The organism is Tessaracoccus yangjingae (assembly GCF_055326235.1).
In genome coordinates this window covers 1-52,228 of record NZ_JBUZNN010000016.1, presented here as the reverse complement: position 1 = coordinate 52,228, position 52,228 = coordinate 1, and the positions used below count along the sequence as shown (strand labels likewise).

Here is a 52,228-nt window from a genome sequence, read left to right as displayed (position 1 = left end):
GCCTCGAAGCTGTGAGTCTGGTGTCACCACCTCATTGGTGGTGTTGTTGGGATCGACGGTCGCGTCGTGACTCTCCTCGAAGCTGGCCCTCCGGGTGCCTTGGTCAGGACATGTCCGGCGTGAGCGTCGACCCCGACCCGAGCAGAAACCAGTGGCCTGATTCAGGAGCTTGACCAACCAGCGTCAGCAGCGCCGGTTGTGTCCCATCACAGTTGTGCCTAGTCCCTGCCCGGATCGGAACCCGATGGTTGACGTCCATGGAAGGGGACGCATGTCCAGTGTGAAGAATCTCCGCGAGCTTGTCGACCTCGTGATCGGGGTCGACACCCACGAGCAGTTCCACGTCGCCGCGGCCGTTGACGCGGTCACCGGCGGGGTGCTCGACACGATCAAGACCCCGGCCGACCCGGCCGGCTATCAGCAGCTCATCGACTGGGCCCACACCCGTCCCGGCCGGCGCGGGTGGGCCATCGAGGGCACCAACAGCCACGGCATCGGCCTGACCCGCGCCCTGGCCGGCGAACTGGTGGTCGAGGTCGACCGACCAGAGCGGATCAAGCGCCGCAACGGCGCAAAGTCCGACTCCATCGACGCGGTCCGGGCAGCCCGGGACGCGTTGGGCCGGGACTCCCTGTCCACCCCGCGGGCGGTCACCGGTGACCGTGCCGCGCTCCAGGTCCTTGTCACCAGCAGACACCTGACGATCACGCAGGCCACCGACACCGAACGCCAACTCCGCTCGATGGTGCTCACCGCCCCCGACGAGCTCCGGTCACGGTTCACCGGCCGCAAGACCGCCCCGATGGTCACCCAGGCCCTGAAACTACGACCCCACACCAATGACGACCCCCTGACCGGGATCCTGATGCCGGTACTGAAGGAACTCGCACAGCGGGCCCGGTCGCTGCGGCTCTACGCCAAGGCCCTGCAACGGCAGATCCTCGACATCGTCAGGAAGTGGCGCCCTGACCTGCTCGACCTCAACGGCGTCGGACCGATCGTCGCGGCGAGCCTGCTGCTGGTGTGGTCCCATCCCGGACGCGTCCACTCCGAGGCCGCATTCGCGATGCTCTCCGGAACCGCCCCCATCCCGGCCACCAGCGGCACACAACAGACCAGACACCGCCTTAACCGCTCCGGCGACCGCCACCTCAACCAGGCCATCCACACCATCATCCTCTGCAGACAACGCAACGACCCAGCCACCAAGGCCTACATCGAACGCCGCACCGCTGAAGGCCGAACCAAGCGAGAGATCCGCCGCTGCCTCAAACGATACGTCGCCCGCCAGACCTTCAGAATCCTCGAAAAAGGGGTTGACAAAACATAGGAGCGTCCTGGGAAACGTGAGCTGGCAAGGTCGCCTTCCTTAGCTTCGAGGCCGCTGCGCGGCACCTCAGCCAGCGGGAAGGGCCTCTGCGCGGCACCTCAGCCAGCGGGGAGGGCCGCTGCGCGGCACCTCAGCCAGGCGTAAGAGGGCGCGTCAGGCGGGGGAACTCGGGAGGGTCAGCGTGAACGTCGCGCCTCGGCCGAGGCCGGGCGAGGCCGCGACCAGGTCGCCCCCGTGCGCCCTGGCGATCTGCCTCGCGATGGTCAGCCCGATGCCCGAACCTCCTCCGCGCTGGTCGCCGATCGTCCGGTCCACCCTGTAGAAGCGCTCGAACACGCGCTCCAGGTCCTCCGCGGCCAGCCCGACGCCGTCGTCGGTGACCGTGATCCGCACCACGTCCCCCTCCGCCCGGCACCTCACCGCGACACCACCGCCCCGCGTCACCGCACGCAACGCGTTGCCCACCAGGTTGGTCACAACCTGGCCGATCCGCTGAGCGTCGGCCATGGCCCAGGCACTCTCGCACTCGACCGTCAGGGAGACGCCGGCGTCCACCGCCTGAGGGCGGAGCCGCTCGGCCGCCTCCCCGGCGACACCCGCGACGTCGATGCTCTCCAGCCGAAGCTCGGTTCCCCCCTCCTGGGAGCGCGAGAGGGCCCCCAGATCGTCGGCGAGTCGGCTCATCCGCTCCACCTCGCGCCCGATGAGGCCGAGGTGCTCAGGGTCCGGCGGAACCACGCCGTCGGTCATGGCCTCGACGTATCCGCCGACGACCGTCAGCGGCGTGCGCAGTTCGTGCGCGACGTCGCCGAGCAGCCGGACACGCCTGGCCTCTGTGCTGGCCAGCGACTCGCCGAGCGTGCGGAGGTCGGCGCCGAGGTTGTTGAGCTCGAGTTCGGGGGCCTCCGGCACCTCGACGTCGTAGCGCCCGGCCGCCATCTGCCGCGCCGCCTCCTGCAGCTGCCGGATGGGACGCATGAATCTGCGAGCGACCAGCAGCCCGAGTGTCGCGGCGACGAGCACGCCCGCCACCGCCCCGATGAGGAGCGCCAGGTCCATGGAGTCGACGATCTGCTGCCGGAATCCCTGGCCCTGGCCGGGCCGCGGGCCGCGCTGCTGCATGCGGTCGTAGAGGGCCGGCGCGAGCGCCCGCGAGAGCAGGAAGGTGACAAGGGCGCCGATGGCGACCACAGCCACGTGGCTGAGCGCCAGCCGGACGGCGAGGCTCCTCATGCGGCACCCGCCGGGGTGCCGAGGAACCGGTAGCCCACCCCGCGGACGGTGCCGATCACGCCGGCGCCGTCGTCGCCCAGGGCGGCCCGGATGGTGCGGATATGGACGTCGACGACGCGCTCGTCGCCGTAGAAGGAGTAGCCCCAGACCTGCTCGAGGAGCTGCGCCCGGGAGAACACCCGCCCGGGCTTCCGGGCGAGTGCCAGCAGCAGGTCGAAGTCGAGCGCGCTGAGGGTGACCGGCCGGCCGTCCACCGTCACCTCGCGCCCGGCCGGGTCGATGGTGATCCCCGGGAACCGCAGGCTCTCGTCACCGGGGGCGTCGTCCCCGCGCGGCCGGCGCAGGACGGCGTGCACGCGCGCCACCACCTCGCGCGGGCTGAACGGCTTGACGATGTAGTCGTCCGCGCCGAGGCTCAGGCTCACCAGCTTGTCCACCTCCTCGGCGCGTGCGGTGATCACGATGACGTAGACCGACGACGACGCGCGGATCCGCCCCAGGACGTCGAGGCCGGAGAGATCGGGGAGTCCGAGGTCGAGCAGGACCACGTCGGGGTTCTCCTCCGCGGCCAGGCGCACCGCGTCGCCCCCTGTGGCCGCCAGGTGGACGGTCATCCCCTCGGCCTCGAGGTAGGTCCGAAGGAGCGTGCGGATCTCGGCTGCGTCGTCGACGACGAGAACGGTGGGTGCCACGGTGCCTCCTGCGCTCAGGATACGGCGAGGCGGGCCAGGCGCTTGATCAGACCTCGGGGAGCGGGGTGTGGGGCTTGGGATAGGAGGACTGCGCGCCCAGGAACTGGGCCGTGTAGGCGGCGAATCGAGCCGCGTACCCGGCCGCATCCACGAGCGGCGCGCCCCCGGCTAGCCGCGCAGCGAGGGCTCCGACGAACGCATCGCCCGCGCCGACGGTGTCGACGGCGCTGACCCGGGGGCTCGCGATGTGCTGCACACCGTCCGCATCGGCGACGAGGGCGCCCTCGGCTCCGAGTGTCAACACCACCGAGGCCAGTCCGGCGTCGCGGAGGGCGAGGACCAGCTCATCCGGGCCGCCCGAGTAGGAGCCGCCCAGCTGCGCGAGCACCGCTTCGGCCTCGTGCTCGTTGACCACGAGCGGGTCGGCCCGCCGGATCACATCGGGATCCAGCTCGATGACGGGAGCGAGGTTCAGCACCCACCGCCCCCAGACAAGCTCGGAGACGGCCGCCAGGGACTCGGCCGAGATCTCGCCCTGGGACACCACGATGCCCGCCTCAGCGATGATCGGCGCCCACTCTGCGACCCGGGAGGGGCTGACCTCCGCGTTGGCGCCGGGCACCACGACGACGGTGTTCTCCCCGTCGGCCGACACGGAGACAACTGCGAGGCCGGTGGGGCCCTCGACCTCCGCGACGTGGCTGAGGTCGACGCCCGCCTCCCGCAGGAGCGTCAGGGCAGTGTGTCGGGAATCGTCGGAGCCGACGGCGCCCAGCATCGTCGTGGGTGCTCCGGCCAGCGCCGCGGCGCAGGCCTGGTTGGCTCCCTTGCCGCCGGGGGAGAGCCCGCCGCCGGAAGCGAGCAGCGTCTCACCCGGGAGTGGATGGCGCGCCAGCAACAGGTGCAGGTCGACGTTGAGCGAGCCGACCACGACAACTGTCGTCACAACAGAACCCCAACTCTCGTCCGTGAGCGTGCGGCGTCGCCGGGAGGGGCGAGCCGCTCCATCACGAGAGCCTAGTGGGCATCACCGTCCGCTCGTCGGCCGCTGTCGCGCATCACCGTTCGCGCCCGTCGACTCCCTGACCACCAGCGACGGCCGGATGACCCGACGGGGCACCCGCTCGCCCGTCGCGATGCGCTCGATGATCATCTCGAAGCCCGCCCGGCCCAGTGCCTGGAAGTCCATGAAGACCGAGGTGAGGGGAGGGCTGAAGTGCCGGGCGTCGGGCATGTCGTCGACGCCGACGATGGCGAAGTCCTCCGGCGCGACCCGGCCGTGGCGCCGCATCGCGTTCAGGAACCCCAGCGCCATCTGGTCGTTGCCCGAGAACACCGCCGTGAAGGAGTCCGGGTCCACCTCCTGCCCGCGCGCCTCCCCGGAGTCCGCGGACCAGTCGCCGCGGACGACGGGCAACGGCTCGACGCCCGCCCTCGAGAGCGCGTCGCGGTAGCCGCGCTCCCGCTCGAGGCCCTCGACCCGGTTCTCCGGCCCGGCCAGGTGGAGGATCCGCGTGTGGCCCAGGCCGAGGAGGTGCTCGGTGGCCAGCGTGCCCGCCTCGAACGAGTCGACGGTCGCGGAATCGGCGTTCGGCCAGGAGCTCCCCGACAGCATGACCACTGGCACCTTCTCCCACACCTTCTCCAGCTGGTCCTCCACGCCGAGGTAGGGGGACGAGACGACGATGCCGTCGACCCGGCTGGAGAGCAGCCGCTCCACTGCCTGATGGATGGCGCGAGGGGTGAGGGGATCGTCGGAATCGAGTTCCACCTGGCTGGTGACCAGCCCGTACTCCGCGGCGTGGGCGGCCTTGTTGAGCCCGGACATGACGGACCATGCGCCGTAGAGGGAGGGGCCGCTCAGCAGGATGCCGATCGAGCGGGTGGAGTTGGCCCGGAGGTTCCTCGCGGACTGGTTGAGCGTGTAGCCGAGTTCCTCGATCGCGGCCTCGATGCGGGCTCGCGTCTCGGCGCCCACGTAGCCCGAGCCGGTGAAGTAGCGCGACACCGTCTGCGCCGACACCCCGGCCAGCCGGCCCACGTCGGCCATCTTCGGGGCCCGCCCGCCCGCAGCAGTCTTCGTCATCGCGTCCTCCCGCGCTCTGGGACTATACCGTCACCACACTGCATAAAAATGCGTGATCAATTCGTTATGCAAAATCGCTTGCATCCAGTGTAGGTTATCGATAACTTAGTAGCAGTCGGGCGCGTCAACAGTCGATGCGCCGGAGCTGGACCAGAGCACAGACGCCCACGATGACCGTGCGGCATCGCTATCGGAGGACCTGATGACGAGAATCCCTCAACCGGGCACGGACTACGCCGTGCCTGCCGCCAAGCGCTGGCGCCTCGGCGAGACGCCGTGGCGCGGCGACGCCGGCTTCGTGGCGCCGAGCGCCCGCCTGATCATCGACAACGACTTCTCGGGTGACCCCGACGACCTGTACCAGATCGTCCACCACCTCCTCTCGCCGAGCGTGGAGATCCGGGCCATCGTCGCCTCGCACCTGCGCCCGGGCGACGGCATGGACCCGTCGGACCACACCGCGACCAACGCCGAGCTGGTGGCCCGCGACGTGTTCGCCCGCATGGGCCTCGACAGCACCGAGGTGATCCACCGAGGCTCGGAGGTGGCGCTGGAGGACGTCCACACACCGCACGACACCCCGGCCGCCCGGGCGATCATCGCCGAGGCCATGCGCGACGACACCGACCTTCCCCTCTTCGTGGCCGCCGGCGGGGGACTGACCGACATCGCGTCGGCCTACCTCCTCGAGCCCGAGATCGCCAAGCGGATGACGTTGATCTGGATCGGCGGCTCCGAGCACGACGGCCTGGCCGTCCCGCCGCACAACGCCATGCCGATCGAGTACAACCTGCTCATCGACGTCAAGGCCGGCCAGGTGCTGTTCGGCGCCCAGGACCTCGAGATCTGGCAGATCCCGCGCGACATCTACCGCCAGTGCCTGGTCTCGGAGACCGAGCTGCGGCTCCGCGTCGCCAAGCAGGGCCCGCTCGGCCAGTACCTCTACGACGAGGTCCGCGCGATCGTGGACGTCGTCAGCGAGCACGGCATGCCCGCCTTCGAGACCTACGCGCTGGGCGACTCGCCGCTGGTGCTGCTCACCGCGCTCCGATCCGTTTTCGAGCCGGACTCCACCTCCAGCTTCCACGTCGAGAAGGCCACCCCCGAGATCACCGACGAGGGCGCCTACCGGCCCATGCGCGGCACCCGCCCCATGCGCGTCTACACCCAGGTCGACGTCCGGCTCATGTTCGAGGACTTCTACCTCAAGCTCCAGGAATTCGAAGGCTGGCGCGCCAGCTGACCCCACGGGCGCCGCGCCCGCGGCGCTCCCCACACCCTCACCCCACCCCCGCCCGCACACCCAATGGAGGACCCGTGCTCACCAAGAAGACCCTGTCCATCGTCGCTTCCCTCTCCGCCGTCGCCCTGGCCCTCACCGCCTGCGGTGGCTCGTCGGAGGGCGGCTCCTCGGCCGACGCGCCGCAGGAGGTCACGATCTGGACGCTGACCCAGCAGGACTCCCAGAAGGAGGCGTGGACCAACCTGGTCGCCGCCTTCAACGAGGAGTACCCGGACATCACCATCAACACCGAGGAGCGCGCCGTCGACGCGCACAAGGACGCGCTGCGCCAGGCCGCGGGCACCGATTCCGGCCCCGACGTCTACCGCTACTGGGGAGGCTCGGGCCTCGGCGGCGAGCTGGTCCGCGTCGGCATGAGCGAGGACATCACGAACTACTACGAGGAGTACGGCTGGGCCGACGTCCTCACCCCGTCGGCGCTGTCCTATGCCACCCAGTACGAGGGCCACCACGGCGTGCCGATGATCCAGGCCACCGAGGCCGTGTTCTACAACAAGCGGCTCTTCGCCGAGGCCGGCATCACCGAGGTCCCGCAGACCTACGACGAGCTGGTGGCCGCGGCCGGCACCCTCAAGGACGCCGGCGTCATCCCGATGGCCTTCGGCGGCACCGTCAACTGGCACGTCATGCGCCTGCTCGACTCGCTCATCGAGACGAAGTGCGGCGCCGAGAAGGCCGACGAGCTGACGCAGGGCGACGGCAACTGGGGTGAGGAGGCCTGCGTCACCGACGCGTTCACCGAGCTCAAGATGTGGGGCGAGAACTACCTCAACGAGGGCTTCATGGCCATCAGCAACGACGACTCCTCGCAGCTCATCTACAGCGGCCAGGCCGCGATGAGCATCGAGGGCGACTGGTTCGGCCCCATGGCCATCGACGGCGGCCTCCCCGTCGAGGACATCGGCATCTTCCCGTTCCCCACCGGCACGGGACGCACGTACGGCTTCGGCGAGCTGCTCTACCTCACGCCCAACGCCAAGAACCCCGACGCGGCCGCGAAGTTCCTCGACTTCATGGTCTCCGAGGAGGGCCAGGCCGAGCTGGGCAACGCCTTCTCCAGCCTGTCGGTCAACGCCAACGTGCAGCCCGCCGAGGGCACCCCGCTGGCGGCCGAGTGGATGGAGCTGATCGCGGCCTCCACGGGCTCGTTCATCAACAACGACCAGAACTTCGGCACGGCTGAGACCGGCGAGTTCTGGCGGGTGCAGAACTCCGTGCTGACCGGCGAGATCGATCCGGCCGACGCGGGCGCCGAGTTCCAGACCTGGCGCGACGCCAACAAGTGATCCAGGCGACGGGGCGGGCGAGAGCCCGCCCCCTCCTCCCCAAGGAGCAGAACTCATGACGCAGCTGACCAGCGCGGCCCCGGTGGCCGCCAAGGCCCCACTCGGGGCCTCCAAGGGGAACCCCTCACGCAAGCGGCCGTTCCTCACCGCCCTGCCGTACCTCCTCCCGGCCCTGGCCCTGTACGGCTACTTCATCGTCTACCCGATGCTCGACTCGGTGCGCCTGTCGTTCTACCGGTGGACCGGATTCCGCACCGACGAGCAGGTCTTCGTAGGCCTCGACAACTACGTGCGCATGTTCACCGCCGACCCGGTGTTCTGGCGGGCGCTGTCCAACTCCATCATCTGGGTGGTCCTGTCCCTCCTGCTGCCCATGGTGCTCGGCCTCCTGCTGGCGCTGGCGCTCAACCGCAAGATGGCCGGCCGCAACCTCATGCGCTCGGTGTTCTACATCCCCTCGGTGTTCGCCTCGATCACCGTGGCCGCCATGTGGCGCTGGATCTACAACCCCACCCTGGGCCTGGTCAACCAGACGCTGCGCCAGCTCGGCCTCGACGACTGGGCCCTGACCTGGCTCGGCGACCCCAAGATCGCCCTGTACTCCGTCTTCGTAGCCTCCATCTGGCAGGCCGTCGGCTTCCCGATGGTGCTCTTCCTCGCCGGCCTGCAGACCGTGCCGCCGGAGCTCGTCGAGGCCGCCAAGCTCGACGGCGCCAGCGCGTGGGGCGTGTTCGTGCACGTCACTCTGCCGGCTCTGAAGCCCACCACCGTGGTCGTGGTGATCCTCACCATCATCAACTCGCTGAAGGTCTTCGACCTGATCGTCGGCATGACCGGCGGCGGGCCCGCCCAGTCCACTCAGGTGCTGGCGCTGTGGTCCTACACCCAGTCCTTCTCCAACAACCAGTTCGGCGCAGGCGCCGCGGTGGCCACCGTGCTGCTCCTCGTGTCGCTGTGCCTCGTGGTTCCGTACATGGCCTGGTCCATGAAGGGAGACAAGTGATGTCCACCGCAACCGCGACGGCCACCGTCGAGGCGAGGCGCAGGCCCGTCGACTACGTGGGGATCGGGCTGTGGGTCGCGCTGCTCGTGACCTCGCTGCTCTGGGCCCTGCCCTTCGTCGTGATGCTCCTGACCTCGTTCAAGACCAACGCCGACATCAGCACCACGCCCGCGTGGGCCCTGCCGACGCAGTGGGCCTTCTCCAACTACGCGGACGCCTTCGACACCGGCAACCTCGGCGTCACCGCCCTCAACAGCCTGTTCATCGCGGCGATCAAGGTGCCGCTCGGCCTGTTCCTGGCCGCCGCCGCCTCGTTCGCCATCGCACGGCTCCGGTTCCGCAGCCACCGGCTGCTGCTCGGCCTCATCGCCGTCGGCTCCATGGTCCCCATCCAGGTGGGCCTCGGCCCGCTGTTCTCGACCATGCTCAACCTCGGCCTGCTGGACTCCCGCGCCGGTCTGATCCTGCCCTACCTGGCCTTCGGCATCCCGTACCAGGTGTTCGTCCTCTACGGCTTCTTCCGCCAGATCCCCGACGAGCTCGAGGAGTCGGCCCGCATCGACGGCGCCTCCACCTTCCGGATCTTCTGGCAGGTGATGCTCCCGCTGGCCAAGCCGGCCCTGGCGGCGCTGTTCATCCTCGACTTCGTGGCCACCTGGAACGAGTACGCGATGGCCACCACGCTGCTGCGCTCCCAGGGGAACTGGACCGTTCCGCTCGCGGTGCAGAGCTTCTCCACGCAGTTCGGCACCGATTACGGGCCGCTCAACGCGTTCATCATCATGTCCGCCATCCCCGTCCTCATCGTCTACCTGATGTTCCAGCGCTACTTCGTCCAGGGCGCCCTGGCGGGCGCGGTCAAGGGCTGATCCACCGCATTGACCTGAGCCCCGACTCGGCGTAGTATGAATGTAAAGCCACACGTGAATAAATATGATTCCTCGGACGGGCCGGCCAGAAGGACCTGGATCGCCGCCCCACCTCACACAAAGGAGACGCAACCATGACCGCACCCGAGTTCGGAGCTGGGCTCTGGAACTTCGCCACCTACCTCGACCGCTACGCCACCGACGGCTACGGCGAGCCGCGCGGCACCCTGGAGCAGATCGACCTCGCAGCCCAGGTGGGCGACATCACCTGGGTGGACCTGAACTTCCCCTTCAGCCCCGGGGTGTCCATCGACGACGTGAAGGCCAAGCTGGCCGAACACGGCATCAAGGCCATCGGCCTCACCCCCGACATCTACCTGCGTGAGCACTGCAAGGGCGCGTTCACCAACCCCGACCCCGCGAAGCGCGCCTCCGCCATGGCGATCATGAACGACGCGGCCAACGCGGTGCGCGAGCTCGGCGCCAAGTACGTCAAGATCTGGCCGGGCCAGGACGGCTTCGACTACCCCTTCCAGGTGGACTACCGCGAGCTCAACCGCCTCGCCGTCGAGGGCATGCGCGAGCTGGCCTCCGGGCACCCGGACCTCAAGTTCGTCATCGAGTACAAGCCCCGCGAGCCCAGGACCCACATGTTCTGGAGCTCGGCGCCGAAGACCATCCTCGGCATCCAGCAGATGGGCGTGGACAACGTCGGCGTCCTCCTGGACTTCGGCCACGCCATGTTCGGCGGCGAGCCGCCGGCCGAGGCCGCCCAGATGCTCATCGACCACGGCCTGCTGTGGGGCATGGACGTCAACGACAACTACCGCGGCTGGGACGACGACATGATGGTCGGCTCCATCCATATGGTGGAGATCTTCGAGTTCTTCCACGTCCTCAAGGTCAACAACTGGGAGGGCGTGTGGAACCTGGACCAGTTCCCGTTCCGTGAGGACGCCGTCGAGAACGCCCAGCTGTCCATCCGGTTCCTCAAGGCCATCCACCGCGCCCTCGAGACGCTCGACGAGGAGGGCCTCGCCGCCGCTCAGGCCAAGCAGGACGCCCTCGGCGCCCAGCGCATCATCCAGAACGCGCTGCTCAAGTCGATGGCGGCAGATCTGTGAGCGACACGAGCAAGTGGGACTTCACCACGCCTGTGCTGGGACGGATCGGGAAGGACGCCTCCCGTGAGGACGTCGTCGCCCACCTGAAGTCCGCCGCCTACGAGCTGCGGCGCCGGGACCCGATCATGATCGCCCACTCGGGCAACGGGCACATCGGCGGCGACTACTCGATCGCCGACGTGCTGGTCACCCTGATGCTGCACGAGCTCAACCTCGACCCGGCCGAGCCGCTCGCGCCGGAGCGGGACCGCCTCGTGCTGTCCAAGGGGCACACCGCCGGCGCGCTCTACATCGCCATGGCGCTGGCCGGCTACTTCCCCGTCGACGAGCTGATGACGTTCATGGACCCGAAGTCGCGGCTCAACGGGCACCCCAACCGCAACTACATCCCCGGGATCGAGGCCAACACCGGGCCGCTCGGACACGGGCTGCCGATTGCGGTGGGCACCGCCCTGGCCGCGAAGCTCGACGGCTCCCCCCGCCGCACCGTGGTGCTGCTGGGCGACGGCGAGCTGCAGGAGGGCTCCAACTGGGAGGCCATGATGACGGCCGCCCACTACGGGCTGGAGAACCTCGTCGCGGTCGTCGACCGCAACCACCTGCAGCAGGGCGCCCTGGTGGCCGACACCATGGGCCTCGAGCCGCTGGCCGACAAGTTCCGCGCGTTCGGCTTCACGGTCCGTGAGATGGACGCGCACAACTTCGACGAGATCCTCGACACCTTCGCTCAGGCCCCCGAGCCTGGCAAGCCCACCTTCATCATCTCCCACTCCCACAAGGGCCATCCGATCTCCTTCATGAGCGACAACGTCGCCTGGCACCACCACGTGCCCACCGAGGCGGAGATCGACGGCATCCTGGCCGAACTGGAGGCAGCCAAGTGAGCACCCAGACCTACGATTGCCGCGACACCTACTCCAAGACGCTCCTCGAGCTGGCGAAGAACGACCGCAACGTGATCGTCGTCGTCAACGACTCCGTCGGCTCCTCCAAGCTGGACGGGTTCAAGAAGGAGCTGCCGGCCCAGATGGTCAACGTCGGCATCGCCGAGCAGGACATGGTGGGCACGGCCGCCGGCCTCGAGAACGGCGGGAAGGTGCCGTTCGTCTCCGGCGCCGGCTGCTTCCTCAGCGCGCGGGCCACCGAGCAGATCAAGGCGGACCTCGCGTACAGCAGGCGCCACGTCGTGCTGTGCGCGCAGAGCCCGGGCGTCGCGTACGGCGCCCTGGGGGCGACGCACCACTCCATCGAGGACGTCGCCTGGATGCGGATCCTCCCGCACATGACCGTCCTCGTCCCGGCCGACCCGGCCGAGACCGAGCAGGCCATCCGCTGGGCCTACACCCACGACGGCCCGGTCTACATCCGCGTCTCGCGCGCCAAGGTGCCGGCCGTCCACCCCGAGGGCTACACCTTCGCCCCCGGCAAGGCCGTCGTCCTGCGTGAGGGCACGGACGTCACCATCGCCGCCAACGGCACGGTGCTGCACCGGGCGCTGGCCGCCGCCGAGCTGCTCGCCGAGCGCGGCATCCAGGCCAGGGTCCTGTCCGTGGGCTCGGTGAAGCCCCTCGACGAGGACGCGATCGTCGCGGCGGCCCGGGAGACCGGTGGCATCGTCACAGTCGAGGAGGGTCTGGCCTCCGGAGGCCTCGGCGGCGCCGTCGCCGAGACCGTGGCCCGCACCCACCCCGTGCGGGTCGCGATGCTGGGCCTGCCCGACACCTTCGCCCCCACCGGGTCGGCCGAGTGGATCCTCGACCACTTCGGCATGGATCCGGCCGGGATCGCGGAGACCGCCGCCTCGCTCAGCCGGGCCACCGCGACGGCCGGGGCCTGATCCGTGATCCTCGCAGTAGACCAGGGGACCAGCAGCACCAAGGCCACGCTGTTCGACGCATCGGGGGCGGCGCTCGCGTCGGCCTCGGTGCCCCTGGGGCAGGCGCATCCGCGCCCGGGCTGGGTGCAGCAGGACGCTGCCCTGATCCTCGACGGGGTGCGGACGGTCGTGGCGGAGATCGCGGCGGCGCACACCGTCGACGCGGTGGCGCTCAGCACCCAGCGCGAGTCGGCCCTGGTCTGGGACCGGGCGACGGGGGAGCCGGTCGGGCCCATGCTCGGCTGGCAGGACCGCCGCACCGCCCACCGCGTCGCGGAGCTCTCCGGCCACGCGGACCGGGTGCGGGAGATCAGCGGCCTGCCGCTCGACCCGATGTTCTCGGCCCTCAAGCTGCAGTGGCTGCTGGACTCGGTGGACCCGGACCGCAGCCGCTCCCGCGCGGGCGAGCTGGCGGTGGGCACCGTCGACTCCTGGCTCGTCACCCGGCTGACCGGTGAGCACCGCATCGAGGCCGGCAATGCGTCGCGCACCCAGTTGCTCGACCTGGCGACGGGGGAGTGGAGCGAGGAGCTCTGCGAGCTGTTCGGCATCCCGGCCGCGGTGCTGCCGAGGGTCGCGGCCTCCGACGAGGCCACAGGCGAGATCGCCGGCCTGGAGGGGCGACGGATCCATGCGGTGCTCGGCGACTCGCACGCTGCGCTGTACGGCCACGGCGTCCGGGGACCGGGCGCGCTGAAGGCCACCTACGGCACCGGCTCGTCGGTGATGGGCTTGGTCGACGACGCCGCCAGCGTGCCCGCTGGGCTTGTCGGCACCGTCGCCTGGCGGATCGGTGACCGGACCGCGGTGGGCGTCGAGGGCAACATCCTGGCGAGCGGGGCCACCGTGGCGTGGCTGTCGCGGCTTCTTGGCCGAAGCGTCGAGGAGCTGGCGGGCCTTGCCCGCAGCGCTCCGGAGGATCACGGCGTGGTCCTCGTCCCCGCGGTCGCGGGGCTGGGCGCGCCGCACTGGGACCCGACGGCGCGGGCGGTGCTCGTCGGGTTCGATCTCGGGACCGACCCGGGCATCCTCGCCCGGGCGGCGATGGAGGCCATCGCGCACCAGATCACGGACGTGGTCGACGCCGCCGAGGCGGCCGGCCCCGTCGAGGCGATCCTCGCCGACGGCGCCCCCGCGGCCGACGACTTCCTCATGCAGCTGCAGGCCGACATCGGCGGCCGGACGGTGAGGAGGCCGCGGTACTCGGGCTTGTCCGCGCGTGGCGCGGCCCAGCTGGCGGCGGATGCGCTGGGCGGCGGGTTCGCGCCCGTCGAGTCGGACTCGTTCACCCCAACCCGCGACAACGGCGTGGCCCGCACAGCATGGGCCTCGGCGCTGACGCTCACCCGCAGGGGGAGCTGACGTGCCCGCCGAACTCTCGAACAGCCTCGTGCAGATCCGTCCGACGGGCTGATGCGGATGCAGGCCACCCGCTACGGCCCTGTCGAGCTCTCTTTCGCGGGGCCTAGGGTCGCACCCGCTCCCGACCGCGATCCCTTCGTCGCGGACTTCATGCGCCTCCACGGCGACGGCGGAACCGTCGCGGTCCCCGGCTTCTGGGACGGACGCGACCGTTATCGGGTCCGTTTCGCTGCACCCGAGGCAGGCCGCTGGACGTGGCGCACACACAGCACGCTCGACGAACTCGACGGGCTGACTGGAAGTCTGGACGTCGGCGAGGCCCCGGAGTCGGAGCACGGCCCGGTAGGGGTGATGGGCGGCTTCCACTTCGTGCACGCCGACGGCACGCCTTTCCGGCCCGTCGGCGCAACCGTCTACAACTGGCTCCATCAGCCCGATGACCTGTACCGCCAGAGCGTCGACGCAATCGCGGCCGCGGGTCTGAACAAGCTCCGGTTCATGGTCTTCCCGCAGGCCGGGGACCACGTCGAACACCACCCAACACTCCTCCCGTTCGAGCGCCGCGATGACGGCCGATGGGACCCGACGCGGCCCGTTGCCGAGTTCTTCGAACACCTCGAGCGCTCGGTCGAGTTGCTGGCCTCCCGTGGGATCGTGGCCGAGCCGCTGCTGCTCAGTACTTACGACGGTGGTTACTTCGGCCTCGATGACCTCACCGAGGAGGAGGACGCCACCTACCTGCGCTACGTCGTCGCACGGCTGGCCGCCCACCCCGGCATCTGGTGGTCCCTGGCCAATGAGTACGACATCCTCGAAGAGACCCGTCCCGACGACCGCTGGACCCGGGCCGGTGAACTCGTCGCCGCCTGCGACCCGTACGGGCACCCACGATCGATCCACAACTGGCTGCGCCTCTACGACCATAACCAGGCATGGGTCACCCACGCATCCGTGCAACTCGGCGAGGCGACCGAGGACTTCGGGCGGGCCTCGCTCCTCAGGGCCGCGTTCGGCAAGCCCGTCGTCCTCGACGAGATCTGCTACGAGGGCGACCTCAATCTCCGCTGGGGGAACCTGACAGCCGAGGAGTTGGTCCACCGCTTCTGGGTCGCGACCGTGTCGGGCTGCTACGCCTCCCATGGCGAGAGCTACCTCTTGAACGACGGCAGCCTCCACATCGTGCGCGGAGGCCCGTTTCAGGGAGAGTCTCCGCCGCGGTTGGGATTCCTGCGCCGCATCCTCGACGATGTTCCTGCCCCCGGTCTCGACCTCGTCGACCCCTGGTGGGACCGGGCATTCGTGGCCGGCGTCCCGGGGCGGCACTATCTGCAGTACCTCGGCCGATGCGCGCCCCCCGAATGGACGTTCCGCCTCCCGCAGGGAGCCCGGGGGGAACGGCTCGAGACGGGACAGCGATACGCCGTGGAGGTCATCGACACGTGGGACATGACCACCACCCCCGTAGACCGAACCTTCGTGCTCGACGAGGTCGGCCGCAACGTTGGGGTCACCGCTGATCCCTCACCCATCCCCCTCCCGGCCGGGCGACCGCTCGCGCTGCGGATCAGGCGGCTGGACTGACCGCGCAAGGAGGCGCCGTGACCGAGAGTATCGACCGCTACTGGGAGAGCCACGCACCGGGTGCGGGGCGGAGGGCCCCGCGCGCCGACGCACCCAGCGACGCCAGGGTGCTCACTCTCAACGGGACGTGGCGGTTCCGCCTCAGCCCAGACGCCAGGGGCACCGGCTCCGGTTTCTCAGCTGAGGAATTCGACGACTCCAACTGGGACGACATCCGTGTGCCGTCGCACTGGGTGCTGGAGCCCGTCACGCTGCCGGGCGAGCCTGGGCCGCGGTCCCTCAGGGGGACCGCTGACGGGCCGCTCTACACCAACACGGCCTTCCCGGTGCCCATCGATCCGCCGAGAGTGCCGACGGAGAACCCGACCGGTGACTACCGGCTGGTCTTCAACGCCCCTGACGACTGGGGGCGCTCGGTCTTGCGGTTCCAGGGGGTGGACTCGGCGGCCAAGGTGTGGCTCAACGGCGAGGAACTGGGCTGGTCCACCGGCAGCCGACTCCCATTCGAGTTCGACGCTCCAGTGCGGCCCGGCCGCAACGTGCTGGCAGTCCGGGTCCACAGGTGGTCGGGCGGCACGTATCTCGAGGACCAGGACATGTGGTGGCTGCCCGGCATCTTCCGCGACGTCGAGGTGATCGAGCGGCCCCACGGCGCCGTCGACGACCACATGGTGCACGCAGACTACGACGCCGAGTCGGGCCTGGGTTCGCTCCTCGTGGAGGCCGACGTGCCCGGCGTCGTCGAGATCCCGGAGCTGAGACTCAAGGTGGCTACGGGCGAGGAGGTCCAGCTGCCTGTCGACCCATGGAGCGCCGAGACGCCACGCCTCTATCGTGGCGTGCTGACCGCGGCAGGCGAGAGGATCGACCTGGCGATCGGCTTTCGACGGTTCGAGATTGTCGACGGCGTGCTGCGCATCAACGGCGCCCGCGTCTTCTTCCGCGGCGTGAATCGGCACGAGCACCATTGGGATACCGGCCGATCCCTGGACCGCGAGACGATGATCGCGGACATCGTGCTCATGAAGCAGCACAACATCAATTCGGTGCGCACCAGCCACTACCCGCCAGACCCCGAGTTCCTTCGCCTCTGCGACGAGTACGGGCTCTGGGTGGTGGAGGAGTGCGACCTCGAGACGCACGGTTTCATCTACGCGGGCTGGGACGGCAACCCCCCCGATGACCCACGCTGGGCGGATGCGATGCTCGACAGGGTCCGCCGCATGGTCGAACGTGACAAGAACCGGCCATCGGTGGTGGTGTGGTCGCTGGCCAACGAGTCCTGGGTGGGAAGGAACTTCACGCTCCTGGAGGAGTGGGTCCGTCACCGTGACCCGTCGCGTCCGATCCTGTACGAGCGCGACCCCAGCTACCGTAACTCCGACTTCTACTCGCTCATGTACCCGGATCTCGCACGGCTGGATGCCATCGGGCGGCGCGAGGAGGACGCTCCGGAGGGCATCGACGACGAGGCCGAGGCGCGCCGCCGTGCCCTGCCCTTCCTGTTGGTGGAGTACGCCCACGCCATGGGTAACGGACCTGGCTCCCTGGCGGATTATCACGCCGTGATGCGCTCCCATGAACGGATCTGCGGGGGCTTCGTCTGGGAGTGGATCGACCACGGCTTCCGGCACGTTGACGCCCAAGGCCGCGAGTTCGTCATGCACGGAGGTGACGTGGCCTATCGGCCCAGCGGCGGCCGCTACTGCCTCGACGGACTGCTCTTCGCAGATCGGACCCCCAGCCCGGCGCTCCGCGAATTGGCGGCCGTTCTGCAACCGCTGGAGTTCGAGGACGCAGACGGGCTCACCATCACCAACGCCCGCGACCACGCCGACACCTCGGACCTGGCGCTGCGTTGGCGCCTGGACCGCGACGGGGTGACCAGTGCGGAGGGGGCGCTCGACCTGCCGCCGCTTCTCCCCGGCGATCACGCCACCTTGGCCCTGCCCGCGAGTCCCGGGGGCGGGCCAGGGGAGTGGTGGCTCACCGTCGAGGCCGTGCTTCGGGAGGAGACACCGTGGGCGCCCGCAGGCCACGTTGTGGCGCGCCACCAACTGCTGCTTGCCGACGTGCCGAAGGCCCGGGAACGCGTCGGATCGACGGTGGCGCTGCGGCGCACGGATGCGTCCGTCGAGCTCGGCGCGGGCCTGTTCGACGCCGCGACCGGACGCCTGACTCGGCTCGGGGGTGTTCCACTCGACGGGCCAGTGCTCGACCTCTACCGGGCGCCGACCGAGAACGATCGCGGCCAGGGCGGGCGCAACAATCTCGCCGCGGACTGGGCGGCCGTGGGACTCGACCGCATGCTCCACCGGACCGACGCCGTCGATCTCACGGACGGTGCGTTGGTGGTCCGCTCGCGGGTCGCCGCGGCCACCCATCCGCACGCGGCGGGGGTGGAATACCGGTGGTGGGTCGATGGCGATGGCCTGCGCCTCGACGTCGCGGTCGACTTCCTGGGGCCGTGGACCGACACGCCCTACCAGCAACGCGACATCGTGCTCCCCAGGCTCGGTCTGCGCCTCGGCCTCCCGGGCGGCTTCAACCGCGTCTCATGGTTCGGCAGGGGTCCGGGCGAGAGCTATCAGGACTCGCGCTCTGCGGCCCTCGTGGGCTGCTACGAGGCCGCCGTCGACGACCTGCAGGTCGGCTATCCCGTGCCCCAGGAGAACGGCAACCACGTTGACACCCGCTGGCTCGAGGTCACGGGCTCCGGGCTCCCCGTGTTCCGGGTCGAGGGGCTGCCACGGTTCGACTTCACCGCACGGCGGTGGACCAGCGAGGACCTCGAGCGTGCCAGGCATCCACAGGACCTCAATGACACCGGCCGTGTCTGGCTGAATCTCGACCATGCCCAGGCCGGACTCGGGTCGGCCTCGGTGGGCCCGGCGTTGCCCGAGAGATACCGAATCCCCCGGCGCCCCACCACGTGGTCGCTTCGCCTCGTTACAACATTGTGACTATTCTGCCGCCGCTGAGTGGCTATTCAAGACGCCGTCACCGTGCTAGATTGAAACGTATCGACCGCATAGACGATCAATAGTGATTGGTTTCGCAGTCGCCGGTTATGGCCCGGCAAGGGCCAACGTCAAGGAGGACGCACATGACAACTCTCGGTACCCGCCTCAGCAAGTGGGCCGTCGTCGCCATCGCGGTGGCCCTGCCGGTCACGGCATGCGGCGGCACGCAGGAAACTGCCACGGAGCCTGCTGCTTCGGGCTCCGTGGCCGCCTCAGGCTCGGCCAGCGCGGACACAGGCTCATCCGCTACCGGCACCGATCCGGAGACCTTCTCCGTCCAGACCGCCAACGAGAACCCCGCCCTGCGCGAACAGTTGGACGCGCTCGCGGCCGACCAGTGCAAGGCGGAGAACGACGCGCTCCCGCTTGAGCACCTCACCGTGGCGCAGGCCGACACGGTACAGAAGGTGACACTGCTGGCCAGCCAGGATGCGCTGCCCGCCCACACCATTGCGGGCACCGCGATGGTGCGCCCCACTGGTGACCTCGGCGCCGGGGGCCTCATCGTTGATCTGAAGGAGTCGATGGGCGCGACCGGCGCACTGGACAACGTGCTTCCCGCGGTCGTCTCCACCGAGGACAACGTCTACGGCGGCCTGGTGTCGATGCCGTACCAGTACAACATCGAGGGAATCTGGTTCAACAAGCAGATCTTCGCCGACAACGGCATCGAGGAGCCCAAGACCTGGGACGAGCTGATGGCGGCGGCGGAAACCCTCAAGGCCGCGGGCGTCACCCCGATGACGCAGGCCGGTGCAGCGGGCTGGCCGCTGACGCGCCTCATGGGCATGTACATCATGCGCAACGCCGGGCCGGACGCCATGGTCAAGATCCGCGACGACCAGGCCAAGCTCACCGACGCCGAGTACGTCGCCGGCGCCCAGGCCCTGGCAGACTTCGCCGCCGCCGGGCACCTCGGCGACGGGTTCTCGACCCGCGACATGGACCAGTCGCAGAACCTCTTCCTCACCGGTGAGGCCGCCATGACCTACGACGGCAGCTGGTTCCTCGGCGCCATCAACGACCCCGAGCGGGCGACCATCGGGGCCGAGAACGTCGGCTTCATGCCGTTCCCCGCCGTCGACGGCGGCGCCGGCTCGATCGACCAGTACCCGGCCAACGCCGGCGCGCCGATGGTGTTCTCCTCGAAGGCTTACGGCCCGAAGGTCGACGCCTGGGTGAGCTGCATCGCCGAGAACTACGGTCAGCAGGCCATGCAGAGCGCCGGCATCATCTCCGGCTTCAAGGTCAACGGCGAGGTCACCGACGTGTCCCCGAACACGCTCGAGATCCAGGAGCGCATCGCGGGCATCGACGAGACGGTGCTCTGGTTCGAGGCGCTGTTCGATCCCAAGAGCAACTCGCTCGCGTCCACCAACGTCACACTGCTCACCACCGGCCAGATGTCCGCTGAGGACTACATGGCCGCGCTGCAGGAAAGCATCGACGCCAACCGCTGATCCAGCGACCGAGGGGCCCGGTCCCGGCCATGGGCCCGGGCCCCTCATCACGCCCGCTCACGTCCCTCTGGAGTGACGACACATGAACTCGATCTTCGGGGATCGCAAGACGATCTTCATCCTCCTGGGCCCAGCCCTCCTGCTCTACACCGGGCTCAAGATTGTCCCCGTGCTGTGGTCCTTCGGCCTGTCGTTCTTCGAGGGCAACACGCTCCGGGGGTTCACCTTCGTCGGCTGGGACAACTTCGTCGCCTTCATCAACGACGACGCGGCCCTCCAGTCGGTCAAGGTCAGCGTCGGCTTCGCCGTCGTGGCCACCATCGGCCAGGTGACCCTGGGCTACCTGCTCGCCCTGCTCTACGTCTTCGGCCTGCGCCGCGGCTCGTCCCTGGTGCGCACCATCGTCTTCTTCCCGGCGATCCTGCCCACCGTCGCCATCGCGCTGCTCTTCAAGAGCTTCGTGGCGGTGGGAGACAACCAGGGTCCGGTTAACGACATCATCAACTTCTTCGGTGGGAAGAGCGTCGAGGTGCTCGCCTCGACGAGCGGCACGATGATCACCGCCATCGCGATGACGTTGTGGACCTCGATGGGCTTCTACGCCATCCTGCTGTACGCCGGCCTGCTCGACATCCCCGACGAGGTGCTCGAGTCCGCGCGCATCGACGGTGCCAACGGCTGGCAGCTCGTGCGCCACATCGTGCTCCCGCTGTCGCTGCCCATCCTGATGTCGTCGATCATCTTCAGCCTCAACTCCACCCTCAAGGTGTTCGACAGCCTGCTGGCCCTCAACAACGGCGGCCCCGGCACGTCGACCGCCCCCCTGACCCTGTACATGTACCGCACCGCCTTCGAGTACGCGGAGTACGGCTACGGATCCACCATCGCGTTGGTCCTGACGATGCTGTGCCTGGTGTTCACGCTGGCGATCTTCAAGTCCTCCCGCAAGCGGGTCGAGGAGTGAGCATGACCATCGACACGTCCAGCCCACAGTCCCAGGCGACCGAGCCGGCCAAGCCGGCACCGCTGACGCGTCGCCCGCCGTGGGTCCGCGCGGCTCGGCGCTACCTGCGCCGCCTGCCGATCTGGATCGGCATCACGATCCTCATGATCGTCGTGCTCTACCCGCAGGTCTGGATGATCCTCGGGTCCTTCAAGACGCAGGCCGAGTTCCTCTCCAACCCCGCCCTGTCGCTGCCCGAGACGTGGCGGTTCGACAACTACGTCACCGCGCTCACCAACGGCAACGTGGCCCGCAACTACCTCAACAGCATCCTCGTCACCATCCCGTCGGTGATCCTGATCGTATTCATCGGCGTGGCCGCCGGCTACGCGCTCGAGGTGATGATCTGGAAGGGGCGCAACGCCGTCCTGCTCTACGTCCTCGCCGGCATCATGGTGCCCGGGCAGATGATCCTGGTGCCGCTGTTCATTGCGTACTTCCGCATCGGGATCACCGACACGCTGCTCCCGCTCATCATCACCTACACGGTGATGGGCTTGCCGCTCACCACGTTCCTCATGGCCACCTATTTCCGTTCCGTGCCCCGGACGATCTTCGAAGCGGCGACGGTGGACGGGTCCGGGCCCCTGCGCTCGTTCTTCGTCATCGGTATCCCCATGATGAAGAACGCCATCGTGACCATCGGCCTGGTGCAGTTCTTCTCGGTGTGGAACGACCTGCTGATCGCGCTGACGTTCACCACGCGCCCCGCGCTGGCGACGATCCAGGTGGGCCTGCTGAGCCTGGGTGACGAGTACGGATCCACGCAGTACGGGCCGCTGTTCGCCGCGGTGAGCCTCAACATCATGGTGCTGCTGGTGGTCTTCCTGGTGCTGAACAAGAAGATCATGGCCGGCATGGCGGCGGGCTCGGTCAAGGGCTGACCCGCACCTCGCTGGCTGAGGTCCCGCGAAGCCCATCATCGTTGGCTGTGGTGCCGCGAAGCGGCCTCGAAGCCTCAGAAACGTGAGCTGACAAGGTCGCTCTCCATAGGCTGCGAGGCTCATTATCGCTGGCTGAGGTGCCGCGAAGCGGCCTCGAAGCCTCAGAAACGTGAGCTGACAAGGTCGCTCTCCATAGGCTGCGAGGCTCATTATCGCTGGCTGAGGTGCCGCGAAGCGGCCTCGAAGCCTCAGAAACGTGATCTGACAAGGTCGCTCTCCGTGGGCTGCTAGGTCCGCTCATCCCAGAGGTCGCGGAGACTGAGGCGCAGCTGGCGGGGGCACGGTTGCATCTGCTGCACCTGGCCCGGCTGCGTGCGGCGGAGGCGGTGCTGGAGGGGGTGCGGCAGTCGGTGCGCACCACGTCGGCGCAGGCCACCGCCGCGCTGCGACTGTCGCAGGATTTGGCTGATCGGTTCCCGCTGATCGCCGCCGCGTTGAACGACGGGTCGGTGTCGCTGCCGCAGGCCGAGGCGATTGCGGCCGGGTTGAAGAAGCTCCCGCCCAGGCTGAGCAGGGATCAGCTGGTGGAGTGCCAGGAAGTGATCCTGGGCTACGTCGACTCCCTGGGCCCGTCGGAGTTGCGTACGTTGGCGGCGCGGCTGGTCGAGGTGGTCGACCCCGACCTTGCCGACGCCGACGATGCGAAGCGACTGGCGGCGGAGGAGCGGGCGGCGCATCGCGGCCGGTTCCTGCGGCTGTCGTCGGACTTCTATGGGTCGATGCGGATCACCGGTCAGCTCCCCGCCGCGGATGCGGCGTTGGTGTCGGCGCAGCTGGATGCCCTGATGCCGTCGCAGACGACCTACGCGGAGGCTGGCGAGGTCGCGGGCCCGGAGGTGCGCCGGGCGGATGCGTTGGTGCTGCTGACGCAGATCGCCGCGGGCAGCGGGCGGCTCCCCACGCGCGGCGGGGACCGTCCACGGGTCCACATCACCCTGGACTACCAGGCCCTGCTTTCTGGTCTCGGACGGGTGACGGTCCTCGGTCACGACGGTGTCGATGGCCTGTCTGCTGCGGAAGCGCGGCGCCTGGCGTGCGACGCCGACCTCGTCCCCATCGTGCTGAGCACCGGGTCGCGGCCGTTGGACGTGGGCCGCACCTACCGGCTGTTCACCCCCGGCATCCGGGCGGCTCTGGTGCAGCGGGATCAGGGGTGCGTGTTCCCGGGCTGCGCCGCCCCGCCGGCGGCGTGCGAGGCGCACCACATTCTCCCTTGGCGCGACGGCGGACCATCGTGCCTAGCCAACGGCGTGTTGTTGTGTCTGCATCATCATCGGCTGGTGGAGCCGGATCCGTTGCAGTCGGAGCAGTCCCAGTGGCGAGTCCATCTCGACGATGTCACGGGGTTGCCGTGGTTCACCCCGCCACGTCACATCGACCCGTACCGACGGCCACGCCAACACCAGAGACACCGGCTGCAACAGGTCTCACCCGCGGCACGGCACCACCCTGCCCGGCTGACCTCGATCCCGACCCGCCCGAGCGCGCTCCCATTGACACTCACTTCGCGTTCCTCCGAGGCCTGCCCCGGGTGGACGTGGAGGCCATCGACGGCGCCAGCGCCGCCATCTGGGGTAACGAGTAGCGCGAGGCCGTCTCGTAGGGTTGATTCGGAGCCTCAGGAGCGTGGGCTGGCCAGGTTGCGTCTTTGAGGCTTCGAGGCTCGTCGCTGGCGCTCCTCACACCTCAGCCAGCGGGAAAGCTCGTCAGCCTGAGCCAGGCTCCTGACGTGCCTTCAGACTGCCACCCGCGGGTGATGGACCGTGAGGTGGTGGGTGCCGGGGCCGAGGGTGTCGCCGTCGACGCCGTCGACGCGAGAGGCGGCGGTGAGCGGGAGGTCGAGGACGGCTGTCGATCCGACGGGGACGGTGAGGTCCACGTCGAGGGTGTCGCCGGACAGCCGCCACGCGATCGACACCGGGCCGAACGCGGTCTCGATCGACGCCTCGGCCCAGGTGATGGCCGCCGTCGGCTGCGGCGCAACGAGCACCCTGCGGTAGCCAGGCTCGGCCGGGGCCAGCCCGGCGAGGGTGCGGTACACCCAGTCGATCATCGCGCCGTAGGCGTAGTGGTTGAACGACAACATCGAGCCGCCGTCGGCGATGTCCATGTCGCCGCCGTGGATGGAGCCGTCGGGCAGGATCGCGTCCCAGCGCTCCCATACCGTCGTCGCGCCACGGTCGACCTGATACAGCCACGACGGTGCCTCGCGCCGCAGCAACATCCGGTATGCCTGGTCGACGTAGCCGGCGTTGGACAGTGCGAACAGGACCAGGGGGGTGCCGAGGAAGCCCGTCTGGATGCGGCCGTCGGTGCGGTCCACGTCCTCGGCGAGCCCCGCCGCGACCCTCGTCCGCTCGCCCTCGGGGCACAGGCGGAACTCGAGCGCCAGGGCGGCGCCGGTCTGGGTGCGCGCCGCCTCGTCGCCGTACACCCGCCAGGTCTCGGCGGCCACCCCGTCGGCCAGGGCCGCGAGCTCGGCGCCCCGCGCAGGATCGCCCACCAGCGCCTCGGCGCGGGCCAGCAGCCGGGCCGAGTGGACGTAGAAGGCGTTGGCGACGAAGTCGGGCGAGGTCTTACCCTCCCACGGCCGGTCGCCGGGGGCGTCGGGGTCCAGCCAGTCACCGTACTGGAAGGGCTCGTGCGGGAGCAGCAGGCCGTCGCCGGCGCGGCGGCGAAGGTGGTCCACCCAGCGGCGCATGCTGGACAGCTGACGGCGCAGCGCGAGGGGGTCGCCGGTGGACTCGTAGAGGGCCCACGGCACGATGGTGGCGGCGTCGGCCCACCCGGCCCGTCCCATCGAGTCGACCGGGCCCGGGCCGAACACGAGGTCGTCCGGGCCGACGATGTTGGGCACCACGGAGGCGACCGCGCCGTCGTCGGCCTGATCGAGCTCGAGGTCGCGCAACCATGACAGCCAGAAGGCCCGGGCGTCCACCAGCGTGTTGGCCGTCGCGGCGAACGCCTGCGCATCACCGGTCCACCCCAGACGCTCGTCTCGTTGCGGGCAGTCGGTCGGAACCGACAGGAAGTTCCCGCGCAGCGACCACACGACGTTGCTGTGGAACCGGTTGAGCGCCTCGTGGCTGCAGGCGAACGACGATCGAGCGGGCAGGTCGCTGCTGATGGCGACCGCCGTGGCCGACAGCACGGTTGCGTCGGTCACAACATCGGCGTAGCGGAAGCCGTGGAAGGTGAAGGCAGGCTCGAGGACCTGGCGGCCCCCGCTGAGGACGTACGTATCGGTCGCCCTGGCAGTGCGCAGCGCCGCGGTGTGCAACTCGCCCGACGGCTCCAGGACCTCGGAGTGCCGGATGGTGACCACGGTGCCGGGCGCGCCGTCGACCTCGAGCCGCACCCAGCCGGAGAGGTTCTGCCCGGAGTCCAGCACGATGCGGTCGGCCCGCTCCTCGACGGTCATCGGCAGCTCAGCGATCGTGCGGATGGGCTGGGCGCTGCGCGGCTCGAACGTCGACAGATCCGCCGCCCACTCCCGGCACGGCTCCCAGGCCGAGTCGTCGAACCCGACCTCGGCGAAGCCGGTGGCCGTCAGGCGCAGGTCCGTGTCGGTGCCGTCGTAGATGCCGGCGCTGCGCACGGCCCCGAACCCGCCGCGCCACGACGCGTCGCTCACGACGATCCGGCGGCCGCCGTCGGCCAACTCCAACTCCAGCTGGACGAGGACTCCCAGGTCGGAGCCGTAGAGATCGGTCCTGCCGGTCCAACCGATCCGGCCGCGGAACCAGCCGTCGGCCACCATCACCCCGATCGCGTTGCGGCCGGGCCGGACGAGGTCGGTCACGTCGTGGGTCGCGACGACGGTGCGCGCCTGGTGGGCGGTCCAGCCAGGCGCCAGGTGCTCGTCGTCGGTGCGCAGGCCGTTGATCCGGCACTCGTGCACACCGTGCCCCGAGATCCGCAGCACCGCCCGCGTGACGCCGGCGGGGGCGTCGAACTCGGTACGCAGATGCGGCACCGGGCCTGCGGTCTCGGAGGGGATGCCGACGAGCCGCGCCTCGAGTTCCGCGCCCGGCACCCCGGCCTCGACTCGGACCGGCTCGGACCAGGGCCCCCACCCGTCGCCGCCGTGGACGCGCACCGCGTACTCGCGCACCTCCCTTGCCGTCAGCGGCCCGCCAGGGGCCTGGACACCGATGCCGCCCGGCCCCTCCGCGACCGGGCCCTCCGCCCACTCGCCTCCGGGGCTGCGGACGCGGAGCTGGTGGGCCGTGGCCTCAGCCGTGGCGCGCCAGGTGAGGGCGATCTCCTCGAGGGGGACGCCGAGCAGGCCGGTGGGGAACTGGGTCTGGAGCTGGGAGACGACGGCGGACATCCGACGGGCCTTTCAGGAAAGGTGGGCGGCGAGCCGGGCGACGCCCAACTCCGGGGAGGTGAGGACGGGGACGTCGACGGCGACCCGGTCGGCCGCGCCGGCCATCGACGCCTGCGCCAGCACGATCACGTCCGATTCGGTCGCGGCCGCCTCGATGGCGCCCGCGACGAGCGCGTCGTGCCGATCCCGGTCACCGGAGACCACCGCGTCGAAGGCGCCGGCGACAAGGATCTCGGAGAGCTCGGGGGTGACCCCGGCGAGCTCCGCGCGCTCCCGGATCAGCCGGACGGTGGGGGCGAGCGTGGTGGGCAGGGTCGCGATGACCGAGATCCGCGACCCCGTCGCCACGGCCCGGTCCGCCATGGCCTCGTCGATGCGCAGCACCGGGATCCCGGCGGCGTCCGACACCTCGGCGGCGAAGCCGGAGATCGACGAGCAGGTGAGCATCACCGCTTCTGCGCCGGCCTCCCGCGCGTCGGCAGCGAGGTGTGTGAGGCGTCCCCGGACCGATTCGGCGGCGGCGCCCCCCGCGCCGAGGTCGGCGACGATCCGGTCGTCGAGCAGGTTCAGCACCTCGACGCCGGGCAGGTAGCGGGCGACGAGCGCCGCCGTGACGGGGATGACGACGGCGCCGGTGTGCAGGAAGGCCACGCGGGTCATGGGAGCTCCGATCTGTCGGGTGGGGTGAGCGCGCGGGCGAACAGGTCGACTGGGCCGACCTGGCCGCCCTTGAGGAGGACGCGGAGGCCGTCGGGCCACGCGCCTGGGGCGGCGAGGCGGGAGACGACGACGTTGCCGGTGAGGTGCCGGTCGATCTCGAGGCTCTCGGCGCCCATGAGGCGCAGCATCCGGCTGGAGGTGTCGCCGCCGCACACGATCACCGTCGGGTCCCGGTCCTGCCGGGCGGCGCGCGTGAGGGCGGTGTAGAGCTCGGCGAGCCGGGGGAGCAGGCCCGGCATGTCCGGCAGGTCGCGGGAATGGACGACCGCGCGGCCGTGGACGCGGAGGTGGTCGCGCGCCCAGGCGATCATGGGCTCCGGATCGGCGAGGTCGTCGACGGCCAGCGCGCGCACCGGCCAGCCGTCGGCCCGGGCCTCGTCGATCTGGCGCCCGGTCTGCGCCGACCTGCTGCCGGAGACCACCAGGACGCCGTCCGGGGCCGGGCCGTGGGACGGCAGCGCGGCGGCCGCCCCGCCGAGGTGGAGGCCGACGGCCCTGCTGAGGCCGCCGGAGCCGATCGCGAAGACCCCGGGCGCGCCGAGGACGAGCTCCCCGGCGGCCGCAAGATGGTCGTCGGTGAGGGCGTCGAGCACCGTGAGTCCGGGGTCACGGGGCAGCGGGGACCCGTCGCCGTAGGACGTGAACGGCATCGAGCGGACCGGCAGGTCCGTCTGCCGGGCGAGGAACACGCGGAGGTCCGCCTCGTCGACGGGGGTGCTGGGGTGGCGGCTCATCGTCGGGTGCCGGTCGAGCCGGTACACGTCCCCGCGGTCGGCCGCGAAGTGCGTGGCGAAGGCCGTGTAGCGGCCGAAGTCGGGCTGGGCGAGCAGGACGGGTACGTCGCCCTGGCCCGTGGTCGAGCGCCCGAGGGCGGCCGCCTCGCCGAGGCTGCCAGTCGTGGGCGAGGAGTCGGCCGTCGAGCAGGCCTTGTACTGCAGCACCCGCGGGGCCAGCGCGGTCAGCGCGCTGAGCGCGGGCAGGACCTCGGCGCGCATCCCTGCCGTGGGGAGGGAGCGGGCGATCCCTGCGACGCCCACCACGGCGCGGTCGCCGTGCCGGCGCACCGCCTCCGGGTCGACGCGCAGCAGGAGCACGCCCTCCAGGCCGCATCGGGCCAGCTGGAACAGCGCGTCCGTGGCGCCGGTGAAGTCGTCGGCGTAGAACCCGACCTCCGTCGTCATCGCCCGAACGTCTCGATCGCCCGTTGCAGCGCGGGCACCTCGGCGGCACGATCGGCCAGGGGCTCGCCCTGCTCGGCCGCGTCCCACGCCTCGCGCATGCTCGCCACGCCGGCCGCGACGCCGTCGGGGTGGCCGTGGATCCCGCCGCCGGCCAGCGTGAGCAGGTCGGTGGTGCCGACGGCGGCGTACGTCTCGTGCGCCAGCCCGGCCCACTGGCCCGAGGACAGCACCGGCACGACGCCGTAGCCGCCGAGCAGCGGCTCCCGCACGGCGGCGATGGCGGCGAGCACCTCCTCGTCCGACTCGTAGAACTTGTTGTGCAGGCCGTTGGTGTGGAGGTGGTCCACGCCCGCGAGCCGCGCGAGCTTCTGCCACGCCCGGAAGTGGAGGCCCACCTGCGGCGACCGTGACACCGCCCCGAACATCGCGCGGTGCCCGTGAATCGGGAGCTGGCTGTGCCGGCGCAGCCACTCGACGCCCGCCAGGCCCACCATGTTGATGCACGCCATGACGCAGTTCCCGCCCGCGGCGAGGACGACGTCGTGGTTGCGGCGCATCGTGTCGAGGTCGTCGGTGATGTTGAACGCGTACAGCGGCATCCGCCCGGTGCGCTCGGCGTGCGCCTTGAGGACCGGCATCACCGCCGCGACCCGCGCCTCCAGCGGCGAGTGGGGGCCGTTGGCCTGCAGTTCGTCGTCCTTGATGAAGTCGATGCCGGCCTTGACCAGCTCGCCCACGACCTCGGCGAGTTCCTCGGGGCTGAGCCCGATGCTCGGCTTGACGATGGTGCCGATCATCACGCCGGTGTCGCGGCCCATGAGGCGGCGCGTGCCGGTCAGCCCGAACGCGGGCCCTGGGTAGCGGTCGGCGAACGGCTGGGGCAGGTCCAGGTCCATCAGCTTGATCGACGCGAAGTCGCGCATCTCGAAGAGGTTGCCCGCCACCGCGGCCTGGAGGTTGGGGATGGAGGGGCCGAAGTTGTCCAGCGGGAACGAGAGCCGCACGACGCCGCCGCGGACGGCGGCCGGGTCCCCCTTCGCGCCGGGAAGGGGCTGGCGGCCGCTGGGCTCGCGCTCCTCGATCGAGACCACCTGCGCGGCGAACCGGGCGCGGAGCTCGTCCGTCTCGCGTGCGACGCGGATGAACGTGCCGGTGGACTGCTCTCCCGCCATCTGTTCAGCGGCCTGCTGCAGCGGCAGGGCGGACTCCACCCAGTAGGTCGCGGTCACCTGGTCGGTCATTGGTCTCTCCTTCACCAGTGCAGCGGCAGCCACACGGTCATCTCGGACGGGCCGCGGTTGGCCCAGGCGTGGTAGGGGATGAAGGTGGCGGCGACGGGTGAGGGGTCGGCGTCGGACAGCTCCGCGTAGAGCTCGTTCTGGGCGGGGCGGCGCAGCACCTCCGCATCCAGGGCGACCACCTCCGTGCCGGCGATGTCCAGGCGTCGCTCGGTGAACTCGGCGCGGCGGGGGAGAAGGACGTCGGCCGGACGGGCGCCGCCCTCGAGGTCGTGGTGCTCCAGGCAGTAGACCACCGGGCCGCGCTGCAGCGCCACCTGGTTGGTGGCCTCTTCGACGAGGTGGTGAGCGGCCAGCCGGCGGACCCGCATCGGCAGGTCGAGTTCGACGGTGTCGCCGACCCGCCACCGCCGGAAGACCCGGGCGTAGGTGCCGGGCTCGGCGGGGCTGTCCTCGCCGGCCACGGTGAGCGTCGCGCCGACGGCCCAGCCCGGGATCCGCACGCCGATCGAGGCGTCGCCGTGGGGCGCGTCGGTGACGACGAGGGTGACGCGACCCTCGCGGGGGTAATCGGTGCGCTGCTCGATCCCGAGGCGCCCCGACGGGGTCTCGACCGTCACGGAGCCGGCCGCGAACTGGTGGACGAGGACGCCGTCGGCCGTGGCCGACCAGCAGAGCTCGGGCAGCCGGGCCAGGGTGCGGGCGATGTTCGGGGGGCAGCAGAAGCAGCTGAGGTAACGCTGCCGCAGCCGCTCGTCCGACGGCGGCGGTGCGGGCACCGGGTCCAGAGCGGTGTCCCCGGCGCGCCGCAGCGGGTAAGGGAGGTCGCGGACCTGGCGCAGCGGGTTGGTGTAGAAGTAGCTGGCGCCGTCGAGCCCGATGCTGGCGAGCAGGGTGTTGTTGACGGCGACCTCGATAGCGTCGGCGAACCGGGCGTCGCCGGTGCGGAGCAGCATCCGCCAGGCCCAGAGGATGTTGCCGATCGTCGCGCAGGTCTCGTTGTGCGCGGTGGTTTGTGGGAGCTGGAACGGCCGGCCGTAGGACTGGTGGACCTTGGTGATCTGCTCCTGCCAGGGATACCCGTCCGGGGATGCCCCGTCGTACAGGGCGCCGTGTCCGCCGGTGAGGTACACCTTGGAGCCGGCCACGTCCGTCCAGAGCCGGTCCAGGCGGGCCGCGCGCTCGGGGTCGTCGTCCTCGAGGAGGAGGTCCGCCAGCCCGGCGTAGAGGTAGTTGGACCGGACAGCGTGGCCAACTACCGACTCGGTCTCGGTGAGCGGGATCCGATCCTGATTGTCATCGCCACCCAGCCCGCTGGCTGGGACCAGTTCGCGCAGACGAATGAGATCGTGGGCGAGGGCCAGGTATCGCGCGTCGCCGGTCTCGCGGTAAAGGTCCACCGTGCCCATGTAGTGGGAAGGGCAGATCGCGGAGCGGGCGATGACCTCGGGCGTGTGCGCGACCAGCGAGATGAGGAAGCCGGCCGCGTTCTCCGCGAGATCCAGCATGCTCGACTTGCCAGTGATCCGGTGATGCAGACATGCGGCGGTCATGAGGTGGCCGAGGTTGTAGGTCTCGAAGCTCAGCCGGTCGTTCAGGGTGCCGTCAGTGCCGGCGAGCCGCTGCTGGATCTGGGTTGGCGTGTGCACATAGCCGTCGGCCCGCTGCGCCTCACCAATGAGGGCGATGAGCTCGTCGAGCGTCTCCTCAAGCGCAGAGTCGTCGTGGTGAGCCAGTGTGGCAATGGCTGCCTCCATCCACTTGTAGAGGTCGCCGTCGAGGAACGGGGGGCCGACGTGCTCGCCTGAAGCTCGGCCGGCCGCGACGCGGAAGTTCTCGACCGCGCCGCTGAGCTGAGCATCAAGGAGGTCCTCACACATGGTGGGGACGGTCACTGTGTGCGTTCGATTCCACGCGTCCCCCCACAGACCAGTGTGAAAGCGGGCTGCGCGCAGGTCTACTGGTGCCGAGTGCAGGGTGTGGTGCGTCATCGTTGAGAACCTCCTTGGACTATCTAACCATATTCGAATTGTTATGCGCGAAGATCGTGTTTCCGTCGACGGACCCCCAGGTGGCGTGCTACTTTCCGAGCGTGTCCATTCGTGTTATGCCGGAACGGCTGCCGCTCATCGTCAAGGTTGCGCGCCTGTATCACGAGCATGGGCTTCGCCAGCCAGAGATCGCAGCACGGCTGAACATGTCGCAATCGAGGGTTTCGAGGCTTCTGAAGGAGGGCGTCGAGACCGGCGTGGTCCGCACAATCGTCGTGGAGCCCCCCGGCATGTTCTCCGACCTGGAGGATCGCGTGCGGGACGCCTTCGACCTCCGCGATGTCGTCGTGGCGGGTGGGCCTGACGAAGCGATCGAGTCCGACGCGGCTCTGCTCAGCGCCATCGGCAGCGCAGGAGCCCGCTACCTCGAGTCCACCATGCTCCCCAGCGACCGCGTAGGGCTGTCCTCCTGGTCCGCGTCGTTGTTGGCTGTTGTGGATGCCATGACGCCGCGCACTACCCGCACGGCCGAGCGCATCGTGCAAGTCATCGGCGGGGTCGGAGACCCCAGGGCCCAGGTTCAGGCCACGCGCCTGGCAGACCGCCTCGCGCAGGTCACCGGTGCCGAAGTGCGGTACTTCAACGCACCCGGAGTCGTGTCGAGCCCCGACGTGCGCGACTCGCTACTTTCCGACCCTCAGATCGCGGCGGTGCGCAGTGAGTGGAACAGCCTCACCATGGCGCTCGTGGGAATCGGCAGCGTACAGCCGTCAGCGCTGTTGGTCTCCTCAGGGAACACGCTCCCGGATGCTGACCTTCAGGCACTGAGTGAACGCGGCGCTGTCGGTGACGTATGTCTCAACTTCTTCGACGCTCAGGGCGTGCATGTGGAGACGGAGCTCGTTGGGCGCACCCTGGGGATCGACGAGGAGACCCTCAAGGCGATCCCTCGTCGGATCGGCGTCGCAGGGGGACCGCGGAAGCTGGCCGCGATCCGCGCAGCGCTCGTAGGGGGATGGTGCGACGTGCTCATCACCGATTCAAGGACCGCGGCCTCCTTGGTCGAGGAGACCTGAGCCAACCCCGCCCCTGGGGTGGCCCTTCCGTCCGGCGTCGGTGGCCGGGCAGTTCGACGACGAGCGGAGACTGGGCATGCATGCACACGTGACGAGCCCCCGGGCGCATTTTGACATCGGCAACCAGATTGCGGTCGAGCAGTTGAGGGCGCTGCTCGGTGACAAGGCGGTCAGCACCCGTGAGCTCGACCGCGCCGCCTTGGCGGTCGACGCCTCCCACTATCTCCGCATTCCCGACGCGGTCATGCGCGCCCGCTCGGCCGCCGACGTCGGAGTCGCGATGGCGGTCGCGGTCCAGTGCGGCTGGCCGCTGACCCTGCGGTCCGGCGGCACGAGTCTGTCAGGGCAGGCGCTGTCGGCCGGCCTGACGGTGGACGTCAGGCGCCACTTCCGCGGCATCGAGGTGCTGGACGGCGGCGCCCGCGTGCGCGTGCAGCCCGGAGCCACCATCCGCGAGGTCAACACGGTGCTGGGGCGGCTCGGCCGCAAGCTGGGCCCGGATCCGGCCTCCGAGATCGCCTGCACCGTCGGCGGGATGATCGCCAACAACTCCTCGGGCATGACGTGCGGCACCGTCGCCAATGCCTACCGCACCGTGGAGTCCATGACGATCGTGCTGCCCAGCGGCACCGTCGTCGACACCGCCGCTCCCGACGCCGACGCCCGGCTGGCCGGGGGGGAGCCGGCACTGGTCGGCGTCCTCACCGCGCTGCGCGACACCCTCCGCGGGGAGCGGTACCGCGGCGACCTCGAGCGCCGCTTCGCGATCAAGAACACCATGGGCTACGGGCTGAACTCGTTCCTGGATCACGATCGGCCCGTCAAGATTCTTGAGCACCTCATGGTCGGTTCGGAGGGCACGCTCGGATTTGTGGCCGAGGCGGTGTTCCGTACGGTCCCAGTGCCCGCCCGCACCGCCACCGGGCTCCTGGTGTTCGACTCCCTCGACGCCGCGACCGCAGCCTTGCCGCACCTCGTCGGCTCGGGCGCCGACGTCGTCGAGCTCATCGACGCCGCCTCCATCCGGGCCATGGGCGACGAGGCGACCGATGTCCTCCCGCCCGGGTTCACCGTCGACGGGCACGCGTCGCTGCTCGTCGAGTACCAAGCGGCCGACGACGATGGCATCGAGCGGGCCGCAGAGGCCGGCTTCGCCGTGTTCAGCGACCTCGCCGGGCTCGCCGCCGCTCCGGAGCTCACCCGCGACGCCGGCCGTCGCGGCCGCATGTGGGTCATGCGCAAGGGCCTCTACACCAAGGTCGCGCGGAACCGGCCCGCCGGCACGGCCGCGCTCCTGGAGGACGTCGCGGTGCCGATGGGCAGCCTCGGCGCCGTCTGCTCCGAACTGCACGTGCTGTTCGACCGCCACGGCTACCGCGACGGCGTCATCTTCGGCCACGCCAAGGACGGCAACATCCACTTCCTCGTCACGGAGGACTTCGACGGCGAGACGTCGATGCGCCGCTACGAGAACTTCACCGAAGACATGGTCGAGCTGGTCCTCGGCCGGCAGGGCACGCTGAAGGCCGAGCACGGCACCGGGCGCATCATGGCCCCGTTCGTGCGCCGGCAGTACGGCGAGGACCTGTACCGGGCGATGTGGGACGTGAAAAGGGCCTGCGACCCGTCGGGAATCCTCAACCCCGGCGCCGTCCTCACCGAGGACCCGCACCTGCACCTCAAGGACCTCAAGCCCACCGCGCCGGTGCGCGAGCTCATCGACGACTGCGTTGAGTGCGGCTACTGCGAGCCCGTGTGTCCAAGCCAACACCTCACGACGACGCCGCGGCAGAGGATCGTCGTGCAGCGGGCGATCGCGGCGGCCGAGCAGTCCGGCGAGCGGGACCTGGCGGAGCGGCTGAGGGAGCAGCAGACCTACGACGTGGTCCAGACGTGCGCCGTCGACGGCATGTGCCAGACCGCCTGCCCCGTCCAGATCAACACCGGTGACCTCGTGCGGACGCTCCGCCGCGAGGGCCGCTCCCGTGCGCTGGACCGTAGCTGGAACGTCGCGGCGGGGCACTGGGCGGGCGTCCTCAGGGGGGCCTCCGTCGGCATGACGGTCGTCGACGCGGTGCCCACTCCCCTGGTCAGGGGAGCGCTCGGCGTGGCCAGGAAGGTGCTCGGCGAGGACGTCGTGCCCACGCTGAGCGGCGAGCTGCCCGGCGGCGGCCCGATCCGCCGCTCCGCGCCGCTCGACCGGCCCGACGCCGTCTTCATGCCCGCGTGCGTCGGGACGATGTTCGGCACCGGGCACGCCTGCGGCACCGGTGTGGCGGGCGCGGTCCGGCGGCTGGCGGAGGTGGCGGGGCTGAGGCTCACCACCCCCGACGGCATCCAGGCCCTGTGCTGCGGCACGCCGTGGAAGTCAAAGGGGCTACCCGCCGGCTACGACGTGATACGCGAGCGGCTCACCGGCTGGATCCTCGAGCACACGCGCGACGGCGAGCTGCCGCTGGTCTGCGACAACGTGTCCTGCACCGAGGGCGTGATTGTCGCCCTCGAGGTGGCAGGCGCCGGGCACGTTCGCGTGGTCGACGCCACCGAGTGGGTGGCCGAGAGGGTCGCGCCCCGGCTGCCGGAGCTGGAGCGGGCCGGGGTCGCGGCGGTGCACCCGACCTGCTCGTCGTCGCACCTCGGCGTGAACGACGCACTGCTCATGCTGGCGGGGCTGGTGGCCGACGAAGCAGTTGTGCCTGACGGCTGGCGGTGCTGTGCCTTCGCGGGCGACCGCGGCCTGCTGCACGAGGAGCTCACCGCCACCGCGACGCGCGACGAGGCGGCCGCGGTCCGTCGGCTCGACGCCGACCTGCATCTCTCCTGCAACCGCACCTGTGAGCTGGGTCTGACTCGGGCGACCGGCGAGACCTACGTGCACGTCCTCGAGGAACTCGCGGCCCGCGTCGACCGGGCTCTCGCGAACGCCACCGGCTGACCGCTTCCCGACCAGTCCTGTGGAAGGGCTAGCTGCCCGCGAGGACCCTCTCGATCTCCGCCACCGCCCCCGCAGGGCCCGGCGCCTCCTCGAAGGACGCCCTCAGCGGGGCCAGGCCGGCCGGGGGGCCACCCGACAGCAGCGAGTCCGCGACCCGGCGCACGCTCTCGGGCGTGACCTGCGCGCTCGGGAGGACGCGCCCCGCGTCGAGTTCCTGCATCCGGTGGGCGTTGAAGAATTGATCCGCGCCCATCGGCGTGAAGACGGCCGGGACGCCGGCCAGCACGGTGTCGGTGGTGCTGCCGAACCCGCCGTGGGTGAAGCACAGGTCCGCCTCGCGGAGCACGTCGGCCTGGGGCACGAACGAACGGGCGATCACGTTGCCCGGGAGATCGCCCAGTTCGGGGAGGCTCTCCGCGCGCCCGGTGGTGACCACCACCAGCGCGTCGCTGCCGGCGAAGGCCTCGATGATCGCGCGGAAGTAGCCGGTGTTCCGGTTGAAGACGGTGCCGAGCGTGGCGTACACCACGGGCCCGCCGTGGGCCCGCAGGCGGTCGAGCGGGAACGCGTCGTCGGGCATGGAGGCGGTGGCGGTGGGTCCGGCGAAGTAGCACGGCAGGGCGTCGAAGTCCTCCGAGTAGGGCTGGTAGTAGCGCGTGGCGGGCGAGATGTTGAGCGTCGACGACAGGGGGCGCAGCATGTCCAGGATGTCGCGCGGGCGCGATCCCAGCACCACGGGGCCGACGACGGCGGCCAGGACGCGCCGGGCGGTGGGCGACGCCAGGGCGCGCCGGGCGGGGGAGGGGATCGAGGTGCTGATGCCGGCCAGGTGCGAGATCACGCGGTCGTTCTGGAAGAAGACGGGCGAGAGGAAGATCACCGGGCAGTCGAGGTCGCGCTCCAGCGCGGGGATCTCGGGGTTCAGCCCCGCCGCGACCACCGCGTCGTAGCCCGGCGCCAGCCTCCGGATGCTGGCCTGGAGCGCGTGGAAGAGCCGGCGCCCCTGCAGCGCCAGTTGCCGGGGGTGGGTGATCGCCTCGGGCGGGCCGAACGGCACCAGCGTCGCGCCGCTCGCCTCGACGCGGCGGCGGAACGCCTCGCCCATGATGTAGTGCACCTCGTGGCCGGCGTCGACCAGCGCTCGCGCGAACGGCAGCGACGGCGTGGCCAGCCCGTACGCGGGCACACCTGCCATCAGGATGCGGGCCATCGTCGGCCTCCCTCTCCTCGGTGCACCCAGCCTACGGCCGCGCCGCGCCGCCCGCCGCGACCACCCGCAGAGCCTAATCGCCCGTCGTCCACGCCTTCCGCCAGGACAACCGGCCCCTGGTGTGCAGCAGCGACCGCCGGTACAGCCGCGACCCGACGGCGATCGTCAGGGAGCAGAACGCCAGGGTCAGCAGCAGGGCGAGTGCCGGCTCCCACCACGCGGTCTCGCCGGCCAGCAGCCGCATGGGCATGAGGATGGTGGACAGCACCGGCACGTAGGAGCCGATGACGCGGGCGGCGCCGTCGAGGTTGATGCCGACGACGAACACCGTGACGAGGACGAACGTCAGCGGCATCGACGTGGCCTGGACGTCCTCGATGCGCGACGCCAGTGCCCCCGCGGCGGCCCAGATGCAGGCGAGCGCCAGGAACCCGAGCAGGAAGAAGGGCAGGTACCAGGCCACGGCCTCGGCCAGCCCGGGCAGGCTGAGGTCGAGATCCATGAACTGCAGCCCGATCAGGCCGACGCCGGTGAGCAGCGCCAGCTGCAGCAGGGCCAGCACCGTGCTGCCGAGGACCTTGCCCAGCAGCAGGTGCGGGATCGGGATGGCGGCGGCGAGGATCTCGACGATCCGCGACTGCTTCTCCTCCACCACGCTGGTGGCGATGGACATGCCGAACAGGAGCGAGGAGAGATAGAAGAGCATGGCGAACACCAGCCCCGCGAAGTACGCCACCATGCCCTGCTCGTCCTCGCCGGACAGGTCTCGGGTGGTGAGCTGGGTCCCGCTCAGCAACTCGTCCGCCCCGACCCCGAGCCGCTCAGCGTTGGCGGTGAGCCCGGACGACGCCACGGCGTCGATCATGGCCAGGTGCAGTTCCCGCGCAGCGGGTCCGTCGGTGGCGAGGGCCCAACCGTCGCCCTCGCGGACCAGGAGGGCGTCGGCCTCGCCGTCGGCGACGAGACGCTCGCCGTCGGCCGCGGTGTCGACCCGGACCACCTGGGCGCCCGCCTCCGCGTCGCCGGCCTTGACCATGGCGTCCACCGTGGCCACCAGCTGTGCGCCGGCGTCGTCGGTGACCGCGACATCGAACCGTGCGGGCCCCCCGGTGAGGAAGAACTGCAGCACCATGACGCCCACCACCAGGGCCAGGCTGAGGCCGGTGGAGGCGAGGAAGTTGCGGTCGCGGAGCTTGACGGCGATCTCGCGGGCGGTGACCAGCGCCCACGGTGCGGCGCCGGCGCGGCGGCCGTCGGACGGGGCGCCCGCCGACGGGCTGTCGGTGCTGGTCATACGGACGCCACCTCCCGGTAGATCTCGCTGAGGCTGGGCACGACCCTGGCCAACTCCCGCACCGGCCCGTGGGCGAGGGCCTCGGCGAGCAGGCGCTGGACGGCCTCGTCGTCGTCCGGTTCGACTACGACGGTGCCGGTGCCGCTCTGCTCGACCACGCGGATCCCGGGCACCCCGGCCGCCCACCAGGGCGCGTTGTCGGTCACCAGCCGGTACCGCAGGGGGGCGCCGGCGCGTAGGTCGTCGACGGTGCCGTCGGCGACAACCCGCCCGCGGTGCAGCACGATGAGCCGGTCGCACAGCCGTTCGACCAGCTCGAGCTGGTGGCTGCTGAACAGCACCGGCACCCCCGCCGAGGTGTGCTCACGGAGCAGCTCGGTCATCTCGTCGACGGCGGAGGGATCCAGGCCGGAGAAGGGCTCGTCGAGGATGAGAGCGCGCGGATGGCCGAGGACGGCCGCGATGATCTGCGCCCGCTGCTGGTTGCCCAGCGACAGCGTCTCCACCTTGTCGCGGGTGCGCTCGCCCAACCCGAACCGCTCCAGCAGCTCGGTCGCGCGCGCCCGGGCGGCGTCGCGGGACATCCCGTGCAGGCGGCCGAGGTAGACCAGCTGCCCGAGCACCGGCTGCTTGGGGTAGAGGCCCCGCTCCTCGGGCATGTAGCCGAAGTGGGCCCGGTCCGCCTGCGTGGCCGGGCGCCCGCCCCACAGGACCTGACCGGCGGTGGGCTGGAGGACGCCCATGATCATCCGCATGGTGGTGGTCTTGCCGGCGCCGTTGCCGCCGACGAAGCCCACCAGCGCGCCCGCCGGGACATGGAAGGAGACGTCGTCGACGGCGGTCAGCTCGCCGAAGCGTCGGGTCAGGTTCTGGACCTCCAGCATGGTCCCCTCTTCGTCCAGGTGCTCGTCAGGTCAGACTAGCCCCCCACAAGCATCGGGAGAGCCGACGTCGTTGAGGTCAGGCGGTGTCACGCACGACCAGAGCCACGTGCTGGACGGGCATCGGCTCAGCGAGGGGCGTGCCCTCGGCCAGGTTGAGCGCGATGTTCGCCATGTATCGACCATTCCCCGCTGGCTGAGGTGCCGCGGAGCGGCCATTCCCCGCTGGCTGAGGTGCCGCGGAGCGGCCGTTCCCCGCTGGCTGAGGTGCCGCGGAGCGGCCATTTCCCGCTGGCTGAGGTGCCGCGGAGCGGCCATTCCCCGCTGGCTGAGGTGCCGCGGAGCGGCCTCGAAGCCTAAGAAACGTTGCTTGTCAGCTCACGTTTCACAGGCTTCGAGGCTCGTCGCTTCGCTCCTCGCGCCTCAGCCAGCGGTAACGGCTCGTCGCTTCGCTGCTCGCGCCTCAGCCAGCGGTAACGGCTCGTCGCTTCGCTGCTCGCGCCTCAGCCAGCGGTAACGGCTCGTCGCTTCGCTGCTCGCGCCTCAGCCAGCGGTAACGGCTCGTCGCTTCGCTCCTCGCACCGCAGCCGGCGGGGAGGTCAGCTGCCGTACGCGATGCGCGACGACGGGTCCGGCTCCTCCTGGGCGAGCCGGTCCTCGATCGTCTCGTCGTGGGTGATGTCGTCGGTGTGGAGGGCGGCGTCGACGGGGGTCTGCGGGTCCTCCGGAACCATCGCGGCGGCGTCGGCCCCGTCGTCGATCAGGTCCTCCGTGCCGAGGTCCTCGGCGGTCACCTCGCCGTAGGGGTGCTCGGCGTCCGCGATCTCCTCCGGGTCCAGCTGCTCGAGGCCGTCGATGCTGCCGTCCTGTGCGTCCATGCTCATGCATCCAGCGTTGCACGGGATCGGGCACAAGCAAGGCCGAACCCGTCTCGACGGTATGTGGCGCATGCCACCGGTTGCCAGACTCACACAGGGCCGAGATCGGGAGGCCCCACAGCTTGGGGGCGTACCGGCAGATCGCAGGTTTGCAGTCCTGAGATCGTAGGTTTGCAGATCCCAGGTCGTAGATTCTCCGTGACCGGGGCGGGACTCTACTGGTCGAAGAGGCCGCGGATGTCGGCGGCCGTGATGGCGCCGGAGGAGAACGAGCCCGAGTCGATGACGGAGGTGAAGAGGTCGCGCTTGCGCTCCTGCAGCGCCACCACCTTCTCCTCGATTGTGTCCTCCGAGACCATCCGGTAGACGTTGACCGAGCGGGTCTGGCCGATCCTGTGCGTGCGGTCGATGGCCTGGTTCTCGGCCGCCGGGTTCCACCACGGGTCGAGGACGAACACGTAGTCCGCCTCGGTCAGGGTCAGGCCGAAGCCTCCGGCCTTCAGCGAGATGAGGAACACCGGGTCGTCGCCCTCGCGGAACTGCGCGATCCTGGCGGGCCGGTCCCGCGTCCTGCCGTCGAGGTAGACGTAGCTGATGCCCGCCTCGTCGAACGCCTCGCGCACGAGCTTGAGGTAGCCGGTGAAGCTGCTGAACACGAGCGCCCGATGCCCCTCCGCGGCCAGCTCGGTCATCTGCTCGACCAGCGAGGTGACCTTCGCCGACGGTGCCCCGGACGCGTGCGCGGCCTCCACCAACACGGGGTCCAGCGCGAGCTGGCGCAGCATGGTGAGCGCGCGGAAGATGGCGACGCGGTTGCGGTCCATGTCGTCCAGCATCCCCAGCACCCGCTGCCGCTCGCGCTGCAGGTAGCGGTCGTAGACCTTGCGGTGCGCGGGGGTCAGCTCCACGCGCTGGACCTGCTCGATCTTCTCCGGCAGCTCCTCCACCACCTCGCGCTTGGTGCGGCGCAGGACGAAGGGCTTGATCCGCCGTCGGAGCACCTCGAGCGCCTCCCGGTCCCGCTCCACCTCGATGGGCTTGCGAAACCGCTCGGTGAAGTGGTCCGGGCGCGGGAAGAGGCCGGGCGCGCTCAGCGACAGCATGGACCACAGGTCCATCAGCGAGTTCTCCAGCGGGGTGCCGGTGATGGCCAGCGTGAACGGGGCGCCCATGCGCCTGGCCGCCTGGTAGGTGCGCGAGCGGTGGTTCTTGACGAACTGGGCCTCGTCGAGGATCAGTCCGCTCCACGGGAGGGCCCGGTACTCGGCGTCCTCGAGCCTCATGAGCGTGTACGAGGTGACCACGACGTGCGCCCCCTCCACCGCCGCCGCGACATCGTCGCCCCGGCGCTTCCCCGTGGCCGTGATGGCCGCGACCCTCAACTGCGGCGCGAACTTCGCCGCCTCGTCCACCCAGGTGCCCACCACGCTGGCGGGGGCGACGACCAGGACGGGCCTCCCGTCGAGGGACCCGGCCTCGCGGGCGCGCTCCAGCAGCGCGAGGGTCTGGAGGGTCTTGCCCAGGCCCATGTCGTCGGCGAGCACCCCGCCCAGCCCGGCGTCCCACAGGGCGGTCAGCCACTCGTAGCCGCGCAGCTGGTAGGGCCGCAGCGTCGCGTCGAGCCCCGCGGGCACGGGCACGTCCGAGCGGTCCGCGTCGGGCATCAGGCGTTCGACGGCGGCCAGCCACCGCTTGCTCTGCCGCGCGACGACGCCCAGCTCGACGAGCTCCTCCCACAGCGCCGCCTGGTAGGGGCCGATGCGCAGCGGGCCGCTGGGGTCGCCGTCGGTGAGCTCGCGGGCCTCCTCGATGAGCCGGCGGAGGTCCTGCAGCTCGGGGATGTCGAGGCGGAACCACGTGCCGGAGTCCAGCAGCAGGGCGTCGTCCCCGGAGGCCAGCGCCAGAAACAGCTGCTGGAAGGGCACCTCCTGGCCGTCGACGGTCACAGTGATGTGCAGGTTGAACCAGTCGCGGTCCTCGGAGTCCTCCGCGGTCAGCTGCACGACGGGGGCCTCGGAGGCCTCCTCGTACGCCGCCCGGTCGCCCTCGTGCTCCACGTGCACCCCCGTCTCGAGGAGGTGGGGGAGGGTGTCGGTGAGGAATGCCGCGGCCGCCATGCCGACCAGCTCGAGGTGCGGGATCAGGGTGGGGCGCGGGTCGCCCTCGAGGAGCGTCGGGTCGACGATGCTGAGGAGGGCCACCACCTCGTCGCTGAGGCGCCGCTCGGTGGGGATGTCGCGCGGCGGGTCCCCGGCCGAGTGGGCGAGCGGGACCAGCGTGTCCCCCTCACCGGCCACGGGGGAGGGGTAGGCGAAGCCCCACTCGAGCCGGGCCACGTGTGCCGGGAGATGCGTGATGCGCAGGCTCATGGCCGGTGGCCTGATGTCTGGCGCCTCGACGGTGCCGTCCGAGGTGGTCACGGCCCCCGCGCGGGCGAGCGCCGGGTAGTAGAGGGTGAGGAAGCGGTTGACGTCCTCGCCGGGGATGTCGACGGCCTGCCCGGCGAGGAGGAGCCGGTCCAGGCCCTCCGCGGGCGGGGCGGCCAGCTGCCAGAGCCGCAGCACGCCGCCGTCGAGATGCCCCACCCCGTGCGCCGGGCTCCCGAACAGCAGCGTCCGCCCCGTCTCGCCGGGATCCACGACGGAGGCGCGCGGGTGGGCGCTGATGCCGCCGTCGGCGGTGCGGGTGAGGTCCAGGGACACGGTGGCTGCGCCGTCGCAGATCCGCACGCTGCGCAGCCCCTCGCCCGCGATGAGCGTGACCCCGGTGGCCACGACCCGCTTGAGCAGCGGCCAGCAGAGGGGGCCGAGGGCCGCGAGGTCCACCGTCGAGGGAGTGCCGTAGGAGTAGCCGTTCTCGGGGCTGAGCGCGTGCAGCTGCGCCAGCGACGCGCGCTGCGCGTGGTTGAGCTCGGCGGACCTCCACGCCTGCGTGACGTCCCCCCAGGACGCACCCGTCTTCACCCAGGGGGTGCGGACCCCCTCGCGGAGGGGCTGCAGGACGATGCGGGTGGTGGGGGTGCCGTAGTAGGAGGGGGCGACGGCGAACTCCAGCGCCAGGGCGCGCCCCGTGCCGGCGGCGGCGTCGCCGACGTTGACCAGCTTGCCGAGCTCGGTCTCCCAGGTCTGGACGCCGGTGCGGCCGCCGAGCCGGGCCCGGGCCGCGAGCAGCACCGCGACGACGTGCTTGCAGGAGCGCCCCATCGGGCAGCTGCACCAGTTGTCGAGGCGCCTGCCCGAGCGGGTGACCTCCACCTCGTAGACCTGGCGCCCGCTCCCGCGCACCGTCGCGGAGAGCTCGTCGGGGACGGAGTAGAGATCGCGGACGTGCCCTGACTCGTGGTAGCTCTTCCCCCGGAAGTAGGTGGATGCGCCGAAGATCCGCTTCAGCTCGGGTTCCGTGAACTCCCGGACCCACTCGACGTCTCGGGCTTCCATAACGGACGAGGGTACTCGTCCGGGCCCTCGCCGCGATCACCGGCCGGGCCCGCGGTCACGTCACTCAGGTCGCGGTGATGCCCTCGTAGAGCCCGATGTGGTTGCCGAACGGATCCTCGAAGATGGCCCACCAGCTGGTGTCGCTGATCGGCGCCTTGGCCATGAGGACCCGCCCGCCGCTCGCCTCGGCCTTGGCGAGCGTGTCGTCGATGGAGTCCACCTCCACGTAGGAGCGGGGCTGCGTGAAGCCCTCCGAGCGCGGGGCCAGGCCGCCGCCGCTGATCTTGTTGGGCGCCTGCCACATGGGGTAGCCCTCGAAGCCGGGCATCTCGGCGATCTGCCAGCCGAACAGGCCGCCGTAGAAGCTCTGGGCCTGGTCCAGGTCGCTGACCGGGATGTCGATGTGGGTGATGTCTCCGTGCGGCATCTCTCTCCTCTCACGGCCGCCCGTCCAGACGGCGATGGGCTCAGTCTGCATCGCGACGGCTTCCCGCGGAACCCCTCCGCCCCCGGATCCCGATATCCACAGGCCGGATCTGAACTCGTCGAAGTCATCCACAGGTCGTCGAAGGGCCCTTGAGCGGCGGCTGCCGGCTGGTTGCAGTCCCTCGCGCCACCGAGGCGCGTATCACGGGTGATACGGTTAGGGGATGGGAGTGGTGAGTGTCAGGGACCTGCGCAACCGCAGCGCAGATCTGTTGGCCAGGGTGGCGTTGGGTGAGAGCTTCACGGTGACGCGGGACGGGGAGCCCGTGGCCGCCGTCGTGCCGCTGCCTCGCCGACGCTGGGGGGCTGCTCAACTCGTGGAGAGGTGGAAGGCCCTGCCTCGGGTTGACGCCGCCGCGGTCAGGGCTGACATCGACCGCGTGCTGGACCCAACGCTGTGACCGCCGGGGCCGGCCGGGCCGCGGAGGGCATCCTCGACACGTCGGCCGTCATCGGCCTCGGTGGGCTGGACCCGCTCTCCCTCCCGGCCGAGCCGCTCATCACCGCGGTGACCATGGCGGAGCTGTCGGTTGGGCCGCACGTGGCGCGGACCGAGGCGGAGCGGGCCGCGCGTCAGGCGCTGGTGCAGCAGGCCGAGGCGGACTTCGAGCCCATCCCGTTCGACGCAGCCGCGGCGCGGGCCTTCGGAGTCGTCGCCGCGGCGCTGCGTTCGGCAGGCCGCAAGCCCGCCGCCAGGGCGTATGACGCGCTCATCGCCGCGACCGCCATGTCGCGGGGGTTGCCTCTCTACACGGCCAATCCGAGGGACTTCGACGGCATCCCTGATCTCGACGTGCGCGCCGTCCTGCCCGGTCAGGCAGCGGGTTGACCAGGCAGGACGACGACGGCGAGGGTCAGTAGCGCAGCCGCGCCAGCGCCGGGCCGTCCCACGAGTCGCCGAGGTGGTCGGGGCGGACGGCCACCACCCGGCCGCCCTGGTCCAGCACCAGCAGTGCCACCTTGGCGAGCAGGTCGGTGACCGCCGGCGCGAACAGGTCAGCGGTCCGCTCGTAGGCCAACTCGCCGGAGGCGGGATCCAGGGTCCCCCAGACGTCGCGGGTGACGTCGAACCAGAAGGTGTCGACGGCGCCGCTGACGGCCTGCCGGGCGATGGCCGCGAGGTCGCGCTCCATCCGGCCCGGGTCTCCGTCGCTGAGGGCCCGAAGCTCGGCCTCGGTGTCGGCCACGTTGAGCTCGGCCAGCTGCTCGCGGATCTCCTCGTCGATCTGGGCAGCGTTGAGCCGGTCCGGGTTGCCCGGGATGAGCACGAGGCGGCGGCCGTCCTTGCGCTGGCCGAACTGCGCGGCGAGGGTCTCGTCGGCGAAGACGAACAGCGTCAGCTTCTCGTCGGGGTCGAGGCGGGCCAGCTCGGTGCGGGCCGCGTCTGCCACCCTCTTGGCGTACAGGTCGTGCACGTCTCCCGACAACCGGTCGTCCCCGCGGCCCGCGGCGTCGCGGTTTGTGGCCTCCGCGGCGCTGCCCGGGTACGTGCCCGCAAGCTCGATCTGGGACACGCGCTCCTCCGCGGTGGCGTGCCAGAGGCCCCATGCGTTCTCCGACAGGGTGATCGCGAACGCCTCCTGGGGCTGGCTCACGCTGCGCAGGAGCTGGCCCACCGCGAAGTGCACGCCCGCGTGCACCTCGTCCTCGAGCTGGTTCGGCAGGACGAACACCTCGCTGACGCCGGGCGCGGCAAAGACGGCGAGCGAACGCGACAGCTTGCCCCACAGCTCGTGGTCCTCGAGGATCGCGTCGCGCGTGGCGGCGATGCTCTCGCGCACCCCGCGGTCCACCCCATGCTCGTCCAGCTCCCGGAGGGCGGCGTCGAAGCCGCTCTTCAGCGCCACCTGCGCCCGGTCACGCTCCGACGGCTGCGGCGATGTCTCGACATAGACCGAGACGGCCCCGGCGAAGTCGCCGTCGAGGGCCCGCAGGTCTTCGGGTGTGGGGAGCTGGTGATGTGTGGACATGGCGCCTCCATTGGTCGATCGAACCCCCAACCTAGGACGCACTCCCGCCGCCGCCCTTCCCCCGCACTGGGTGGTTCGGCCCCTCGTGCGGCAGGCTGGCGCCCATGAGCGGCGTTCTTGACCTGAGGGTTCTCCTCGAGACGATGTCCCCCGAGGTGCGCCCCGGGCGCTTCGTGTTCGTGGTCGCCGTCGGGCCGGTGGACGCGGAGGCGCAGGCGAGCGTCGTCGAGCCCGAGGGGCTGAGCCTGGTGCTCCGGCAGGAGGACGCCGACAGGCTTGGCCTGACCTACGACTACGTGGCCGGGTGGATCACGCTGGCGGTGCACTCGTCGCTCGCCGCCGTCGGGCTGACCGCGGCGGTGAGCGTCGCGCTGGCGGAGGAGGGGATCAGCTGCAACGTGATCGCCGGGTACCACCACGACCACCTGCTGGTGCCCGTTGAGCGCGTCGACGACGCACTGGCCGCGTTGCTGAGGCGCGCGGATCAGTAGATGAAGAACGCGAACATGTCGGGGTTGTGCGCGTGCACGATGGCCATGAAGACGATGGCGTCGAAGAGCAGGTGTACGAGCAGCACGTAGAGCAGCGATCCGGTGCGCGCGAAGAGGAAGCCCTGCACCAGCGCGAACGGGATGGTCAGCAGCGGCCCCCACTCGCGGTAGCCCAGCTCCCACAGGAACGACACGAAGATGGTGGCCTGGAGCAGGTTGGCCAGCCACACCGGGAAGTGGCGCCGCAGCAGCGCGAAGCACGTGCAGATGAAGAACAGCTCGTCCCAGGTGCCCACCGCGTTGACGCCGACGAAGAAGCGGGCGAGCTCGCTGGCGTCGGTGATCTGCGGCCAGTTGAGGTAGGCGCCGGAGCGGATGAAATAGAAGGGAAGGATGGCCCAGCCCAGGAACGGCACCGCGATCACGTAGACCATCTCGAGCCTGGTCCACCGGTGCTCGCCGCGCCACGGGAACCGGATGGCCCGCCGGCGGTACACCACCCGGTCGATGAGGAGCGGGACGGAGACGGCCAGGATCAGCACCGCGCCGATGATGATGAACCGCTCCCAGCTGACGTCGGCCTCCACGGAGGTGGCGCTCACGATCGCGACGCCCACCCCGATCAGCAGTAGGTCCTTGCCGAGCTCGCGATCGAGCAGGTGGGCGGCCAGCAGGCTGAGCAGCAGCAGCGCGTGCCCCCACCCCGCGAGCTGGAACGCGAACAGCAGGACCGCGGAGAGGGACACGCCAACGGCGGGGAGCAGCTCGCGCGCCGTCCAGGCGCGGGCTGCCGGCGGGGGGTGCGCCTCGGCGGGCGTCGAGTCGGGGGAGGCCATGGCACGAGCATTCCTCATCAGGGCGGGTCCTGCGCCTCGACGGCGGGTCCGGTCACCGTCGCCAGCCCATCCCATGCGCCCGAACTCGCTCGCGGCGGCCGCGCCCCGCCCATGATTGACCCCATGGATGACACGGCGGAGGCTGCCGGTGCCGCGAGGAGGTTCCCGGTCTGGGAACTCGGCGTCGGAGGGGCCGTGGCCGGCCTGTACCTGGCGCTCGGCAGGCTCGACCGGGCGATCGGGGAGTCGGACGCGCAGGCGGGGGCCTCCCTCATGGCGACGGTGAGCGGGCCGCGGTGGCCGCTGCCGCTGCCTGGGGCCGAGTCCCGTCCCTGGGCCACGCTGTTCGCGCTCGACGACGCCGCCGGGCCTGGCATCTGGGCGTTCACCGTCGTCGACTCTGCGATGGCGGTGTTGTACGGGCTGTTGCTGTCGCGGCTGCTCAGGGCGCGAGTGTCGCGGCCGGGTGAGGGGCCCCCGTCGCCCCTGCGGCTGATCACGACGCCGCGGCCGCGGATCGCGTGGGTGGCCGCCGGCGCCGACCTCACCGAGAATGCGCTCCTGTTGGCCGTCTTCCTCACCGGGCGCGACGGCGGCCGGATGAGCGGAGGGCTCGCCGCGGTGACGTCCCTGGTCACGTTCGTGAAGTGGGGTGCGCTCGTGCTCGCGGTGGTCCCGCTGCTGGCGGCGGCCGTCGCGTGGGTGCGCCGTAGGACGCGCTGACCGCGCGCACCAAAGTTCGGCGGCGCACGCAAATAGCCCGCTCCGCCCGGGCGCACATCTCCCGATGGCCGACGGCGGGAGGGGCCCTCGCCTAGTGTGGGGTGGATCGACGGTGCCGTGCCGCCGCTGGACGAGGGAGTTCATCATGAGCGATCACACGTACAAGATCATCGAGATCGTCGGGAGCTCGAGCGAGGGCCTGGAACAGGCCATCGACGGCGCCGTGGCCCGCGCCGCTCAGACGGTCCAGCACCTGGACTGGTTCGAGGTCACCGAGATCCGCGGCCACATCGCCGACGGCAAGGTGGCCCACTACCAGGTGGGGCTGAAGATCGGCTTCCGCCTCGACGACCACGTCGGGTAGCCGACGGTCTGGGCGCTGAACACCCGGCCCGGCGCGCCTGTGTGGGCGCCCCGGCGCGTGGCCGGTGAGTTGACTCGATAGGCTCGGAGGCGTAGTCAACGACGACCACAGGAGGTCACCATGCCCACGCTCGCCATCATCGGTGCCGGATCCGGCCTCGGCGCCGCCGTCGCCCGGCGCTTCGCCCGCGAGGGCTTCGCGGTGGCGCTCATCTCCCGCACGGCGTCGCGGGTCCATGCCCTCGCCGAGGAACTGGCAGGGGAGGGAATCACCGCGCGTGGCTACGTGGCCAACGTCCGCGACCATGAGTCGCTCCGCGCCGCGCTCGACGACGCCGCCGCCGACCTCGGGCCCATCGACGTGCTCCAGTACAGCCCACTGCCCGCGAAGGAGTTCCTGCGTCCGGTGCTGGAAACCACCGTCGAGGATCTGCAGCCGGCGATCGAGTTCTCGGTGTACGGGCCGCTCGTGGCCATCCATCACGTCATGCAGCACATGCGGTTCCGCGGCGGCGGCACGGTGCTGCTCGTCAACGGCGGCAGCGCGGTGCGGCCGGTGGCGAAGTTCGCGGGCACGTCGGTGGCGTTCGCCGGCGAGTCCGCGCTGGGGCAGATGCTGCACGACGCCCTCAAGCCGGACAAGATCCACGTCACGCAGCTGATCATCCCCGGCGGAATCATCGAGGGCCACCCGCGCAAGGATCCGCTGGTCCTGGCCGAGCGGCTGTGGGAGATGCACGCCACGAAGGACCAGTTCCGCCACTTCGCGGGAGACATGGACCTCGACGGCTGATCCCGCGCCGCCCTGCGGGGGTGCTCGCCTCCAGTGTCGGTTCTGACCGGCCTGACCCGGCTCGAACCGACGCTGGGGCGCGATCGGCGGCCGACCCTCGACGACGGGGGCCGGGGGCGGGCCGCTCCGGGGCGGTGCCAGGATGGGGGCATGACCGACGACCGCCCCTGGGTGCAGCACTACCAGCCGGGGGTCCCGGCAGACATCGAGATCCCCACCACCTCCCTGGTGGAGATGTCCGAGGAGGCGGTGGCCAGGGGCGGCGACGGCGTGGCGCTGCAGTTCTTCGGCCGCGAGACCACCTACCGGCAGCTGGGTGACCAGATCTCACGCGCCGCCGAGGGGCTTCGCAGGCTCGGGGTCCGCGCGGGCGACCGCGTGGCGCTCATCCTCCCCAACTGCCCCCAGCACGTCGTCGCGTTCTACGCGGTGCTGCGGCTGGGCGCCATCGTCGTGGAGCACAACCCGCTCTACACCGCCCGGGAGTTGCGCCACCTGTTCGAGGACCACGGCGCGCGCGTGGTGATCGCCTGGGACGCTGCGGTGGCGAAGATCCGGGAGCAGCCCAGCGACATCGAGCTGGACCACATCGTCTCGGTGAACCTGCTCCGCGCGTTCCCCCTGGTCAAGCGGCTTGCGCTGCAACTGCCCGTTGCGAAGCTGCGCGCCACCCGGGACCGGCTGACCCAGCCGGCACCGGGCACCATGCCGTGGGAGGAGCTGCTCCGCGCGCCTGCGCTGGACGCCGGGCACCCGCGCCCCGCCGTCGACGACGTGGCCGTCATCCAGTACACCAGCGGCACCACGGGGCGGGCCAAGGGCGCCGTCCTCACCCACCGCAACCTGTACGCCAACGCGCTGCAGGGCGCGGCGTGGATGCACGACGCCGTCGACGGCCGCGAGGTGATCTACGCCGTCCTGCCCATGTTCCACGCGTTCGGGATGACGCTGTATCTGACCTTCGGCATCCTCAAGCGCGCCCGGATCGTGCTGTTCCCGAGCTTCGACGCCGACCTGGTGCTCGACGCCGCCCGCCGCACCCCGCCGACGGTGTACTGCGCGGTCCCGCCGATCTACGAGAAGACGGCCAGGCTTGCGCAGGAGCGGGGCGTGAGCCTGAGGTCGGCCAGGTTCTGCATCTCGGGGGCGATGAACCTGACGGACCCGATCGTCGAGCTGTGGGAGTCGGTCGCGGGTGGGCTGCTCGTCGAGGGGTACGGGCTCACCGAGTGCTCGCCCGTGGCGCTGGGCAACCCGTTCCACCCGTCGCGCCGCACCGGCACCATCGGGGTCCCGTTCCCGAGCACCCGGATGCGCGTGGTGGACCCCGACGACCCGTCCCGTGAGGTCCCACAAGGGGAGTCCGGGGAGCTGCTGCTCGCCGGACCGCAGGTCTTCCAGGGCTACTGGAACGCGCCGGAGGAGACCGAGGCGGTGCTGCTGCCTGACGGGTGGCTCCGCACGGGCGACCTCGTCACGGTGGACGCGGACGGTTTCACCACGATCGTCGACCGGGTCAAGGAGCTCATCATCACGGGCGGCTTCAACGTCTCGCCCACAGAGGTCGAGGCGGTGCTCCGCGCGCACGAGGACATCGACGACGCCGCCGTCGTCGGCCTGCCACTCGAGGGCGGGGGAGAGCGCGTCGTCGCGGAGGTGGTCGCGCGTCCGGGCGCGACGGTGCATCCCGAGGCGGTCCGGACGTGGTGCCGGGAGAGGCTGGCCGCCTACAAGGTGCCGCGCGAGGTGGTGGTGGTCGACGAGCTGCCGAAGTCGATGCTGGGGAAGGTGCTGCGCAAGCAGGTGCGCGACCGCCTCGCAGCCCGCTGACCGCTCCCTGTGGGGGCCGACTCACCTCGTTGGCTGAGGTGCGGGGAGCGCCGTCTTCGTTGGCTGAGGTGCCGCGGAGCGGCCTCGAAGCTGTGAGTCTGGTGTCACCACCTCATTGGTGGTGTTGTTGGGATCGACGGTCGCGTCGTGACTCTCCTCGAAGCTGGCCCTCCGGGTGCCTTGGTCAGGACATGTCCGGCGTGAGCGTCGACCCCGACCCGAGCAGAAACCAGTGGCCTGATTCAGGAGCTTGACCAACCAGCGTCAGCAGCGCCGGTTGTGTCCCATCACAGTTGTGCCTAGTCCCTGCCCGGATCGGAACCCGATGGTTGACGTCCATGGAAGGGGACGCATGTCCAGTGTGAAGAATCTCCGCGAGCTTGTCGACCTCGTGATCGGGGTCGACACCCACGAGCAGTTCCACGTCGCCGCGGCCGTTGACGCGGTCACCGGCGGGGTGCTCGACACGATCAAGACCCCGGCCGACCCGGCCGGCTATCAGCAGCTCATCGACTGGGCCCACACCCGTCCCGGCCGGCGCGGGTGGGCCATCGAGGGCACCAACAGCCACGGCATCGGCCTGACCCGCGCCCTGGCCGGCGAACTGGTGGTCGAGGTCGACCGACCAGAGCGGATCAAGCGCCGCAACGGCGCAAAGTCCGACTCCATCGACGCGGTCCGGGCAGCCCGGGACGCGTTGGGCCGGGACTCCCTGTCCACCCCGCGGGCGGTCACCGGTGACCGTGCCGCGCTCCAGGTCCTTGTCACCAGCAGACACCTGACGATCACGCAGGCCACCGACACCGAACGCCAACTCCGCTCGATGGTGCTCACCGCCCCCGACGAGCTCCGGTCACGGTTCACCGGCCGCAAGACCGCCCCGATGGTCACCCAGGCCCTGAAACTACGACCCCACACCAATGACGACCCCCTGACCGGGATCCTGATGCCGGTACTGAAGGAACTCGCACAGCGGGCCCGGTCGCTGCGGCTCTACGCCAAGGCCCTGCAACGGCAGATCCTCGACATCGTCAGGAAGTGGCGCCCTGACCTGCTCGACCTCAACGGCGTCGGACCGATCGTCGCGGCGAGCCTGCTGCTGGTGTGGTCCCATCCCGGACGCGTCCACTCCGAGGCCGCATTCGCGATGCTCTCCGGAACCGCCCCCATCCCGGCCACCAGCGGCACACAACAGACCAGACACCGCCTTAACCGCTCCGGCGACCGCCACCTCAACCAGGCCATCCACACCATCATCCTCTGCAGACAACGCAACGACCCAGCCACCAAGGCCTACATCGAACGCCGCACCGCTGAAGGCCGAACCAAGCGAGAGATCCGCCGCTGCCTCAAACGATACGTCGCCCGCCAGACCTTCAGAATCCTC

Annotated in this window: 42 protein-coding genes; 25 read left to right on the top strand and 17 right to left on the bottom strand. The window is 70.6% G+C overall.

Annotated features, from left to right (window positions below; genetic code table 11):
- The first annotated feature begins 271 nt into the window (after positions 1-271).
- On the top strand, positions 272-1,330 hold the full coding sequence (locus ACZK5D_RS15885; RefSeq protein ID WP_458994410.1) for an IS110 family RNA-guided transposase: 1,059 nt from the start codon (positions 272-274) through the stop codon (positions 1,328-1,330).
- Between the two features lie 153 nt (positions 1,331-1,483).
- Here ACZK5D_RS15885 and ACZK5D_RS15880 read toward each other — a convergent pair whose 3' ends face one another.
- From ACZK5D_RS15880 to ACZK5D_RS15865, 4 genes are all read right to left on the bottom strand, one after another.
- Entirely contained in the window at positions 1,484-2,563 is a 1,080-nt protein-coding gene (locus ACZK5D_RS15880) for a sensor histidine kinase (protein WP_463666004.1), read from the bottom strand.
- The gene (locus ACZK5D_RS15875; RefSeq protein ID WP_463666003.1) at positions 2,560-3,255 is read right to left on the bottom strand and encodes a response regulator transcription factor; all 696 of its coding nucleotides are present in this window, start codon (positions 3,253-3,255) and stop codon (positions 2,560-2,562) included. Before ACZK5D_RS15875 ends, ACZK5D_RS15880 begins: the two co-directional genes overlap by 4 nt.
- Before the next feature lie 46 nt (positions 3,256-3,301).
- Positions 3,302-4,201, bottom strand: coding sequence for a PfkB family carbohydrate kinase (locus ACZK5D_RS15870; protein ID WP_463666002.1), 900 nt, complete (start codon positions 4,199-4,201; stop codon positions 3,302-3,304).
- Positions 4,202-4,282: 81 nt separating this feature from the next.
- Positions 4,283-5,341, bottom strand: coding sequence for a LacI family DNA-binding transcriptional regulator (locus ACZK5D_RS15865; protein WP_463666001.1), 1,059 nt, complete (start codon positions 5,339-5,341; stop codon positions 4,283-4,285).
- Between the two features lie 202 nt (positions 5,342-5,543).
- On the opposite strand from ACZK5D_RS15865, the gene ACZK5D_RS15860 reads away from it, so the two are divergent.
- The 14 genes from ACZK5D_RS15860 to ACZK5D_RS15795 all read left to right on the top strand — a co-directional run bounded on the left by ACZK5D_RS15860 (position 5,544) and on the right by ACZK5D_RS15795 (position 23,827).
- Positions 5,544-6,584 carry a nucleoside hydrolase gene (locus ACZK5D_RS15860; RefSeq protein WP_463666000.1) on the top strand — a complete coding sequence of 347 codons (1,041 nt, stop codon included), beginning with the start codon at positions 5,544-5,546 and terminating at the stop codon, positions 6,582-6,584.
- 74 nt (positions 6,585-6,658) lie between these two features.
- The gene (locus tag ACZK5D_RS15855; RefSeq protein ID WP_463665999.1) at positions 6,659-7,930 is read left to right on the top strand and encodes an ABC transporter substrate-binding protein; all 1,272 of its coding nucleotides are present in this window, start codon (positions 6,659-6,661) and stop codon (positions 7,928-7,930) included.
- 55 nt (positions 7,931-7,985) lie between these two features.
- Positions 7,986-8,933, top strand: a complete 948-nt coding sequence (locus ACZK5D_RS15850) for a carbohydrate ABC transporter permease (RefSeq protein ID WP_458995842.1) — start codon at positions 7,986-7,988, stop codon at positions 8,931-8,933.
- The gene (locus ACZK5D_RS15845; RefSeq protein WP_458995843.1) at positions 8,933-9,802 is read left to right on the top strand and encodes a carbohydrate ABC transporter permease; all 870 of its coding nucleotides are present in this window, start codon (positions 8,933-8,935) and stop codon (positions 9,800-9,802) included. Before ACZK5D_RS15850 ends, ACZK5D_RS15845 begins: the two co-directional genes overlap by 1 nt.
- A 134-nt stretch (positions 9,803-9,936) precedes the next feature.
- Positions 9,937-10,926: a TIM barrel protein gene (locus ACZK5D_RS15840; RefSeq protein WP_463665998.1), complete on the top strand. Its 990-nt coding sequence runs from the start codon at positions 9,937-9,939 to the stop codon at positions 10,924-10,926.
- Positions 10,923-11,810 (top strand): transketolase, encoded by an 888-nt coding sequence (locus ACZK5D_RS15835; RefSeq protein ID WP_463665997.1) that lies wholly within the window; start codon positions 10,923-10,925, stop codon positions 11,808-11,810. The genes ACZK5D_RS15840 and ACZK5D_RS15835 overlap by 4 nt, the downstream gene beginning before the upstream one ends.
- Positions 11,807-12,763: a transketolase family protein gene (locus tag ACZK5D_RS15830; RefSeq protein ID WP_463665996.1), complete on the top strand. Its 957-nt coding sequence runs from the start codon at positions 11,807-11,809 to the stop codon at positions 12,761-12,763. Before ACZK5D_RS15835 ends, ACZK5D_RS15830 begins: the two co-directional genes overlap by 4 nt.
- A 3-nt stretch (positions 12,764-12,766) precedes the next feature.
- A complete protein-coding gene (locus ACZK5D_RS15825) occupies positions 12,767-14,164 on the top strand; it encodes an FGGY family carbohydrate kinase (RefSeq protein WP_463665995.1) in 1,398 nt (465 codons plus the stop codon).
- A gap of 57 nt (positions 14,165-14,221) precedes the next feature.
- Positions 14,222-15,745: an apiosidase-like domain-containing protein gene (locus ACZK5D_RS15820; RefSeq protein WP_463665994.1), complete on the top strand. Its 1,524-nt coding sequence runs from the start codon at positions 14,222-14,224 to the stop codon at positions 15,743-15,745.
- A gap of 17 nt (positions 15,746-15,762) precedes the next feature.
- Complete coding sequence (locus tag ACZK5D_RS15815) at positions 15,763-18,708, top strand: glycoside hydrolase family 2 TIM barrel-domain containing protein (RefSeq protein WP_463665993.1); 2,946 nt, start codon at positions 15,763-15,765, stop codon at positions 18,706-18,708.
- 143 nt (positions 18,709-18,851) lie between these two features.
- Complete coding sequence (locus ACZK5D_RS15810) at positions 18,852-20,228, top strand: ABC transporter substrate-binding protein (RefSeq protein ID WP_463665992.1); 1,377 nt, start codon at positions 18,852-18,854, stop codon at positions 20,226-20,228.
- A gap of 82 nt (positions 20,229-20,310) precedes the next feature.
- Positions 20,311-21,192, top strand: coding sequence for a carbohydrate ABC transporter permease (locus ACZK5D_RS15805; RefSeq protein WP_463665991.1), 882 nt, complete (start codon positions 20,311-20,313; stop codon positions 21,190-21,192).
- Positions 21,193-21,194: 2 nt separating this feature from the next.
- Positions 21,195-22,115, top strand: coding sequence for a carbohydrate ABC transporter permease (locus tag ACZK5D_RS15800; RefSeq protein WP_463665990.1), 921 nt, complete (start codon positions 21,195-21,197; stop codon positions 22,113-22,115).
- Between the two features lie 344 nt (positions 22,116-22,459).
- Positions 22,460-23,827: an HNH endonuclease signature motif containing protein gene (locus tag ACZK5D_RS15795; protein WP_463665989.1), complete on the top strand. Its 1,368-nt coding sequence runs from the start codon at positions 22,460-22,462 to the stop codon at positions 23,825-23,827.
- A gap of 83 nt (positions 23,828-23,910) precedes the next feature.
- On the opposite strand, the gene ACZK5D_RS15790 is transcribed toward ACZK5D_RS15795, so the two are convergent.
- From ACZK5D_RS15790 to ACZK5D_RS15770, 5 genes are read right to left on the bottom strand one after another with little or no spacing between them, the layout of a single operon-like run.
- Positions 23,911-26,508, bottom strand: a complete 2,598-nt coding sequence (locus tag ACZK5D_RS15790; RefSeq protein WP_463665988.1) for an alpha-L-rhamnosidase — start codon at positions 26,506-26,508, stop codon at positions 23,911-23,913.
- Positions 26,509-26,520: 12 nt separating this feature from the next.
- Entirely contained in the window at positions 26,521-27,168 is a 648-nt protein-coding gene (locus ACZK5D_RS15785) for an aspartate/glutamate racemase family protein (RefSeq protein WP_463665987.1), read from the bottom strand.
- Positions 27,165-28,409 carry a four-carbon acid sugar kinase family protein gene (locus tag ACZK5D_RS15780; protein WP_463665986.1) on the bottom strand — a complete coding sequence of 415 codons (1,245 nt, stop codon included), beginning with the start codon at positions 28,407-28,409 and terminating at the stop codon, positions 27,165-27,167. Before ACZK5D_RS15780 ends, ACZK5D_RS15785 begins: the two co-directional genes overlap by 4 nt.
- The gene (locus tag ACZK5D_RS15775) at positions 28,406-29,650 is read right to left on the bottom strand and encodes a ribulose-bisphosphate carboxylase large subunit family protein (protein WP_463665985.1); all 1,245 of its coding nucleotides are present in this window, start codon (positions 29,648-29,650) and stop codon (positions 28,406-28,408) included. The genes ACZK5D_RS15780 and ACZK5D_RS15775 overlap by 4 nt, the downstream gene beginning before the upstream one ends.
- Before the next feature lie 11 nt (positions 29,651-29,661).
- Positions 29,662-31,638 (bottom strand): glycoside hydrolase family 127 protein, encoded by a 1,977-nt coding sequence (locus ACZK5D_RS15770; RefSeq protein WP_463665984.1) that lies wholly within the window; start codon positions 31,636-31,638, stop codon positions 29,662-29,664.
- 14 nt (positions 31,639-31,652) lie between these two features.
- Here ACZK5D_RS15770 and ACZK5D_RS15765 point away from each other — a divergent pair, with 14 nt between their 5' ends.
- Complete coding sequence (locus tag ACZK5D_RS15765; RefSeq protein WP_463665983.1) at positions 31,653-32,714, top strand: sugar-binding transcriptional regulator; 1,062 nt, start codon at positions 31,653-31,655, stop codon at positions 32,712-32,714.
- A 76-nt stretch (positions 32,715-32,790) separates the two neighbouring features.
- Positions 32,791-35,649 (top strand): FAD-binding and (Fe-S)-binding domain-containing protein, encoded by a 2,859-nt coding sequence (locus tag ACZK5D_RS15760; protein WP_463665982.1) that lies wholly within the window; start codon positions 32,791-32,793, stop codon positions 35,647-35,649.
- Positions 35,650-35,677: 28 nt separating this feature from the next.
- On the opposite strand, the gene ACZK5D_RS15755 is transcribed toward ACZK5D_RS15760, so the two are convergent.
- The 6 genes from ACZK5D_RS15755 to ACZK5D_RS15730 form a co-directional block, all read right to left on the bottom strand.
- Positions 35,678-36,859, bottom strand: a complete 1,182-nt coding sequence (locus tag ACZK5D_RS15755) for a nucleotide disphospho-sugar-binding domain-containing protein (RefSeq protein WP_463665981.1) — start codon at positions 36,857-36,859, stop codon at positions 35,678-35,680.
- A gap of 73 nt (positions 36,860-36,932) precedes the next feature.
- Positions 36,933-38,153: an ABC transporter permease gene (locus ACZK5D_RS15750; protein ID WP_463665980.1), complete on the bottom strand. Its 1,221-nt coding sequence runs from the start codon at positions 38,151-38,153 to the stop codon at positions 36,933-36,935.
- Positions 38,150-39,037 carry an ABC transporter ATP-binding protein gene (locus ACZK5D_RS15745; protein WP_463665979.1) on the bottom strand — a complete coding sequence of 296 codons (888 nt, stop codon included), beginning with the start codon at positions 39,035-39,037 and terminating at the stop codon, positions 38,150-38,152. Before ACZK5D_RS15745 ends, ACZK5D_RS15750 begins: the two co-directional genes overlap by 4 nt.
- A 596-nt stretch (positions 39,038-39,633) precedes the next feature.
- On the bottom strand, positions 39,634-39,918 hold the full coding sequence (locus ACZK5D_RS15740; RefSeq protein ID WP_463665978.1) for a hypothetical protein: 285 nt from the start codon (positions 39,916-39,918) through the stop codon (positions 39,634-39,636).
- Positions 39,919-40,127: 209 nt separating this feature from the next.
- Complete coding sequence (locus ACZK5D_RS15735; protein WP_463665977.1) at positions 40,128-43,349, bottom strand: DEAD/DEAH box helicase; 3,222 nt, start codon at positions 43,347-43,349, stop codon at positions 40,128-40,130.
- A 64-nt stretch (positions 43,350-43,413) separates the two neighbouring features.
- Positions 43,414-43,827, bottom strand: a complete 414-nt coding sequence (locus ACZK5D_RS15730; protein WP_463665976.1) for a VOC family protein — start codon at positions 43,825-43,827, stop codon at positions 43,414-43,416.
- 172 nt (positions 43,828-43,999) lie between these two features.
- On the opposite strand from ACZK5D_RS15730, the gene ACZK5D_RS15725 reads away from it, so the two are divergent.
- Together ACZK5D_RS15725 and ACZK5D_RS15720 are read left to right on the top strand one after the other, a co-directional pair.
- Positions 44,000-44,236, top strand: a complete 237-nt coding sequence (locus ACZK5D_RS15725; RefSeq protein WP_463665975.1) for a type II toxin-antitoxin system Phd/YefM family antitoxin — start codon at positions 44,000-44,002, stop codon at positions 44,234-44,236.
- Positions 44,233-44,664 (top strand): type II toxin-antitoxin system VapC family toxin, encoded by a 432-nt coding sequence (locus ACZK5D_RS15720; protein ID WP_463665974.1) that lies wholly within the window; start codon positions 44,233-44,235, stop codon positions 44,662-44,664. The genes ACZK5D_RS15725 and ACZK5D_RS15720 overlap by 4 nt, the downstream gene beginning before the upstream one ends.
- Before the next feature lie 25 nt (positions 44,665-44,689).
- On the opposite strand, the gene ACZK5D_RS15715 is transcribed toward ACZK5D_RS15720, so the two are convergent.
- Positions 44,690-45,805, bottom strand: a complete 1,116-nt coding sequence (locus tag ACZK5D_RS15715) for a hypothetical protein (RefSeq protein WP_463665973.1) — start codon at positions 45,803-45,805, stop codon at positions 44,690-44,692.
- 104 nt (positions 45,806-45,909) lie between these two features.
- Here ACZK5D_RS15715 and ACZK5D_RS15710 point away from each other — a divergent pair, with 104 nt between their 5' ends.
- Positions 45,910-46,296 carry an ACT domain-containing protein gene (locus ACZK5D_RS15710; protein WP_458995862.1) on the top strand — a complete coding sequence of 129 codons (387 nt, stop codon included), beginning with the start codon at positions 45,910-45,912 and terminating at the stop codon, positions 46,294-46,296.
- On the opposite strand, the gene ACZK5D_RS15705 is transcribed toward ACZK5D_RS15710, so the two are convergent.
- The gene (locus ACZK5D_RS15705) at positions 46,290-47,150 is read right to left on the bottom strand and encodes a CPBP family glutamic-type intramembrane protease (protein ID WP_463665972.1); all 861 of its coding nucleotides are present in this window, start codon (positions 47,148-47,150) and stop codon (positions 46,290-46,292) included. The genes ACZK5D_RS15710 and ACZK5D_RS15705 overlap by 7 nt on opposite strands.
- Positions 47,151-47,255: 105 nt before the next feature.
- On the opposite strand from ACZK5D_RS15705, the gene ACZK5D_RS15700 reads away from it, so the two are divergent.
- From ACZK5D_RS15700 to ACZK5D_RS15680, 5 genes are all read left to right on the top strand, one after another.
- Positions 47,256-47,855: a hypothetical protein gene (locus ACZK5D_RS15700; protein WP_463665971.1), complete on the top strand. Its 600-nt coding sequence runs from the start codon at positions 47,256-47,258 to the stop codon at positions 47,853-47,855.
- Positions 47,856-48,000: 145 nt separating this feature from the next.
- A complete protein-coding gene (locus ACZK5D_RS15695) occupies positions 48,001-48,219 on the top strand; it encodes a dodecin (RefSeq protein ID WP_463665970.1) in 219 nt (72 codons plus the stop codon).
- Between the two features lie 120 nt (positions 48,220-48,339).
- Positions 48,340-49,011, top strand: a complete 672-nt coding sequence (locus tag ACZK5D_RS15690; protein ID WP_463665969.1) for an SDR family NAD(P)-dependent oxidoreductase — start codon at positions 48,340-48,342, stop codon at positions 49,009-49,011.
- Between the two features lie 150 nt (positions 49,012-49,161).
- Positions 49,162-50,841 (top strand): long-chain-fatty-acid--CoA ligase, encoded by a 1,680-nt coding sequence (locus ACZK5D_RS15685; protein WP_463665968.1) that lies wholly within the window; start codon positions 49,162-49,164, stop codon positions 50,839-50,841.
- 352 nt (positions 50,842-51,193) lie between these two features.
- On the top strand, positions 51,194-52,228 hold a 1,035-nt coding region (locus tag ACZK5D_RS15680), incomplete at its 3' end, for an IS110 family RNA-guided transposase (RefSeq protein ID WP_463665531.1).

Excerpts from the sequence above, each read along its gene's own strand:
- ACZK5D_RS15805 (WP_463665991.1), top strand. The coding sequence starts at position 20,311 with ATGAACTCGATCTTCGGGGATCGCAAGACGATCTTCATCCTCCTGGGC.
- ACZK5D_RS15740 (WP_463665978.1), bottom strand. The coding sequence starts at position 39,918 with ATGAGCATGGACGCACAGGACGGCAGCATCGACGGCCTCGAGCAGCTG.
- ACZK5D_RS15820 (WP_463665994.1), top strand. The coding sequence starts at position 14,222 with ATGCAGGCCACCCGCTACGGCCCTGTCGAGCTCTCTTTCGCGGGGCCT.
- ACZK5D_RS15785 (WP_463665987.1), bottom strand. The coding sequence starts at position 27,168 with ATGACCCGCGTGGCCTTCCTGCACACCGGCGCCGTCGTCATCCCCGTC.
- ACZK5D_RS15845 (WP_458995843.1), top strand. The coding sequence starts at position 8,933 with ATGTCCACCGCAACCGCGACGGCCACCGTCGAGGCGAGGCGCAGGCCC.
- ACZK5D_RS15775 (WP_463665985.1), bottom strand. The coding sequence starts at position 29,650 with ATGACCGACCAGGTGACCGCGACCTACTGGGTGGAGTCCGCCCTGCCG.
- ACZK5D_RS15745 (WP_463665979.1), bottom strand. The coding sequence starts at position 39,037 with ATGCTGGAGGTCCAGAACCTGACCCGACGCTTCGGCGAGCTGACCGCC.
- ACZK5D_RS15790 (WP_463665988.1), bottom strand. The coding sequence starts at position 26,508 with ATGTCCGCCGTCGTCTCCCAGCTCCAGACCCAGTTCCCCACCGGCCTG.
- ACZK5D_RS15725 (WP_463665975.1), top strand. The coding sequence starts at position 44,000 with ATGGGAGTGGTGAGTGTCAGGGACCTGCGCAACCGCAGCGCAGATCTG.
- ACZK5D_RS15865 (WP_463666001.1), bottom strand. The coding sequence starts at position 5,341 with ATGACGAAGACTGCTGCGGGCGGGCGGGCCCCGAAGATGGCCGACGTG.
- ACZK5D_RS15710 (WP_458995862.1), top strand. The coding sequence starts at position 45,910 with ATGAGCGGCGTTCTTGACCTGAGGGTTCTCCTCGAGACGATGTCCCCC.
- ACZK5D_RS15810 (WP_463665992.1), top strand. The coding sequence starts at position 18,852 with ATGACAACTCTCGGTACCCGCCTCAGCAAGTGGGCCGTCGTCGCCATC.
- ACZK5D_RS15800 (WP_463665990.1), top strand. The coding sequence starts at position 21,195 with ATGACCATCGACACGTCCAGCCCACAGTCCCAGGCGACCGAGCCGGCC.
- ACZK5D_RS15755 (WP_463665981.1), bottom strand. The coding sequence starts at position 36,859 with ATGGCCCGCATCCTGATGGCAGGTGTGCCCGCGTACGGGCTGGCCACG.
- ACZK5D_RS15730 (WP_463665976.1), bottom strand. The coding sequence starts at position 43,827 with ATGCAGACTGAGCCCATCGCCGTCTGGACGGGCGGCCGTGAGAGGAGA.
- ACZK5D_RS15735 (WP_463665977.1), bottom strand. The coding sequence starts at position 43,349 with ATGGAAGCCCGAGACGTCGAGTGGGTCCGGGAGTTCACGGAACCCGAG.
- ACZK5D_RS15685 (WP_463665968.1), top strand. The coding sequence starts at position 49,162 with ATGACCGACGACCGCCCCTGGGTGCAGCACTACCAGCCGGGGGTCCCG.
- ACZK5D_RS15860 (WP_463666000.1), top strand. The coding sequence starts at position 5,544 with ATGACGAGAATCCCTCAACCGGGCACGGACTACGCCGTGCCTGCCGCC.
- ACZK5D_RS15770 (WP_463665984.1), bottom strand. The coding sequence starts at position 31,638 with ATGACGCACCACACCCTGCACTCGGCACCAGTAGACCTGCGCGCAGCC.
- ACZK5D_RS15885 (WP_458994410.1), top strand. The coding sequence starts at position 272 with ATGTCCAGTGTGAAGAATCTCCGCGAGCTTGTCGACCTCGTGATCGGG.
- ACZK5D_RS15880 (WP_463666004.1), bottom strand. The coding sequence starts at position 2,563 with ATGAGGAGCCTCGCCGTCCGGCTGGCGCTCAGCCACGTGGCTGTGGTC.
- ACZK5D_RS15690 (WP_463665969.1), top strand. The coding sequence starts at position 48,340 with ATGCCCACGCTCGCCATCATCGGTGCCGGATCCGGCCTCGGCGCCGCC.
- ACZK5D_RS15750 (WP_463665980.1), bottom strand. The coding sequence starts at position 38,153 with ATGACCAGCACCGACAGCCCGTCGGCGGGCGCCCCGTCCGACGGCCGC.
- ACZK5D_RS15705 (WP_463665972.1), bottom strand. The coding sequence starts at position 47,150 with ATGAGGAATGCTCGTGCCATGGCCTCCCCCGACTCGACGCCCGCCGAG.
- ACZK5D_RS15715 (WP_463665973.1), bottom strand. The coding sequence starts at position 45,805 with ATGTCCACACATCACCAGCTCCCCACACCCGAAGACCTGCGGGCCCTC.
- ACZK5D_RS15760 (WP_463665982.1), top strand. The coding sequence starts at position 32,791 with ATGCATGCACACGTGACGAGCCCCCGGGCGCATTTTGACATCGGCAAC.
- ACZK5D_RS15700 (WP_463665971.1), top strand. The coding sequence starts at position 47,256 with ATGGATGACACGGCGGAGGCTGCCGGTGCCGCGAGGAGGTTCCCGGTC.
- ACZK5D_RS15695 (WP_463665970.1), top strand. The coding sequence starts at position 48,001 with ATGAGCGATCACACGTACAAGATCATCGAGATCGTCGGGAGCTCGAGC.
- ACZK5D_RS15850 (WP_458995842.1), top strand. The coding sequence starts at position 7,986 with ATGACGCAGCTGACCAGCGCGGCCCCGGTGGCCGCCAAGGCCCCACTC.
- ACZK5D_RS15840 (WP_463665998.1), top strand. The coding sequence starts at position 9,937 with ATGACCGCACCCGAGTTCGGAGCTGGGCTCTGGAACTTCGCCACCTAC.
- ACZK5D_RS15780 (WP_463665986.1), bottom strand. The coding sequence starts at position 28,409 with ATGACGACGGAGGTCGGGTTCTACGCCGACGACTTCACCGGCGCCACG.